A 57,671-nucleotide genomic window follows, 5' to 3' on the forward strand; every position below is an offset into this window, starting at 1 on the left:
GGCTCAGGCAACGCATCTTCAACTGACCCACCGCTGTCGCTACCGTCGTACCTCCGGCGTCTCCCACGAGGATGGTGGCGCGCCAATGCCAAGGGGTCGACGCGGTCCTTGTAGGAGCTGCCGGAGCTGTGCGACGGCCGCGAAGGCGATGGTTCAGACAACGCATCTTCAACTGACCTACCGCTGTCGCTGCCGCACCGAACTCCGGGTTCATGAACAACCGCACGCCCGTACTAGGCCTCCACCCTTTCCCCACCTTAACGTCATCACTGACCACATCGAGGCCACTGACATGAGCCATTCCCTGAACACCTGGGGCCGCCAACGCAGTTTCTGGGTCGCCGCCGCCGTGGTCGTCCATACCCTCTGGACCAGCGCCGCCCCGGCCATGATGTACCCGCTTTACGCTCACCAATGGCAACTGACGCCCACGGTCACCACACTGATTTTCGCCGTGTTTCCCGTGTTCGTCGTCGCCACCCTGATTGCCCTCGGCGATCTCTCCGATTACATAGGCCGTCGCGCCGCCATGTTGCTGGGGCTGACGGCCTCGCTGATCGGCGTGCTGTTGTTTGCCGTCGCGCCCAACGTGATCTGGCTGTTGATCGGCCGTGCTTTCATGGGCATCGGGGTCGGCCTGTCCGCCGGGCCTTCAGCCGCAGCAGTGGTGGAATTCAGCGCACCCGGCAAGGCGAAACTGGCCGGTGCGATCACCACCGCAGCCCAGGCGTTCGGGCTGGCAGCGGCCTTGATCCTCGGCGGTGGGCTGATTCAATACGCGCCCTTCCCCACCCGCCTGAGTTTCTGGGTGTTGGTAATCGTGCTGCTGGCGACGCTGTACGGCGTCTGGCACTTGCCCCGGCACACCAAAGCGGAAAGCCGCCAACGCTGGACCTTGAAGCTGCCCCGGATTCATCCCCCGCTGCGCCGCACGTTTCTGGTGTCGGTGAGCGCCGTGCTGAGTGCGTATTCGGTCGGCGCGACGATGCTGTCGCTGGGTTCGCAGATCGCCCACGACCTGATCGGTTCCAGCAACGCGCTGGTCAACGGCGGCGCGATATCGCTGTTTGCCATCGTGCTGGGCTTCACCGGTATCGTCGCCAAGCGGTTCACCTCGAAGCTATCGATCATCGCGGGCGCGGGCTTTTCGATTGTCAGCCTGTTGTTGCTGATGCTGGCGACAGCCACTCACGCGCTGCCGGTTTTCCTGCTGTCCAGCGCCGCCAGTGGCGCCGGTTACAGCCTGCTGTTCATGGGCGGGCTGAACCTGATCAATGCTCACGCGCCAATCCATCACCGGGCCGGAACATTGTCTGCGCTGTTTCTGGTGGCGTACCTGATGCAAGGGGTGGTTGCGATGCTGCTCGGTCGAGCCGCGACCGCGTGGGGCCTGGACCTGGCGATTGACGTCGGCTCAGTGGCGCTGGCCGGGCTGAGCCTGGGGGCGATGCTGCTGGCGATCTATGTCCCACAACCGCAGGACAGTCTGAAAAACCCACTCGATCAGGCCCCTGCCCCCTGAACCGATGACCCGACAAGGAGCTTTTCCATGCCCACCCTCCACCGCTCCATGGCCCCGGCCCTCAGCTTTAACGGCGGTTTCGTCGACACCATCGGCTTTCTCGCATTGCAGGGCCTGTTCACCGCGCATGTCACCGGCAACTTCGTGACCCTCGGCGTGAGCATCGTTCACGGCACGTCGGGGGCGCTGGCCAAACTGCTGGCGTTGCCCGTGTTCGCGGTGGTGGTGGGCCTGACCCACCTCGCGGCGGTCTCGATCCACCGTCGCGGGCTGACGCCGTTGCGTCCCTTGCTCATCCTGCACACGCTGTTGCTGGCGCTGTTCGGTGTGCTTGCCATTGGCCTGGGGCCGTTCAACGACGGGGACAGCAGCGCCGCGCTGATCACCGGCATGGTCGGCGTGGCGGCCATGGCGATCCAGAACGCCATCTCCCGCCAGCACCTCAATGGCGCTCCGCCCACCACGCTGATGACCGGTAACGTTACACAGGGTGCCATCGACGTGTTCGCCTTGATCGGCTTGCGTGACGAAACACAGCGTGCCGCGATCAAGCAGCGCTTGAAACCAATTGGCTGGAATCTGCTGGGGTTCACGCTGGGCTGCATCGGCGCGGCGTTGCTGTACCTCGCCGTGGGGCTGTGGTGTCTGGGACTGCCGATTCTGGTGGCGATCTGGACCTGCGTACGGACCTTCGGCAGCAGCGATTCTGTGTAGCGGAACGACGGATTGCCCCCGGTGACCGAGAACGTCGCCGGGGCAAATCGCGTCAGTCTCCGCCCAACACCTCGAACGAATACCGGTTGCGCCCCGCACTTTTGGCCCGGTACATCGCGTGGTCGGCGTGTTGAATCAATGTCCCGATGTCGTCGCCATCCCGTGGGAACAGGCTGACGCCCATGCTGGCGTGGATTTTCACCCGATGCCCTTCGATAAACAGCGGCAACTGGAAGCACTGGTGCAGTTTTTCCAGCAGCCCGATGATTTTCTGCGGGTCCTTGAGGTCACTGAAACACATCACGAATTCATCACCGCCCAGACGCGCGACACAGTCGGCCCCCTCGCTGGATGAGGTCAACAGTTTGGCCACGGCCTGCAACACCAGATCGCCAAAACGGTGGCCGTGCTCGTCGTTGATTTCCTTGAAGTGGTCCAGATCGACAAACACCAGCGCCATTTTCCGGTCGTTCACCCGCGCTGCGACCAACGCCTGCTCCAGTCGCTCGAAACACATGCGCCGATTCGGCAGTTCAGTCAGCGGGTCATGCCGGGCCAGGTGTTCAAACGCCGCGCGGCTGCTGGTCAGGTCACCAAGCTGGGTGAGGATTTCCTGTTTCATCGCATGAAAACGGTGAGCCAACACGCCCAATTCGTCCGCCCGAGGCGGCAGTTCGCTGATCTTGCGCTCCCGGGAAAACAACTCCACGGCATCGGTCATGCTGCGCAACGGCCGAATCAAAGCCCGGGACGCGATCACCGCCGCCAACAGCGCCAGCACGCTGAACAGCAGCGCAATCTGCATGATGCTGGTGCCCGCCCGCGAGGTCTGTGCTAGCACGTGGCTCTGCGGCTGGCCAAGCCCCAGCACCACAAAGGGGGCCGAGGCGGCATTGTCGGACAGCTTGACGAAGGCGGCGACCAGCTTGTCGCGCCGATCACCTTCCACGCTGCGACCGATCAACGCCGTCGGCCCGGTGTCGGCCAACAGACGGGACACTTCGGGAAACTCATCCTGCAAAAACAGACGACGTCCCTGATCGAAACCGAACGTGCGTCGATGGTCAGGATGCACCAGCAGATCGCCCCAACGGTTGCTCAGGTACACCTGATATTCCTTCGGCAGATCGCCCTGCAACTGTGTGAACAACTGATCCAGATCGACGTTGATCACCAGCAGCGCAAACACCTTGCCGTCGGCGTTTGCCACCGGTGTCGACACATGCAACGTCGGCTTGCCGAGGCCCGAATGCGCGCCCTGCTCGTGGTTAATGACGATGGGGGAAATCCGCACCTCGCCCACCGGCATGTGAAGCGCCTCGAAAACGTAGCCGTAATGCCCCTTCTCTTGCAGGTCCGCGCCCTCGACCCTGACGATATTCGACCCGTCGCGGTCCTGCCGCACCAGCTCAAGCCCGTGGTCGGTGGTGCTGATCAGACGAATCTGCATGTAGTCGGGGTGGGCCAGCAGCATCGCCCGGAACGACTCGGCCAGGTTGTCCTGCACGGTCGTGCGCAGTGCCGGGTCTTGGATCGCATCCAGGTCATGAACCTGCGGGCCATTGGTCAACACCTGGGCGTCCAGCGAAATGTTACGCAGGCTGGCGTGCAAGTTGCGCCCCAGCACTTGTACCGAGGTCAGCAAGTCGCGCTCGGCCGCCTGCAGCAGCAGGTCCCGGCTGCTGTGGTAAATGTAATAACCCGCCAGCCCTGTCGGCAGCATGCCGAACAGCGCCATTAAACAGCCCAGCTTGAACGCTATGCCGAACCTCATCGCGATTCCCCCAACGGCGGCCGTTCGCCGGACACGATGCGTTGCCATAACGCCGCTCGCCGCTGGTCGTCCTCTACCGGGCGCAGCCAGATGAGACGGTTCAACGGGCTGGCGTCCTTGGGTTCCTGCAAGGTGTTGGAAAGGTCCTGACGCTCGGTGATGACGCGGCTGACCTCAGGTTCAAGCATGTAATTGATCCACGCCGCCGCCAGTACCGGGTCCCGCGCCCCGCTGCTGATGGCCCAGCAATCGAGCCACGCCAGCGCGCCCTCGCTGGGCACGACGTAGCCGACATCGGCGCCGTCGTCGCGCAGCTGTTTGAGTTGCTGACGACCGTAATTGGCAAATATCAACGCCACGGAATGGCTGCGGAACAACTCGGCAGCCTCTTCCGGCAGGGCATAGAACGTCAGCACATTGCGGCGCAAGGCGATCAGTTTGTCGGTGACCCGCGGAAAATCTTCCGGTGAAATCTGAAAAGGGTCACCGCCCAAGGCCAGGCTCGCGATGGAGAAATTGTGATTACTGGTGTTGAACGCCAGCACTCGCCCCTGAAATCGCGGGTCCCACATGCTGGTGATCGAGTCCGGCGGCTGGCTGAATTGCTTGCGGTCGTAAATCAGCCCCATGTCAGACCACAGGTAGGGGATGGCATACGTCTGGCCCTTCACGATGATGTCGGGCAGCCGGGAATAATCTCGAAAACGCGGCAACTGACGCGCTGTGTTGGCGATCCGTTCCGGGTGCACGGGCTGCAGCAGGCCCAGATTCGCGTAGTTATGAATCTCGGCCGTGTTGGCCGCGATGACGTCAAAATCGCCGCCGTTGTTTTCCGCCAATTTGCTGCGCAGCACTTCGTCGCTGCCTACCAGCGTGACCTCGACCTTCACTTTGAAGCGCTTTTCGAACACGCTTACCAGATCGCTGTCGGCATAACCCGGCCAGGCCAGAACGCGCAGCGTTTGCTCGGCGCCGTTGGCGTGCAAGGACGCGAACAGGCAGCAGCACATCAACCACAAAGGGCACAGGAATTTCATGGACGATGCCCGGAAGCGGTAATAACGGCACTATACATATGGCAATGTGCCGTTGCTTGGCAACCTGTTTGCGCAAACACCGCTGTCTGTCGGAAAGTCGACGCTGGCCTGGCGCACCGATTGGGCTAGACTCGCCCCTCTTCAACCTTCAAGGAAGCAGGGTGTCATGCAGATTTCAGGGGCCATTCCGCTGTTGCGGATCTTTTCCGAAGAACAGGCCAAGGCGTTTTACGTCGACTTTCTCGGCTTTCAGATTGAATGGGAGCATCGCTTCGAAGACGACCTCCCGCTGTATGCCCAAATCCGTCGAGGCGATCTGGTGATTCACCTGACCGGCCACCATGGCGACGCCACGCCGGGTTCGACGGTCTTCGTGCCGGTGAACGACATAGACAGCCTTCACGCCGAACTCAACGCCAAACGCTACAAACACGCCCGACCAGGCATTCAGGAACAAGGCTGGGGCAAAGTGATGGAAATCGCCGACCCGTTTGGCAATCGCTTGCGATTTTGCGAGTTGAGCGAAGACTGACGCCTTCCACCGTCGCAGCCCGGTTGCTTCAGGCCGGGCGCATCGACCGATACACCAGGCTCGGCGCCTGCCCCGGGACGTCGTCGAGGGTATCGATGCGCTGCATGCCAACCTTCTCCAGCACGCGGATCGACGCATGGTGCAGGGGTCTGACCACCGCGTAGACCTCGGGCACTCGTAGCTCAACGAACCCGAACGCCAGCGCCGCCTGACTGAGTTCGGTGGCGAACCCCTTCCCCCAGGCCTTGGGGCCGAAGCGATAGCCCAGATTCAACCGCAGAACGTCGCCATAGCGACGGGCATCGAGGCCGCCGAAGCCGATCACTTCATCAGGAAACTCACACGTGCAGATCGCCCATTGCCCATAGCCCTTTTCCTCCCAGTGAGCCAGCCAACCGTCGAGCAGGGATTGCGCCTGATCAAGCTGGGTCAGAGGTCCGAAAGGGTTGAACTGGTGAGTCGCCGGGTCGCCGTAGATGGCGAACAGGCTGGCGACGTCGTCGCGGGTGGGCGGTCTGAGGATCAAGCGTTCGGTGGTTCGTTGCATCGATGGGGGCCTTTCTTGTTTTCAGTCGGTTGAACGCGCGCATCCCTGCTGTAGGGGCGGGTGCATTCCGGATGGCATTCCGATGACTAGCCGGTACAGGCGACAAATCCCTGTCGCCTGTACGATTTTTCGCGAATGAATTCGCTCCTACAGATGATTAACGGTTATCCAGTCACGACGCGTTCAGGCTGGTAATCCATTCCCCCTGTAGGAGCGAATTCATTCGCGAGACGACGGTAAATCTGGCGAGGAAGTGGCAGGCATACCGACCCTTCGTCGGTACAACCCACACATCTTCATCGTCTGAACCCTATTTCCCGAATGAATTCGCTCCTACAGGTGATCGCCGTTTAGCCAATAGCCATGCGGTGAATCAAACCGCCAATAACCGCTCACGCAATTTGGTGATTTCGTCGCGCATCTGTGCGGCGGCTTCGAATTCCAGGTCGCGGGCGAGCTGATACATCTTCTCTTCCAGCTGACGAATGCGTTTGGTGATTTCGCTCGGTGAGCGCAGTTCGGCCTCGTACTTGGCGTTTTCTTCGGCGGCCTTGGCCATGCCTTTGCGCTTCTTGCTGCGCGAGCCTGGCACGGTGGCGCCTTCCATGATGTCGGCAACGTCCTTGAACACGCCTTTCGGGGTGATACCGTTGGCCAGGTTGAACGCAATCTGCTTGTCACGACGGCGCTCGGTCTCGCCAATCGCCCGTTCCATGGAGCCGGTGATGTTGTCGGCGTAGAGAATCGCCCGGCCATTCAGGTTCCGCGCCGCCCGGCCAATGGTCTGAATCAGCGAGCGTTCGGAACGCAGGAAGCCTTCTTTGTCAGCGTCGAGAATCGCCACCAGCGACACTTCCGGCATGTCCAGGCCTTCGCGCAACAGGTTGATCCCCACCAACACGTCGAAAGTGCCCAAACGCAGGTCGCGGATGATCTCGACCCGCTCCACCGTGTCGATGTCCGAGTGCAGATAGCGCACACGCACGCCGTGGTCGGCCAGGTAATCGGTGAGGTCTTCGGACATGCGCTTGGTCAGCGTCGTGACCAGCACCCGCTCTTCCACCGCCACACGTTTGTGAATCTCGGACAGCAGATCGTCGACCTGAGTCAACGCCGGGCGAATCTCGATCTGCGGGTCCACCAGACCGGTCGGGCGCACCACCTGTTCGACCGTACGGCCAGCGTGCTCGCCTTCGTACGGGCCGGGGGTCGCCGAGACGAAAATGGTCTGCGGACTGACACCTTCCCATTCATCGAAGCGCATGGGCCGGTTGTCCAGCGCCGACGGCAGTCGGAAGCCGTATTCCACCAGCGTTTCCTTGCGCGAACGGTCGCCTTTGTACATCGCGCCGACCTGAGGCACGCTGACGTGGGATTCGTCGATCACTAGCAGCGCGTCGGCCGGGAGGTAGTCGTAGAGGGTCGGCGGCGGCGCCCCGGCGGGACGGCCCGACAGGTAGCGCGAGTAGTTCTCGATGCCGTTGCAGTAGCCGAGTTCGAGGATCATTTCCAGGTCGAACCGAGTGCGCTGCTCCAGCCGCTGCGCTTCCACCAGTTTGTTCGCGCCGCGCAAATATTCCAGACGTTCCTGCAACTCGACCTTGATCCCTTCCATCGCGTCCAGCAGCGTTTCGCGCGGGGTCACGTAGTGGCTTTTCGGGTAGAAGGTGAAACGCGGCAACTTGCGGATCACCTCGCCGGTCAACGGGTCGAAGGCCGACAGGCTCTCGACCTCATCGTCGAACAGCTCGATGCGGATGGCTTCCAGGTCCGATTCCGCCGGGAAGATATCAATCACGTCGCCGCGCACGCGGAAGGTCGCACGGGCGAAGTCCATGTCATTGCGGGTGTATTGCAAGTCGGCGAGACGGCGCAGCAAGGCGCGCTGGTCCATTTTGTCGCCGCGATCGACGTGCAGCACCATCCGCAAGTAAGTTTCCGGGCTGCCCAGGCCGTAGATGCACGACACCGTGGTGACGATGATCGCGTCCTTGCGCTCCAGCAGCGCCTTGGTCGCGGACAAACGCATCTGCTCGATGTGGTCGTTGATCGACGCATCCTTCTCGATGAAGGTGTCCGACGACGGCACGTAGGCTTCGGGCTGGTAGTAGTCGTAATAAGAAACGAAGTATTCGACAGCGTTGTTCGGAAAAAACGCCTTGAACTCTCCATACAGCTGCGCAGCCAGGGTCTTGTTCGGGGCGAGGACCATGGTCGGGCGCTGCACTTGCTGAATGACGTTGGCGATGCTGAAGGTCTTGCCTGAGCCGGTCACCCCGAGCAGGGTCTGGTGCGACAAACCGGCGTCGATGCCTTCTACTAACTGACGAATCGCCTCCGGCTGATCACCGGCCGGCTCAAAACGGGTAACGAGCTGAAACTCGGACATGACGTACCTCTGTGTTCGCCCTCGCTCGCAGGTAGATTCGGAGCCAGGGCGTAATGAGCGCGGACGACTGATCTCGCCGGGAGAAAAGACGTACATGAAGGTGTGTGATGGGACTACAAATGGAGTCGCCAACGCCAGCTTTCAAGCCATCATCAGGACATTAGTCCGCGCCACATGACTAATGGTCGAAAATAATCGGAAAAACCGGGAAAAAACCACCCCCGGCCTGTCGCCCCCGCCCGCGATGCTCTCTATACTGACTCCCCGTTTGCGCACCGCTCTAGTGCATTCGGCCGGAGCGATGCAATCCATTCACTCCCATTCAGAGCCCCTGCAAAAATGAGCCTGTTTTCCGCTGTCGAAATGGCACCACGCGATCCTATCCTGGGCCTCAACGAAGCATTCAACGCCGATACCCGTACCACCAAGGTCAACTTGGGTGTGGGCGTTTACAGCAACGAAGAAGGGAAAATTCCGCTGCTGCGTGCCGTTGCCGAAGCAGAGGAAATTCGCGTCGCTCAACACGTCCCGCGTGGCTACCTGCCGATTGACGGCATCGCCGCCTACGACAAGGCCGTGCAAACCCTGCTGTTCGGTGCCGAGTCCCCATTGCTGGCCTCGGGCCGCGTCGTGACTGTGCAAGCCGTCGGCGGCACGGGCGCCCTGAAAATCGGTGCTGACTTCCTCAAGCAGCTGTCGCCAAACACCGTTGTGGCCATCAGCGACCCGAGCTGGGAAAACCACCGCGCGCTGTTCGAAACTGCCGGTTTCCCGGTGCAGAACTACCGCTACTACGACGCCGCGACCCACGACGTGAACCGCGCAGGCATGCTGGAAGACCTGCAGAACCTGCCGTCCGGCTCCATCGTTGTGCTGCACGCCTGCTGCCACAACCCGACCGGCGTGGACCTGACCCTCGAAGACTGGAAAAAAGTCCTCGACGTTCTGAAAGCCAAGGGCCACGTGCCGTTCCTCGACATGGCCTATCAGGGCTTTGGCGACGGCATCGACGAAGACGCCGCCGCCGTGCGTCTGTTCGCCGATTCCGGCCTGACCTTCTTCGCCTCCAGCTCGTTCTCCAAGTCGTTCTCGCTGTATGGCGAGCGTGTCGGCGCGCTGTCCATCGTCACCGATTCGCAAGAAGAGACCTCGCGCGTACTGTCGCAAGTCAAGCGTGTCATCCGCACCAACTACTCCAACCCGCCGACCCACGGCGCGACCATCGTCGCCGCAGTGCTGAACAACCCTGAGTTGCGTCAGAAGTGGGAAGACGAGCTGGCTGAAATGCGTGTGCGGATCAAAGGCATGCGCGAAGAAATGACCCAACGTCTGGCGAACAACGCTGCGGGTCAGGACTTCAGCTTCGTGGCGCGCCAGCGTGGCATGTTCTCGTACTCGGGCCTGACCACACCGCAGGTGCATCGTCTGCGCAATGAGTTCGGCATCTATGCCCTGGACACCGGTCGCATCTGCGTGGCAGCGTTGAACAAGCGCAACATTGAAGCCGTGACCCAAGCGATTCTCGCGGTCATCTGATCGTGAAACGCCCCCTCTTTTAGCGGCCCGGCCGGGCGGCTAAAAGGGGGATTGGCGTGACGCCTCCCCATCACAACCGCTTGTAGCTTTCCTGATACATTCACGACAACCCGCCGACACCTCAGCCGCTCACCCTTCCGCCCCGCTCGCCTGCGAAGTAGCATGGCAGCGTCGTTCCTCATTTCGCGGCCCTTCCCGGCGGCATCACATGGCGGCAGCAACATGCACACGACCCCTGACAGCAACACCGCCACCGCACCGGCTGAAGAGCGGCGCTGGAACACTCGCGCCCTGATCGTCGATGACGACGTGCCAATCCGCGAGCTGCTGTGCGACTACCTCGCCCGCTTCAATATCCAGAGCACCGGTGTCACCGACGGCAACGCCATGCGTCAGGCGCTGGCTGAAGAAACCTACGACGTCGTGGTCCTTGACCTGATGCTTCCCGGTGAAGACGGCCTGTCCCTCTGCCGCTGGCTGCGCGGTTCGTCGGACATCCCGATCCTGATGCTGACCGCCCGTTGCGAACCCACCGACCGCATCATCGGCCTGGAACTGGGCGCCGACGACTACATGGCCAAGCCGTTCGAGCCCCGGGAACTGGTGGCGCGTATCCAGACCATCCTGCGCCGCGTCCGGGACGACCGCACCGAAGAGCGCACTACTTTGCGCTTCGACAACTGGCGCCTGAACAGCGTCCTGCGCCAACTGACGGCCCCTGATGGCCTGGTGGTGCCGCTGTCCAACGCCGAATTCCGCCTGCTGCGCGTGTTTCTTGAACGTCCGCGTCGGGTGCTCAATCGCGAGCAACTGCTGGACGCCGCCCGAGGCCGCTCCATCGAAGCGTTCGATCGCAGCATCGATTTGTTGGTATCGCGTCTGCGGCAGAAGCTCGGCGACGACCCGAAATCCCCGCAACTGATCAAGACCGTACGCGGCGAAGGCTATATGTTCGACGCCAGGGAGATTGGTTGATCCGCTCGGCTGACACCCTCTTCGCCCGGCTGTTCGGCGGCGCGGTGCTGGCGATCATCCTCGCGCACCTGTTGGCGTTCATCTGGTTTCACCATTACGGTCCGGCCATGCCGCCCCCGCCGTCGGCCTATCAGAACGCCCACCCCGCCGAACCGTCCGGGGAAAGCAGCGAATTGTCCTCGGCCCTTAACGCCCTGCGCCCGCCGCCGCCCCCTCCGGGACGCCCACCGTTTCTGGGCATTCCGCTGATTCCGCTGTTTTTTCAACTGGTGACGCTGGTGATTGCCGCGTGGTTCGGCGCCAAGGCCCTGAGTCGGCCGGTGCAGCGCATCAGCGACGCCGCCGAACGCCTGAGCGAAAACCTCGACAGCCCGCCGCTGGCCATCACTGGCCCTCGCGAAGCCCGGCAGGCCGCCGCCACGTTCAACCTGATGCAGGAGCGGATTCGCGATCAGGTGCAGCAACGGGGCCGCATGCTGGCCGCGGTGTCCCACGATTTACGCACCCCCTTGGCGCGGCTGAAATTGCGGGTCGAGCAGATCGAAGAGCCGAAGCTGCACGGTCAGATGACCCAGGACCTGAACGACATGATCGCCATGCTCGACGCGACCCTGACCTACCTGAACGAAGAGCGCACCAGCGAGGCCCTGCAATATTTCGACGTGCAGGCGCTGATCGAATCGTTGACCGAGAACGCGCAGGACAATGGCGATGATGTCGAGGCGAGCGGCACCTGCAAGCCGCTGAAGTCCCAACCGATGGCCCTGCGCTCGTGCCTGCACAACCTGATCGACAATGCCTTGCGCTACGCCGGACACGCACGGGTGATGATTGAGGATTCCACCGAACGGCTGCGCATTAGGGTCGTCGACCAAGGCCCCGGCATTCCGGAAAACTTGCGCGAAGCAGTGTTCGAACCCTTCTACCGCGTCGAGGGCTCGCGCAACCGCAACTCCGGTGGCGTCGGCATCGGCATGACCATCGCCCGCGAAGCTGCCCGCCGCATGGGCGGTGATCTGCGTCTGGAAGAAACGCCGGGGGGCGGCCTGACGGCGGTCGTCGATCTGCCAAGGGTTTAAATTTTTAAGGCGATTGTTATACCCTGTGGGCGCGAATTCATTCGCGAACCGAGGGTACAGCCGACACATAGCGGCCGGATGTGCTGGCCCTCGCGAATGAATTCGCTCCTACAGACCCATCCGTGCCAAGCCGTGGGCTCTGAGGCGAGATCGAACTCCTGTAGGAGCGAATTCATTCGCGAAAAATAGACCAGCCGATGGAGATATGTCGCCTGGCCCAACGCCTCGGAAAATGCCCGATCACTACCGCCAGACCCAAGCCCGGCGGCGGTTTCGTTGAAACCTCAGCGCCTTACTTGGGCAACTGGCGAGACCGGCTGTCCGCCACCCAATCCAGCAACAGGCTATACGCCACGGCCAACAAGGTCGGCCCGATGAACAGGCCGATGAAGCCGAACGCCAGCAAGCCGCCGAACACGCCCAAAAGCACGATCACCAACGGCAGGTTGCCGCCTCGGCTGATCAAGTACGGCTTGAGCACGTTATCCACGCCACTGACGATGAACGTGCCCCACAGCCCAAGGAAAATCGCCATTCCGTATTCGCCCTTCCATGCCAGCCAGGCGGTGGCGGGAATCCAGATCAGAGGCGGCCCCATCGGCACAAGGCTCAGCAAGAACGTGCCGATCCCCAGCACCAACGCCCCCGGCACACCTGCGATGAGGAAGCCGATCAACGCCAGAATCGCCTGGGCCGCTGCCGTGCCGATCACCCCGTTGACCACCCGCTGCACCGTGCCCGCCACCAGATCGACGTAATACTGCGCCTTGTCGCCGATCAGCCGCTCCAGCAGGCTCAACACGAACGCCGCCAGTCGCGGGCCGTCGCGGTAGAAAAAGAACACGAAGACAATACTCAGCGTCAGTTCAAGAATGCCGCCGCCGATCTGCGCACTGCGGGCCAGCAGCCAATTGCCGACCTGCCCCAGATACGGCTTGATGCTCGCCAAGAGCGCCGCGCCCTGCTGATCGATGGTGTTCCAGTAACCGACCAGCCGTTCCCCCACGAACGGGACGCTGACCAGCCACGTCGGCGGATCGGGCAACCCGTCGACCTGCACATCCTTGATGAACACCGTCGCGTCGCGCACGTGATCGGCGAGGTTAAACCCCAGCCACACCAGCGGCGCGGCCACCAACAGCATCCAGCCGAGGGTCAAGATGGCTGCCGCCAATGACTCGCGCCCCTTGAGCACACGGGTCAGCAGACGCATCAGCGGCCAACTGGCAAACGCCAGCACCGCGCCCCAGAACAGCGCCGACCAGAACGGCGCCATCACCCACAGGCAGGCGCCTAGCAGCGCCAGCAGCAGGATCTGCACCAACAGGCGATCATTATTGAGCATGGGTTCAGTCCATAGAAAAGAAGTCCGCAGACCTGAGCATAACGGCGAACCTCGCGGCCCGCCTCGTCATGGCGTCATGCCTGGGTGTAGAACGCGCTTCAGCGGATGAGTTCGAGGGTCAGCCCCTGAGTCGGTTTATTGCCAGCCTCCAGACGCGCTGCCCGTACGCCCTTGCCGACCAAGGCTTCGCGCCAGGCCTCGCCTTGGGGACCGGAAATCGTCACACGCAACGTGCTGTCCAGGTTCAGGCCTCTGGACAGCAAGGTGATCCACGGCTCTTTCGGCGCATCGTTGAGCATCGGCAATTCGAGATCGCCGGAGCTTTTCAGTTCGCGTAACAAGGTCGCGGAGGTCGGCAGCAACTCGCCCAACGGCGCACCGGCCTGAAACTCTTCGACATGGAGCATGGCCCGGCGGTTGCCCCGGGTGATGCTGTACAGCGCGACGAGGGTGTCGCTGTCCGGCTTAAGGCGCAACAGCAGATAAGCCTGGCCATTGTCCGCGCCGTACAGTCGGGCATTGCCGAACACTTCGTTGGCCCACAGGCTGCTTTCGCCGCAGTCCCGCGCCTGACACCAGAAGAGCAACTGAGCCCCCTGTTTTTGCAGCGCCTCGCGGGCTTCCGTGAACGCTTGGTCCGCAGAACGCTCGGCGGGGAGTTGATAGGTGACGGAGGTGGTCGTCCCGCGCGCAGCGACCTGCCCGTCGAAACGCAGTTGACCGCTGATCTTGCGAATCGACCCCATGGGGAAGACACGCTCCAGCTCGGACGCCGGTTTGTAGTCAACGATCTCGGCATCGGTGGGGCGAGGCAGATTCGGGAAATCCTGACTGCCCGCGACATCGGCAGCGTGGGCCATCGTCACAGGACCGCTCAGGCATAACAGCAACCCCAGCGCACGGGATAGACGCATAGGGGTTCTCATTGCAGGTGAATCGAAAGGCAAACGAACGCCGCACAGGCGTGCGGCGGTGGGAAAGGTGAACGGGTCGAGCGTGAGCGGTGGTCCATCGTGCAGTCTCCTGTTTCAACCCGCCCAGCCTCGGCAGTTGCGGGTCGCAAGTCAAGAAACGGCGAAGAACCGATTGAAACAGTCTGCAACAGAGGTTGCGCCCCCGTCGTCATTGAGGTGCAGATGGTGGCCACCGGGCAGCACAGTCACCTCGAAAGGCACGCTTTCGAGCAAGGTCTTGTTTTGCGCGAGAATTCCATCTTCGGCCACGATCAACTGCGCAGGACAGCGGATGGCGTTGACGAAAGACATTGCCTGCGGACGTGTCAGACGGATCGGCGACGCCAGGGTCAGGCGGCTGTCGCTGCGCCAGGTATACCCCCCGGGCACCGGCATCAAGCCACGTTGCGCCAACAGTTCGGCGGCTTCGCGACTGACCGCCACTGCGCCTTTCATTCTCGCTTCGACGGCCCGGTCCATCTCGGCGTAGACCGGTTTGCGCTTGCTCGATTGCGTCAGTTGCGCCTGCAATGCCGCGCCCATGCGCTCGGCTGCCGCCTCGGGTTCGCCCAGTGGCGGGATCAGCCCGTCGATCAGCGCCAGTCGGTTGACCCGGTCCGGCAGAGAGCCCGCGACGATCACCGAGACGATGGCGCCCAACGAATGGCCCATCAGCGAGAAAGTGCCCCAACCCATCTGCTGCGCGACCTGCAACACGTCGTGGGCGTAATCCGGCAAACCATAACCGGCACCGGCCGGACGATGATCGGAGTGGCCATGACCCGCCATGTCCAGCGCCAGAATGCGCAGGCCTTTAAGCTTTGGCGCCAGACGGGCGAAGCTGTTGGCGTTGTCCAGCCAGCCGTGCAACGCGATAACCGGCTCGCCGTCCTGCGGGCCAAACAGGTGCGCCGCCAGTTCGATGTGCGGCAGGCTCAGACGGACTTCTTCGACAGAACAGGTCATGCGTGGGCCCGTTGACGAGAGGCCACGTCAAGGGCGGATTGTGCGCGGGCATCCCAGCGGGAAAACAGGCTCTTGAGCATCTGCGCGGTGTCCTCGGGGTGTTCCAGCGGAAACATATGCCCGCCGGGCACCGAAAGATACTCCCCTTCGCGCATGCTTTTCACCGACAACGCATGGTGACGGCGCACCACGTCGCTCTGCTCGCCGCGCACCATCGCCAGCGGCACCCGCAAATGCCGGGCGATGCCAGGACTGGTGTGAGGCACGCTGCGGTAAATGCTCATCTCGATGGCCGGGTCGAAACGCAGCCGCAATTGTTCGCCATGGGGTTGCAGGCCATGAAGCAGGTAGGCCTCGAAACACTCGGGATCGAACCGACGAAACAGCGTCTTGCCCGAGAAATAATGGCGGGCCGCGTCGAGATCGCTGAACACTTCACGACGCCCCAGTGTGCGGCCGGCCGGGGTGATGCGGTCGATGAAACCGAAGCGTTTGGCGGCGCGAATCATCCATTGGTCGAAGCGCGTGAGCACCGGCGAGTCAAGCATCACCACCCCGCGATACAACTCGGGATGGCGCAAGGCCGCGTGGTAGTGCAGCACCCCGCCTAGGGAATGCCCCACGCCCCAGACCGGTTCAGGCTGCGCTTGCAGATGGTGAATCAGCTCATCAACGAGTGTCGTCCAGTTGTCGGTCACCGGAAAACGCGGGTCATGGGCATGCTGCGCCAGATGGGTGATTTCATAGTCATCCCCCAGCGCGGCGAACAATTTGCCGTACGTGGCGGAAGGAAAGCCATTGGCGTGAGCGAAAAAAACGTGTTGGGCCATGCCCGCGCATCCCGAGAACCCTGATCAGGGGGCAATTGTGCGCACCGGCTTCCCGTCACAGCAATGACCGGAAGTGCCATCGGTGATGACAGTCCGGTCAACGGCGCGGAATTCAGCGCGCAGGCGGCTGTTCGCCGAGGGGCACGACCGCCACGGTCAGGCGGGAGATGCAACTGGCCTTGCCGTCGTCGCTGGTCAGGCGGATGTCCCAGACGTGGGTCATGCGACCGATGTGCACCGGGTGGGCCACGGCGGTCACACGACCGCTGCGCAAGCCACGGAGGTGGTTGGCGTTGACCTCGATGCCGACGCAGTAATATTTGCTCGTGTCGATGGCCAGGTAGCTCGCCGAAGAGCCGACGGTTTCCGCCAACACCACCGACGCGCCCCCATGAAGCAGGCCGTAGGGCTGATGCGTGCGATGATCGACCGCCATGCTGGCGGTCAGGGAATGATCGTCGAACGCCTCAAAACGAATGTCCAGCAGCTCACCGATGGTGTTTTTCTGCATGGCATTGAGGGCTTCAAGGTCGGGGATTTCACGCCAAAGGCTCATGGTTTTTCCTTGTTGTTTCATGAAGTCATTCAAGAGGTGAAATCGTTACGCAGACAACAGGTGCGCCTGTAGGAGTGAGCTTGCTCGCGATGCGCTGTGTCAATCACTGCATCCGGCGCAGGTATATCGCTATCGCGAGCAAGCTCACTCCTACAGGGAACGATGACCGGCCCCGATTGCGGCTTCATCCCGGATGCCGAACACCCAGCAGGCTCATCGCCCCGGCCAACGGAAAATCCCCGTCCAGCTGAGCGAGACTGGCGGTGTGCATCGGCTCGGCCTGCTGCAGATTGCCGTGCACCGCCAGACCAATCAACGACCCCACCAGGGGCTGATGACTGACCAGCAGCACGTCGTCCGACGCGTACAGATCCAGATTTTCCAAAACCTTGCGCGGGTCGCTGTCCGGCGTCAACCACGGCACGGTCACCACGGCGTCAGTGAAGCCCAACGCCTGACGCACCAGCTCGGCCGTCTGCTGAGCGCGGACATAAGGGCTGGCGATGATCCAGCGTAGTGGTTGACCCAATAAATGCGCGGCGCTGGTCAGGACTTCTTCCCGGCCGTTGGCGGTCAATTCGCGTTCGGCATCCGTGCGCGCCCGGGACTGGGCCTCGCCGTGACGCAGAATCCACAGATTCATAGCTTGGGTTCCTCGTCTCGCACCGGATGGCTGGCTGCAGGCACGGTGTGCGGCGCTTCGCCTTCGGGCGCACGGGGCGCGGGCCAGTCAGCAAACGGCCAGGGTTTCTGGTCGGTGTGGAACGTGCCAAAGCGGCCGATCTGCGCCAGAAACTGGCTCAGGCTGTCGCCAAACGACATCATGCTCAGGCTTGGCGCTCCGTAAAACAGGCGGTAGGCCAACTGCACCAGCACCACGACGGCGAGCACCAGCTCGGCGACCTGCCACACCACCAGAAACACCACCATCCACAGGATGCGCAGCAGGATCGATTCGTGTTGCTTGAATTTGGATTCGTTCAAGGTGTTCTCCACGGGCCAGAAGCCAAAGGCCGTTGAATCAGTTGAAACCGCTGGTCGAAATGAAATCGACGTCGGTCTTGGGTTCGGCGCGCATCAGCAGTTCGATGACCTGCTCCAGCGTGCGCCCTTCAAAGAGAATCGCATGCAGACCGGCGACCAGCGGCATGTACACCTGCACCTCCTGCGCCTTGGCCTTGAGTACTCTCAGCGTGTTCACGCCCTCGGCCACTTCGCCCAGACGGGTCACGGCCTCATCGAGGCTCAAGCCCTGCCCGAGCGCGAAACCCACCTGATAATTGCGACTTTTCGGCGACGAGCACGTCACGATCAGGTCACCGACCCCCGCCAGCCCCAGGAAAGTCATCGGGTTGGCCCCCTGGCTGACGGCAAACCGGGTCATCTCGGCCAGCGCGCGGGTGATCAACATGCTTTTGGTGTTTTCACCCATGCCCAGGGCGACGGCCATGCCGGAAATGATCGCGTAAACGTTTTTCAGCGCGCCGCCCAGTTCCACGCCAAAACGGTCGGCGCTCGCGTAGACGCGGAAGGTGCGACCGTGCAATGCGGCCTGAACCTGCTGGCAGAGGTCTTCGTCTTCACTCGCAACCACCGTGGCGGTCAGCGCATGCTCGGCGATCTCGCGGGCGAGGTTCGGCCCGGACAGCACGCCAATCCGCGACTTCGGCGCGATGTCTTCGAGGATTTCACTCATCAGCTTGAACGTGTCCGCCTCGATGCCTTTGGTCAGGCTGACCAGCATCTTGCCGGTCAGCAAGTGCACATGGGGCGTCAACACGCTGCGCAAGGCGCTGGAAGGCAACGCCACGAACACCAACTGGCTGGCGCTCAGCACGCTCTGCAGGTCCGTCACCGGCTCCACCGCGTCGAGCACCTTGATGCCCTTGAGATAGCGCGGGTTCTCGCGATTGACGCGAATCGCCTCGGCCTGCTCAGGGTCACGCATCCATTGCAGAACCCGGTGACCGTTCCCGGCCAGCAGATTGGCCACCGCCGTCCCGAAGCTGCCGCCACCCAGAACTGCGATCGGTTGCTGTTGGGTCATAAAAGCATCCATCTAGAGCCATCGAATCTGGCGATGCCAGCATTATACGGAGCGCTGTGCCCGCCACCAGCGGCAAAACACCACGACGCATCACATAAGCCGATGCCCTACTCTTTATGAGGAAATCGCCTACGGCTCGTTTAAGATGCGCGCACCGGATGAAAATTCCACTGCGGCGCCAATGAGCTATCGTTAGGGCGCTTTCCGATGAGATCAGCCCATGACCCCACCCCATTTCCCGATCCCGGCTCCGAACATTCGATGGCGACACGCATGACCACAGGAGTCCGGCCGTGACCTCGCAACGTGGCTGGAACATCAGCACCCGCACGCAGATTCTCAGCCTCGGCCCTGCCCTGCTGCTGACCCTGTTGCTGATCAGTTTCTTTACCGTGGTTCGTATTCAGGACTTGCGTCAGGAGCTGACCCACACCGGACAGTTGATTGCCAATCAGCTTGCCCCAGCGTCCGAGTACGGCGTGATCGTGGGCAACGATGACGTGCTCGAAAGCCTGATGAAAGCCACCATGAACACGCCCCACGTGCGCTTTCTTGAAGTTCAGGACAGCGCCGGGAGGGTGTTGGTACACGTGGAGCAGGCGACCGAGACCCTTCACGCCCAGCAGATTGAAGTCTTTCAGGCGCCTATCCGGTTGCAGCGGATCAAGAACGAAAGCGATCGCCTCGACGATGCCGACGACCTCACCAGCGTGCCGGTCGAGGACTACCTCGGACGCGTGCTGGTGGGCATGTCCAGCGATGCGTTCAACGTACGCGAGCAGGAAATCCTTCTGAAAGCCGGCATCCTCGCGCTGTTCGCCCTGCTGTTTACCTACATCCTGGCGCGGCGCCTGTCACTGAGCCTGTCCCAGCCAATCAGTGCCATGAGCGACGCCGTAAAAGCCATTCAGCATGGCGACTACACCGCGCCGTTGCCGGTGGCGGATGACGCCGAACTGGGCGATCTGGCGCGACACATCAACAACTTGGCGCTGGGGCTGGAGAAAGCCAGCCGCGAACAGAAAAAAGCCATGGACGAGTTGATCCGCACCCGGGAAGAAGCCGAGCGGGCCAACAGCGCAAAATCGGAATTTCTCGCCATGATGAGCCACGAACTGCGCACCCCCATGAATGGTGTGTTGGGCATGCTGCAACTGATGGAAACCACGAAGATGACCGAGGAGCAGGCCGAATACGCGTCCCTCGCCACCGAGTCCACGGAGCACCTGCTGCGGGTCATCAATGACATCCTCGATTTCTCTCGCTTCGAACGTGATGCCCTGGAATTGGAGAACATTTCCTTCGGTCTCGCCGACCTGATCGCCACCTCGGTGCAGGCGTTTGCCCACAACGCCCAACAGCGAGGACTGGCACTGGAGCTCGACTTGTCGTCGGGGCTTGATCTGTTACGGGTCAAGGGCGACCCCACCCGTATCCGGCAGATTCTGGTGAACCTGATCGGCAACGCCCTGAAATTCACCGAATTTGGCAGCGTGCGGATCGAGACCTCATGGCACGAGCAGGACAGCCAGCACATCCTCTTTACCTGCGCCGTGCGTGACAGTGGCATCGGTATCTCAGCGCAATTGCTGGAATCGATGTTCGATGCTTTTCAGCAAGCCGACAACTCGATCTCCCGACGCTACGGCGGCACCGGCCTGGGCCTGCCCATCGCGCGAAACCTGGCCGAGCGCATGGGCGGGTCGCTGGAGGCCGAAAGCAGCGAAGGCATCGGCTCGGTGTTTACCCTGCAAATTCCGTTGCAGCGGGTGCATCAGGAAGAGCCACCCCCGCTGGCTGGCACCGTGGGCGACTTGCCTGCGGAGCGCGACGGCTGCGTCCTGTTGGTCGAAGACAACCCGGTCAATCGCACCGTGGTCGAAGCCATGTTGCGCAGCCTGGGTCTGGAGGTGAGTGTGGCCGGCGATGGCGCCGAAGCGGTCAGTATGGCCAGCAAGGAAAAATACGCGCTGATCCTGATGGATTGCCGCCTGCCGGTGATGGACGGCTATGAAGCGACACGACGGATTCGCGAACTTCCGGGCCTCGACACGCTGCCCATCATCGCGCTGACCGCCAATGCCCGGCACGGCGATCGCGACCTTTGTCTGCAATCCGGCATGAACGATTACCTGGCCAAACCCTTCAAACGTGCTGATTTACAGCAGGTTTTACAGCGCTGGCTGACCATTAAGCCATCTGCGACTGGCGATAAATGATAAATTGCGGCAGTCTTGTGTGCCGTGATCGACCCGCGACAACGCGCGGACGGACAATTTCAGTGCACAGGTGTACATTCATTTCGCCTGTGCTGTGACTTTCACCACAACGCAATAGTCTATGAGTAGGCTGCCAGCGGGGGATCAACCCTCATGGCCAGATTGGGTAAGAACTGCCACACCCTGCCGCACAGGATTATCGAGGAGCTCGCATGACCAAACAAAACGCCTTTACCCGGGAAGACTTGCTGCGCTGCAGTCGCGGTGAGCTGTTCGGCCCAGGTAACGCGCAACTGCCCGCCCCTAACATGCTGATGATGGACCGCATCGTTCATATCAGTGAAGAAGGCGGCAAGTTCGGCAAAGGTGAATTGGTCGCCGAACTGGATATCACTCCAGACCTGTGGTTCTTCGGCTGTCACTTCGAAGGCGATCCGGTGATGCCAGGCTGCCTGGGCCTCGACGCCATGTGGCAACTGGTCGGTTTCTTCCTGGGCTGGCAAGGCCTGCCGGGCCGCGGCCGTGCGCTGGGATCGGGCGAAGTGAAATTCTTCGGCCAGGTCCTGCCGACCGCCAAGAAGGTCACCTACAACATTCACATCAAGCGCGTCCTCAAAGGCAAGCTGAACCTGGCCATCGCTGACGGTTCGGTCAGTGTCGACGGCCGCGAAATCTACACCGCCGAAGGCCTTCGGGTCGGCGTGTTCACCTCCACTGACAATTTCTAAGGGTATTCGCATGCGCCGCGTCGTTATCACTGGTCTGGGCATTGTTTCCTGCTTGGGCAATGACAAAGACACCGTTTCCGCCAACCTGCGTGCAAGCCGCCCTGGCATCCGTTTCAACCCGGAATATGCCGAAATGGGCCTGCGCAGCCAGGTGTCCGGTTCCGTCGATCTGAACGTGCCAGGCGAAGAGCCGGTGTCGGTCGATAAAAACCTTGAGCGATTGATCGACCGCAAGGTTGTCCGCTTCGTCGGCCACGCTGCCGGCTACGCCTATCTGGCGATGCAGGACGCGATCAAGGACTCCGGTCTGACCGAAGAGCAAGTGTCCAACCCGCGCACCGGCCTGATCGCCGGTTCTGGTGGCGCTTCGACCCTGAACCAGATGGAAGCGTTGGACATCCTGCGCGAAAAAGGCGTCAAGCGCGTCGGTCCGTACCGCGTGACCCGCACCATGAGCAGCACCGTTTCGGCCTGCCTGGCGACGCCGTTCAAGATCAAGGGCCTGAACTATTCCATCGCGTCCGCCTGCGCCACCAGCGCGCATTGCATCGGCGCAGCCATGGAACAGATCCAGCTGGGCAAACAGGATGTCGTTTTCGCCGGTGGTGGTGAAGAAGAACACTGGAGCCAATCGTTCCTGTTCGACGCCATGGGCGCCCTGTCGACCAAGCGCAACGAAAGCCCTGAAAAGTCCTCCCGCGCCTACGATGCAGACCGTGACGGTTTTGTGATCGCGGGCGGTGGCGGCATGGTCGTGGTCGAGGAGCTGGAACACGCTCTGGCTCGCGGCGCGAAAATCTACGCGGAACTGGTCGGTTACGGCGCGACCTCCGACGGCTACGACATGGTCGCCCCAAGCGGCGAAGGCGCCATCCGCTGCATGCAGCAAGCGCTGGCCACTGTTGACGGCAAGATCGACTACCTGAACACCCACGGCACTTCGACTCCGGTCGGCGACGTCGCGGAAATGAAAGGCGTGCGTGAAGTGTTCGGCACCGACGCGCCGGCCATCAGCTCCACCAAGAGCCTGTCGGGTCACTCCCTGGGCGCCGCAGGCGTTCACGAAGCGATCTACTGCATGCTGATGATGGAAGGCAACTTCATGGCCGGTTCGGCGAACATCGACGAGCTGGACCCGGCGGTCGCTGACCTGCCGATCCTGACCAAGACCCGTGAAAACACGGAGCTGAACTTGGTCATGAGCAACAGCTTCGGCTTCGGCGGCACTAACGCTACGCTGGTGATGAAGCGCTGGACCGGCAAGTGATTCGAGCCGATCCCCGCATGTGAAAAAGGCGCCTCTCGAGGCGCCTTTTTCATGCACAAGCGCTTCTGCCGAAGCACAGACGATCCAGACGCCACGGTTTATGCTGCGTACTCTGTTGCCACGTTCATCGAGAGCCCTGACATGTTGACCATCACACCCCGCGCAGAAGACGTCGAAGGCCAGCCAATCCTCCGCCCCCTGCCCTCTGCGCAATGCCGCAGCGTCGGCCCCTTCGTGTTTTTTGATCACATGCTGGAAACGACCTACGCGCCCGGCACCGGCATGGACATCCGCCAGCACCCTCACATTGGCTTGTCGACCCTGACTTACCTCTTCGAGGGCGAGGTTCATCACAAGGACAGCCTTGGCAGCGATCAACACGTGAAGCCCGGCGACGTCAGCTGGATGACGGCAGGTCGCGCCATCGCCCACATCGAACGCACCCCGCAGGCGCTGCACGACAGCGGCTCACGCCTGCACGGGCTGCAAGTCTGGCTCGCCTCGCCCAAAGAACATGAGCAGGGTGCCGGCCATTACAGCCATCATCCCGCCGATAGCCTGCCCGTCAGCGACGGCATGGGCATCGCCATCCGGATGATTGCGGGCTCCGGTTTCTGCCTGACCTCGCCCGTCCCCGTACTGTCACCGACGCTGTATGCCGAGCTCACCATGCAGACGGCCACGACCGTGCTGATCCCGGCCGAACATGAGCAGCGGGCGTTGTACGTGATTGAAGGGGACATGGCGCTGGACGGCGAACCGGTGGCGCCTCACACGCTGGTGGTGCTGGAGCCCGGGACCGAGCCGACCCTGTGCGCGAACAGTGAATCCCACGCGGTGCTGATCGGCGGCGCGCCGCTGGATGGGCCACGGCGAATCAACTGGAACTTCGTCGCCAGCGACCCGGCGCTGATCGATCAGGCGCGGGCGAAATGGGCGGCAGGAGATTGGCCAACCGTGCCAGGCGAAGTGGCGCGGATCGAGCTTCCGAAGAGCAGATAAAGGCAGCTGGGAGCTGCAAGCTGCAAGTCGGAGCGGCGCGCATCTGACTTGCAGCTTGAAGCTTAAAGCTGCTGTTGGAAGACTTCATCCAGCAGGTTGTGCATCGCGATAAACGCGCGCTTCGACACGGTCGGGTTGTACATCTGGACGCCCGGGTTGTTAGCGTGCGGATCGGTGAACGAGTGGAACGCGCCGCCGTAACTCAGCAATTGCCAGTCGACGTTGGCCGCATTCATTTCCGCTTCGAACGCAGGCAGCTGCTCTTTCGGCACCAATGGGTCGGACGCGCCGTGCAGCACCAGCACTTTGCCTTTGATGTTCTTGGCATCGGCCGGGTTGGTGGTGTCCAGCGTGCCGTGGAACGACACCGCAGCCTTCAGCGGAGCGCCAGTGCGCGCCAGTTCCAGCGCACAGCAACCGCCGAAGCAGAAGCCGAAGGTCGCCAGACGGCCCGTGTCCACGGTAGCCGTGGATTGAGCGGTCAATTGATCCAACGCGGCCTGCATGCGCTTGTTCAACAGCGTGCGATCAGTCTTCAGCGGTCCCATCGCGGCGATCGCCTGATCGGCATTGGTCGGACGCACGCCCTGCCCGTACAGGTCAGCCAACAACACCACATAACCCTTGCTGGCCACTTGCTTGGCGATCTGCTCGGCGTCTTCGCTGATGCCCATCCAGTTTGGCGCCATGACCAAACCCGGAGCCGCTGTTGCGCCCTCGCTGAACACCAGACGACTTTCGTAATTCTGGCCGTCAATCTGATACACCACGGACTGCACAGTAACGTTGCTCATTGCTGACTCCTGCTTTTGAGAATGTGGGGGAATCAAATGACAAAACCCGCCGAAGCGGGTTTTGACGGGTTTCGACGTTATACCGAAAGCTCGACCAACAGCTTGTTCAAACGGCGCACGTACGCCGCCGGGTCTTTCAAACTGTCACCCGCCGCCAGCGCAGCCTGATCGAACAGGATGTGCGACAACTCGCTGAAGCGGTCTTCGCTCTGTTCGTTGTCCAGCTTGCCGATCAATGGATGAGTCGGGTTGAATTCGAAGATTGGCTTGGAGTCCGGCACTTTCTGGCCGCTGGCTTCCAGGATCTGGCGCATCTGCAGGCCAAGGTCCTGCTCGCCGATGGCCAGAATCGCAGGCGAATCGGTCAGGCGGTGAGAAACGCGCACCTCGCTGACGGCATCACCCAAGGCGGCTTTCAGGCGCTCGATCAAACCTTCCTTGTCCTTGGCGACTTCTTCCTGAGCCTTCTTGTCCTCTTCCGAGTCCAGCTTGCCCAGGTCCAGATCGCCACGGGCGACGTCGACAAAACCCTTGCCGTCGAAGTCGCTCAGGTAGCTCATCAGCCACTCGTCGATTCGGTCGGTCAGCAGCAGCACTTCGATGCCTTTCTTGCGGAAGACTTCCAGGTGCGGGCTGTTCTTGACCTGCGCATAGCTTTCGCCAGTGAGGTAGTAAATCTTGTCCTGACCTTCCTTGGCGCGTGCCAAGTAGTCAGCCAGCGACACGCTCTGCTCGCCAGTCTCGTCGGAGGTCGCGGCGAAACGCAGCAGGCCGGCGATCTTCTCTTTGTTGGCGAAGTCTTCGGCCGGGCCTTCTTTCATTACCTGACCAAAGTTTTTCCAGAAGCCTTTGTATTCTTCCGGCTGGTTCTTCGCCAGTTTTTCCAGCATGTCCAGCACGCGCTTGGTCAGTGCGGACTTCATCGAATCGATGATCGGGTCTTTCTGGAGAATTTCGCGAGACACGTTCAGCGACAGGTCGTTGGAGTCCACCACACCCTTGATGAAGCGCAGGTACAGCGGCAGGAACGACTCGGCCTGATCCATGACGAACACGCGCTGCACGTACAACTTCAGACCACGCGGCGCTTCACGCTGATACAGGTCGAAGGGCGCACGGGCCGGGACGTACAGCAGCGAGTTGTACTCAAGCTTGCCTTCTACCTTGTTGTGGCTCCAGCTCAGCGGGTTCTCGAAGTCGTGGGCGATGTGCTTGTAGAACTCCTGGTATTCCTCGTCCTTCACCTCGGTGCGAGGACGGGTCCACAGGGCGCTGGCGCGGTTGACGGTTTCCCATTCTTCCGCTGGCGCAGGCTCGCCTTCCACGGCGTTCTGCTCTTTCGGCAATTCGATCGGCAGGGCGATGTGGTCGGAGTACTTCTTGATGATGTTGCGCAGACGATAGCCGTCAGCGAATTCGTTTTCGGCCGGTTTGAGGTGCAGCACGATACGGGTGCCACGATCGGCCTTCTCGACGGTCGCCACTTCAAAGTCGCCCTCGCCTTTCGAAGACCAGTGCACGCCTTCGCTGGCAGGTGTGCCGGCACGACGGCTGTACACGTCCACCTTGTCGGCGACGATGAAGGCCGAATAGAAGCCCACGCCGAACTGACCGATCAGGTGCGAGTCCTTCTTCTGATCACCGGTCAGGTTCTTCATGAAATCAGCAGTGCCGGATTTGGCGATGGTACCCAGGTGGGTGATCACATCGTCGCGGTTCATGCCGATGCCGTTGTCTTCGAGGGTGACGGTTTGCGCGTCCTTGTCGAAGCTCACACGGATTTTCAGCTCGGCGCCACCTTCCAGCAACTCCGGACTGGACAGCGCTTCGAAGCGCAGCTTGTCCACGGCGTCGGAGGCGTTGGAAATCAGCTCGCGGAGGAAGATCTCCTTGTTCGAGTACAACGAATGGATCATGAGGTGCAGCAGTTGCTTCACCTCGGTCTGGAAGCCCAGGGTTTCCTTTTGAGTTTCCACACTCATGGTCATCAAACTCCAATCAGTCCATACAAATAGGGATGGCCGTCCAGAGCGTCTGCCGGGGCTGGACGACGGGTTGTCATCAAGGTGGGGGCTGGGCGGGGGATTTCAAGAGCCTGTGAGGCAGGGAATCACAATCTTCACGTGTCATGAGTGAATGGGTTTCTGTGTGAAGCGCCGGGAATAACGCAGCAAAAAAGATTAACCCGCGTGGTGTAGACGCGCCGTAACGTGGCTGAAACAGGCACTCATTAATCCTGCTCAATTATGGAACTAACGTTATAAGCGTGCGTTCGAAGGCTCGTAGATATTCAATAAGGAGAAACACCCCATGCGTAAGACTTTAGCCATTGCCCTCATGCTCTCAGCCACCTTGGGCCTCGCCGCCTGCGACAAAAAATCCGAGGATAAACAACAGGATGCCAACAAGGCAGCCCAGCAGTCTCAAGAGTCGATGCAGAAGGCTCAGGACAAAGTGAACGACGCCGCCAAAGAAAGTCAGGAAGCTGCGCAGAAGAATGCCGAAGCCGCTCAAGAGCGCGCCAAAGAGACCAATCAGCAAACGCCTGCACCAACTAAGCCGTAAGTTCCAAAGTTTCCAAAAAATAAAGCCCGCATTTGGCGGGCTTTATTTTTATTTCGAGAAAGTGGGCAACCCCGCGACTCTGCGCCTGTGCCGCCCTACCCTTTACGCCAGCGCTTCGCTGCGCTTGCCGAGCACACGATCGATCACGAACGCACCGAACAACGTGATCAGCGATGGAATCAACCACGCCAACCCCTGCTCGCTCAACGGCAGATGCGCCACCGCGTCAGGCAGGTATTCACCCAGTCCCGACCCCTTGATCGCATCGATCATCCCGAACAACAACGACACCAACATCACCGGCGCAACGACACGCCCCTGCGCCTGCCAGAAATCCTTGCAGAAGCTCAAGGCTACCAGTGCGATGCACGGCGGATAGATCGCCGTGAGAACCGGGATGGAGAACTGGATCAGTTTGGTCAGGCCGAGGTTCGACACGAGCAGCGAGAACGCGGCCAGCAGGATCACCAGGGTTTTGTAAGACAGCTGCAACACGCGGCTGAAATACTCGGCGCAGGCACAGGTCAGCCCCACCGCCGTGACCAGACAGGCCAGCGAAATCAGTACCGCCAGGAAACCACTGCCCAGCGAACCGAAGGTGTGCTGAACGTAAGCGTGGAGCACCGCGGCGCCGTTGGTGGCCGTCGCGGCGACGGCATGACTGCCGGAGCCCAGACGAAACAGGCTGATGTACACCAGCGCCAGCCCTACCCCGGCGATCAACCCCGCGATGATCGCGTAGCGGGTGATCAGCCGTGGCGATTCGACGCCACGGGAGCGGATCGCGTTGACGATGACGATGCCAAAGACCAGCGCACCGAGTGTGTCCATGGTCAGGTAACCATTGATGAACCCCTGGGAGAACGGCGCCGCCACATACGCAGGCTGTGCCGTCCCGACCTCACCCGCAGGCAAGGCGAACGCAGCGATGCCCAGCACGGCCAGTGCGATGATTTTCAAGGGCGCCAGAAAACGCCCGACGGTGTCCAGCAAACGGCCGGGGTACAGCGAGACCCAGAACACGAGCAGGAAATACACGAGGCTATAAAGGAAGAGCGCCAGCGGGCTTTCGCCAGTCAACGGCGCCAGCCCCACTTCGAACGACACCGTCGCGGTGCGCGGGGTGGCGAACAAAGGACCCACCGACAGATAACAGACCGCCGCCAGAATCGTCCCGGCCACTTTGCCGATGGGACTGCTCAGCGTGTCCATCGCGCCGCCCACCTTGGCCAGCGCAATCACCGTGACCACAGGCAGGCCGACAGCCGTGACGAGAAAGCCCAGCGCCGCCATCCACACATGAGGACCGGCCTGCAAGCCAACGATAGGGGGGAAAATGATATTGCCAGCCCCCACGAACAACGCAAACGTCATGAAACCCAGTGCCAGGATGTCCTGACCTTTCAACACTTTCATCAAAGAAACCACACTGCTGAATCGGAATTAAGAAGAGGATTTCCCAAAGGGTCGAGGGAAATGCGGCCCATCCTTCTGAGACAGACCCGCCGCATGCCGTAGCCCCTTATGAGGGCCAGACCTGCAAAATGGCGCGTAGCCTACCCTATTTGCCGCACTAATACAGGGCAGAGCGACCGCTGAACGCACGTTCGCGTCGCATTTCGGAAATGTCCTACAGCGAAGTCTTTTTTCTGGGATGAAGCAGTCGACGTGAAGGCAAGCACAAGCCTCGACCTGTGGGAGCGAATTCATTCGCGAATCGGGAGGACGACGATGCATCTCTGGCGCCTGAACATTTTTCGCGAATGAATTCGCTCCTACAGGAGAGACCGCGCACAACATAAAGACTTGCGCACGGCATCAAGCCGCGAAGAGCGTTAGCTCCAGCCAGATGCCGTTGCTCTTCGAACACGGAAGATCAGACGCCGCAGAACGCGACTTGGGTGCAGGCCGAACGCAGGCGGCGCGGAGTGGGTCGAGCGGCATGGATGCCGCGAGAGCGCCGCAAGGACATGGATGTCCGTTCGGCGCGGGCCCACGGAGCGTCGCCGGAGAGAGGGAACCCTGACGAAGTCAGGGCCAAACCCGGAGCAAAGCGTTTTTGGTTACTTTTGGGGCGCTCTTGCCAAAAGTGACCCGCCGTAAGGGCGGAACCGTAGGTAGCCATCACCGCAGCAACGGATATTCACGCAAACCCATACCAAAGCTCTAGAAACACAAAAGCCACCCGAAGGTGGCTTTTGTCGATCAGTCAGCGATCAAAGGCAATCAGGCCTTCTTCACTTCCCAACCGGTCAGCTCAGCCAAAGCCTTGCCGATGTCTGCCAGCGAACGCACGGTTTTCACGCCTGCGTCTTGCAGCGCAGCGAATTTCTCGTCTGCAGTGCCTTTACCGCCGGAGATGATTGCACCTGCGTGGCCCATGCGCTTGCCCGGAGGAGCAGTCACACCCGCGATGTAGGAAACAACCGGCTTGGTCACGTTTGCCTTGATGTAGGCAGCCGCTTCTTCTTCAGCCGAACCGCCGATCTCACCGATCATCACGATCGCTTCAGTCTTCGGGTCTTCCTGGAACAGCTTCAGGATGTCGATGAAGTTCGAGCCCGGGATCGGGTCACCACCGATACCCACGCAAGTCGACTGACCGAAACCGGCATCAGTGGTCTGCTTCACAGCTTCGTAAGTCAGGGTGCCGGAACGCGACACGATACCGACTTTACCTGGCAAGTGAATGTGACCTGGCATGATGCCGATCTTGCACTCGCCCGGAGTGATCACGCCTGGGCAGTTAGGGCCGATCAGGGTAACACCCAGCTCGTCGCACTTGACCTTGGCATCCAGCATGTCGAGGGTAGGGATACCTTCGGTGATGCAGATGATCAGTTTGATGCCGCCGAACGCTGCTTCCAGGATCGAGTCCTTGCAGAACGCAGCCGGTACGTAGATAACGCTGGCGGTAGCGCCAGTGGTTTCTACGGCTTCACGAACAGTGTTGAACACTGGCAGGTTCAGGTGAGTGGTGCCACCTTTGCCTGGGGTCACGCCGCCAACCATCTTGGTGCCGTAGGCGATGGCTTGTTCGGAGTGGAAAGTACCTTGCGAGCCGGTGAAGCCCTGGCAGATAACTTTGGTGTCTTTATTGATCAGGACGCTCATTATTTGCCCTCCGCAGCTTTGACAACTTGTTGAGCAGCGTCGGTCAAGCTGGTTGCAGCGATGATGTTCAAGCCGCTTTCCGCCAGTACTTTAGCGCCCAGGTCAGCGTTGTTGCCTTCCAGACGAACAACAACCGGGATTTTCACGCCAACTTCTTTCACCGCACCGATGATGCCTTCGGCAATCATGTCGCAACGAACGATGCCGCCGAAGATGTTGACCAGTACTGCAGCGACGTTGGTGTCGGACAGAATGATCTTGAACGCTTCGGTCACGCGCTCTTTGGTAGCGCCACCACCTACGTCGAGGAAGTTGGCTGGCTTGCCGCCGTGCAGGTTGACGATGTCCATGGTACCCATGGCCAGGCCAGCACCGTTGACCATGCAGCCGATGTTGCCTTCCAGTGCGACGTAGTTCAGTTCGAACTTGGCAGCATGGGCTTCACGCGGGTCATCTTGCGATGGGTCGTGGAAAGTCTTCAGCTTTGGCTGACGATACATGGCGTTGGCGTCGATGTTGATCTTGGCGTCGAGGCAGTGCAGATCGCCGTCAGCCTTGATCACCAGCGGGTTCACTTCCAGCAGGGCCAGGTCGTGGTCCTGGAACAGCTTGCCCAGGCCGACGAAGATCTTGGCAAACTGCGCAACCTGCTTGCCTTCCAGACCCAGCTGGAATGCCAGCTCGCGACCCTGGAATGGCTGAGCGCCAACCAGTGGGTCGATGGTTGCTTTGAGAATCTTCTCAGGCGTGTCGTGAGCGATTTTCTCGATGTCCACGCCACCTTCGGTGGAAGCCATGAACACGATACGACGGCTCGAACGATCGACTACAGCGCCCAGGTACAGCTCTTTGGCGATGTCAGTGCAGGATTCAACCAGGATCTTGGTGACTGGCTGACCGTTGGCATCAGTCTGGTAAGTGACCAGACGCTTGCCCAACCACTGTTGAGCGAACGCAGCTGCGTCTTCTTTGCTCTTGACGAGCTTTACGCCGCCCGCTTTACCGCGACCACCTGCGTGAACCTGGGCTTTGACAACCCACTCGGTTCCGCCGATCTTGTCGCACGCTTCTGCTGCTGCTTCCGGGGTGTCTACTGCAAAGCCCTTGGATACTGGCAGGCCATATTCAGCAAACAGCTGCTTACCCTGATACTCGTGAAGATTCATGCTTATTACCGTCTTCGTTAGGTACTGCGCTTCGGTGCTGCTCGTCTATGCGTGCCGCACCACCTGTGACCGCTTCTCCCGGAAGGTCGCACGCCTGCATGTGAACGCAGGAGTGAAATCCGCCGGGAGTTCGAGTCCGACCAACCTTCCGCGGCAGGCCCTGCGAACAAGGCCTGCGACGGGCGGTCCGTCGTGGTTTTTCTTAGCGTCTTTTGTTAGCGCTTTTTCTTGTTCTGGATGTGGATGGCGTGGCCATTCACTGCCAGAGCAGCTTCGTGCAAGGCTTCGGACAGCGTTGGGTGCGAGAACACCATCATGCCGATGTCTTCGGCACTGGTGCCGAATTCCATGCCGATCGCACCCTGCTGAACCAGTTCTGCCGCGCCTGGACCAATAACGTGTACACCCAGTACACGGTCAGTCTTGGCATCAGCGATGACTTTGACAAAACCGCCAGTGTCGTTCGCTGCCATGGCACGGCCGCTGGCCGCGAATGGGAACTGACCGACGTTAACCTCGACACCTTCGGCCTTCAAGGTCTGTTCGGTTTTACCGACCCACGCGATTTCCGGGTGAGTGTAGATAACCGAAGGGATCAGGTCGTAGTTCATCTGGGTCTTGTGACCCTTGATGCGCTCGACGACCATGATGCCCTCTTCCGACGCCTTGTGCGCCAGCATCAGACCGCGAACCACGTCACCGATCGCGTAGACGCCAGGAACGCTGGTCTCGCACTGATCGTTGACGAAGATGAAACCGCGCTCATCGATGTCGACGCCGCTGTCGGAGGCCAACAGGTCGGTGGTCACCGGACGACGGCCCACGGCCACGATCAGGCGATCGAAGGTGATGTTCTGCTCACCGTCTTTGTCGGTGTAGTTGACGACCACTTCATTGCCGTTGACTTTCGAACCGGTCACGCGAGCGCCCAGTTTGATGTCCAGACCCTGCTTGGTGAACGTCTTCTGCGCTTCCTTGGAAACGGCTTCGTCAGCGGCCGGCAGGAACTTCTCCAGCGCTTCCAGAACGGTGACCTTGGAACCCAGACGCGACCACACCGAACCCAGTTCCAGGCCGATGACGCCAGCGCCGATCACGCCCAGACGCTCAGGCACGGCCTGGAATTCCAGAGCGCCGGTGGAGTCGACGATGACGTTCTGATCGACCGGAGCCGGTGGAATGTCGATCGGACGCGAGCCGGACGCCAGGATGATGTTGTCGGCTTCGATGACTTCAGTGGTGCCGTCAGGCTTGGTCAGCTCAACTTTCTTGCCGGCCAGCAGCTTGCCGTGACCTTGCAGGGAAGTGACGCCGTTCGCCTTGAACAGGCTGGCAACGCCGCCGGTCAGGCCTTTGACGATCTGGGACTTGCGGCCAACCATCGCGGCCACGTCCATTTGCACGTCGCCGGAAATCGAGATGCCATGAACGTTGAACTGGTTCTTGGCTTCGTAGAATTTCCAGGAGCTGTCCAGCAGCGCCTTGGACGGGATGCAACCTACGTTCAGGCAGGTACCGCCGAGGGCCAGTTTGCCCTCTTTATCCTGATACTTCTCGATGCAGGCAGTCTTGAGACCAAGTTGCGCAGCCTTGATGGCGGCCACATAACCGCCAGGGCCTGCGCCAATCACTACCACGTCGAATTTCTGGGACATAACAAAGTTCCTTTAGCTACAAGCTTTAAGCTGCAAGCTGCAAGCTGATCTGCGTTGATCTGCAGATTCAACTCGCGACTTGTACATAAGGGCAATCAAAGCTCCCCGAGCCACACGCCGCTCTGCTTCTGACTTGAAGCTTGCAGCTCGGGGCTGCTTTTTAGATGTCCAGCAACAGACGAGCCGGATCTTCCAGCAGGTTCTTGATGGTCACCAGGAAGGTCACAGCTTCTTTGCCGTCGATCAAGCGGTGATCATAGGACAGCGCCAGGTACATCATCGGACGGATGACAACCTGACCATTGATCGCCATAGGGCGCTGCAGGATGTTGTGCATGCCCAGGATGGCCGCTTGTGGCGGGTTGACGATCGGAGTCGACATCATCGAACCGAAAGTACCACCGTTGGTGATGGTGAAGGTACCACCGGTCATCTCGTCGATGGACAGTTTGCCGTCACGGGCTTTCTTGCCGAAGGTGGCGATGCCGCCTTCGATTTCAGCCAGGCTCATGTGCTCGGCGTTACGCAGAACCGGTACCACCAGGCCGCGGTCGCTGGAGACCGCAACGCCGACGTCGGCATAACCGTGGTAGACGATGTCGGTGCCATCGATCGACGCGTTGACAGCCGGGAAGCGTTTCAGCGCTTCGGTGGCCGCCTTGACGAAGAACGACATGAAGCCCAAACGCACACCGTTATGGCTCTTCTCAAAGAGATCCTTGTACTTCGAACGCAGCGCCATGACTTCGGTCATGTCGACTTCGTTGAAGGTGGTCAGCATCGCCATGTTCGACTGAGCTTCGACCAGACGCTTGGCAACGGTGGCACGAACACGAGTCATCGGAACGCGCTTCTCGGTGCGGTCGCCAGCGGCGAACACAGGAGCAGCCGGTGCGGCGGCAGGCTTGGCAGCAGGTGCAGCAGCCGGAGCGGATTTCTTCGCTTCGATGGCAGCGACCACGTCTTCCTTGGTCACGCGACCATCTTTGCCAGTGCCTTTGACGCTGGACAGGTTGATGCCGTTTTCTTCGGCCAGCTTGCGCGCAGCCGGAGCGCCGATGGCGTCTTCGTCGCCAGCAGCCGGAGCCGGAGCGGCGGCTGGGGCGGCGGCAGGTGCAGCAGCCGGAGCAGCAGCGGCAGCCGGAGCAGCCGATGCAGTGGCGCCTGCGTCCAGAGTAGCGATCAGTTCGTTGGACAGGACGGTGTCGCCCTCGCCTTTCACGATGGAAGCCAGAACGCCGTCGGCTTCGGCCAGCACTTCGAGCACGACTTTGTCGGTTTCGATGTCGACCAGCAGCTCGTCACGTTTTACCGCTTCGCCCGGCTGCTTGTGCCATTTGGAAATGGTGCCGTCGGCAACGGATTCCGGGAAAGAGGGGGCTTTGATCTCAATAGCCATTGTCTGTAATTCCTTAATTCGGTTTCTAGTGCGCGAAGGCGTTAAACAGTGAACGCGTCTTGCAGCAGTTTTTCCTGCTGTTCGGCGTGCATCGAAGCGTAGCCACAAGCAGGCGCGGCAGAAGCATCACGACCGGCATACTCAAGAACGAGGTTGCGGTTGTGGTTGCCAATGCTGCGGCGCAAGTGATGCTGGCTGCTGTACCAGGCGCCCTGGTTCATCGGCTCTTCCTGACACCAGACCACGTTGGTCAGGTTGGTGTAAGGCGCAATGGCCTCCATCAGGTCGTCTTCCGGGAACGGGTAGAGCTGCTCGATACGCACGATGGCGATATCTTCGCGGCCTTCGGCACGGCGTTTTTCCAGCAGGTCGTAGTAGACCTTGCCACTGCACAGAACCAGGCGAGTCACTTTGGCCGGATCGAGGGTGTCGATTTCCGGGATAACCGTCTGGAACGAACCTTCGGCGAGATCCTCAAGGGTCGAAATGGCCAGCTTGTGGCGCAGCAGCGACTTCGGCGTCAGCACGATCAGCGGTTTGCGCAGCGGACGAATCACCTGACGGCGCAACAGGTGGTAGATCTGGGCCGGGGTGGTCGGCATGCACACCTGAATGTTGTGCTCGGCGCACAGCTGCAGGTAACGCTCCAGACGTGCCGAAGAGTGCTCCGGACCCTGACCTTCGTAGCCGTGAGGCAACAGCATGGTCAGACCGCACAGACGGCCCCACTTGTGCTCGCCGCTGGTGATGAACTGGTCGATCACGACCTGTGCACCGTTGGCGAAGTCACCGAACTGGGCTTCCCAGATCACCAGCGCATTTGGCTGGGTGGTCGAGTAGCCGTACTCGAATGCCAGTACCGCTTCTTCCGACAGGAACGAGTCGTACAGGTCAAAGCGAGGCTGACCGGCATACAGGTTCTGCAGAGGCACGTAGGTAGCGGCGTCTTTCTGGTTGTGCAGCACGGCGTGACGGTGCGAGAACGTACCGCGACCGACGTCCTGACCGGTGATACGCACCGGGTGACCTTCAAACGCCAGCGTGGCGTAGGCCATGGTTTCGGCATAACCCCAGTTGATCGGCAGGCCACCGGCTTGCATCTTCTGGCGGTCTTCGTAGATCTTCTGGACCTGACGCTGAACCACGAAGCCTTCCGGCAGTTCCATCAGCTTGGCCGACAGTTCCTGCAGGGTCTTCAGGTCGAAACGGGTGTCGTGACGTGCGGTCCAGGCGTGGCCCAGGTATGGACGCCAATCGACGAACAGTTCCTTGTTAGGCTCTTTGACCAGGCTCTTCACAACGTGCATGCCGTTGTCCAGCGCGTTGCGGTACTCGTCGACCTTGGTCTGAGCCGCTTCGGCCGCAAGGATGCCGCCGGCAGCCAGTGCATCGGCATACAGCTCACGGGTGGTGCGCTGCTTGGCGATCTGCTGGTACATCAGTGGCTGGGTGCCGCTTGGCTCATCCGCTTCGTTGTGACCGCGACGACGGTAGCAGACCAGGTCGATCACCACGTCACGCTTGAACTGCATGCGGTAGTCGATGGCCAGCTGGGTCACAAACAGTACGGCTTCAGGGTCATCGCCATTCACATGGAGAATCGGCGCCTGAATCATCTTGGCAACGTCGGTCGCGTACTCGGTGGAGCGCGAGTCTTCCTGGTTGCTGATGGTGAAACCGACCTGGTTGTTGATCACGATGTGAATCGTGCCACCGGTCTTGAAGCCGCGGGTCTGCGACATCTGGAAGGTTTCGAGTACCACGCCCTGGCCTGCGAACGCAGCGTCACCGTGGATGGAGATCGGCAGAACCTTCTCACCCGTGGTGTCGTTGCGGCGGTCTTGACGCGCGCGCACGGAGCCCTCGACCACCGGAGAAACGATCTCCAGGTGAGACGGGTTGAACGCCATGGCCAGGTGAACTTCGCCACCGGTGGTCATCACGTTGGACGAGAAGCCCTGGTGGTATTTCACGTCACCGGAACCCAGCTCGACCTTCTTCTTGCCTTCGAACTCGTCGAACAGCTCGCGCGGGTTCTTGCCGAAGGTGTTGACCAGCACGTTCAGACGGCCACGGTGGGCCATGCCGATAACGATTTCCTTGGTGCCGTAGGAACCGGAACGCTGGATCAGTTCGTCCAGCATCGGGATGAGGCTTTCGCCCCCTTCCAGACCGAAACGCTTGGTGCCCGGGTATTTGGTGCCCAGGTATTTTTCCAGCCCCTCAGCCGCGGTGACGCGCTCGAGCAGATGGCTCTGAATGTCGGCGGAGTATGCTGGACGGCCACGCACGCTTTCGAGGCGCTGCATGAACCAGTTGCGCTGGTTCGAATCCACGATATGCGTGAACTCGGCACCGATGGTGCGGCAATATGTCTTCTGCAAGGCTTCGACGATTTCGCGTAGGCTCGCCTCCTCCTTGCCGATGAACAGGTCGCCGGCACGGAAGGTGGTATCGAGGTCAGCGTTGGTCAAGCCGTAATGGTTGATCGACAGGTCAGCTGGCGCAGTACGCTTCCACAAACCCAGAGGATCGAGTTGCGCACCCTGATGGCCGCGCATACGGAATGCCTGGATCAGTCGCAGGACTTCGACTTGCTTCTTCTCGTGCTCGCTGCTCACGCTACCGGCGGAGACCGGTTGGGCGCGGCGCTGGTTTTTGCCCAGCAACACGAAATGATCGCGAACCGTAGAGTGCGATACATCGTTGGCAGTGCCACCTTCTGCAGGCAGCGTCTGAAAGTAGGTGCGCCACTCTTCTGGCACAGCGTTAGGGTCGTGCAGGTAAAGCTCATAGAGCTCTTCCACATAGGCAGCGTTACCACCGGAAAGGTGGGCGCTGTTCCACATGCGCTGCATCACGCTTTCTTGCATGCTTGGTCACCCTCGGTTAGGGGACACCATCGACGTCGACACCAAGGCAAACTCACACGGCGGTTCAGCGAATGTATCAATTCGCCGACTGCACCGAGTCGCCAGGGATCACGCAGATAGTCCGGGTACCAGCCCGGATGCCCCTGCTGGTCTCATTTCTTCAAAATAAGAGCCGCGGCCATATGACCGCTGCTCAGGTTAAAACTACAGCGCCGGTTGAAGCCTGCGCCGTAGCGTTTACGGGTACAACATTTCAAATACTGCCATGCATCTGTTGCGTGCATCGATGCCACAAGGTGCAACGAACCGGCCCGTAACGCTTTACGCGTACGGGCCGGAACATCAGATACCGCTGGTAAGAAGCATGCTGCGTACGTGACCGATAGCCTTGGTTGGATTCAGGCCTTTCGGGCAAACGTTTACGCAGTTCATGATTCCGCGGCAACGGAATACGCTGAACGGATCGTCCAGCGATGCGAGGCGCTCCTGGGTCTTGGTGTCACGGCTGTCAGCCAGGAAACGATAGGCTTGCAGCAGTGCAGCTGGACCGAGGAACTTGTCGGGGTTCCACCAGAACGAAGGGCAGGAAGTCGAGCAGCAAGCGCAGAGGATGCACTCGTACAGACCGTCCAGCTTCTCACGCTCTTCAGGCGACTGCAGACGCTCGATGGCCGGAGCCGGCGTGTCGTTCTGCAGGAATGGCTTCACCTTCTCGTACTGCTTGTAGAAGATGCTCATGTCGACGACCAGGTCACGAATGACCGGCAAACCAGGGAGCGGACGCACCACCAGCTTGTTGTTTTTCACCACGGAAGACAGCGGCGTGATGCACGCCAGGCCGTTCTTGCCGTTGATGTTCATGCCGTCGGAACCGCAAACACCTTCACGGCAGGAACGACGGTACGAGAAACCTTCGTCCTGCTCTTTGATCAGTGCCAGTACGTCCAGCACCATCAGGTCTTTGCCACCGGTATCGACGTCGAACACCTGGGTTTTAGGCGCCGAGTCGCTGTCGGGGTTGTAACGATAAACTTCGACTTTCAACATAGCGGCCACCCTTAGTAAGTCCGTACTTTTGGTTCGAACGCCGGAACGGTCTTCGGCGCAAAGTTGACTGCACGTTTGGCAACCCGCTTTTCACCCGGGTAGTACAGGGTGTGGCACAGCCAGTTGACGTCATCACGGTCTTCGAAGTCTTCACGGGCGTGAGCGCCGCGGGATTCGGTACGCGTGTCGGCAGCGATTGCCGTGGCTTCAGCGACTTCCAGCAGGTTCTGCAACTCCAGCGCTTCGATACGCGCGGTGTTGAAGCCCTGGGATTTGTCGTTGATCTTGACGTTGGCGATGCGCGCACGCAGATCAGCCAGTTGCTCGATGCCCTTCTTCATGTATTCGCCGGTACGGAATACACCGAAGTAGTTCTGCATGCAGCTTTGCAGCTCGCGACGCAGGGTAGCGACGTCTTCGCCATCGGTGCGCTCGTTCAGTGCATTCAGACGGCTCAGCGCGAGGTCGATATCGGCCTGGGTCGCTTCATCGTACTCAATGCCGTCGGTCAGCGCTTTTTCAAGGTGCAGGCCAGCAGCGCGGCCGAACACGACCAGGTCGAGCAGCGAGTTGCCGCCCAGACGGTTGGCACCGTGAACCGATACGCACGCCACTTCACCTACGGCGAACAGACCAGGGATGATCGTGTCCTTGCCTTCGGCGTCCATGGTCATGGCCTGACCATGAATGTTGGTGGCAACGCCGCCCATCATGTAGTGGCAGGTTGGAACGACGGGGACTGGCGCGACAACCGGGTCAACGTGCGCGAAAGTCTTGGACAGCTCACAGATACCTGGGAGGCGGCTGTGCAGCACTTCCTCACCCAGGTGGTCCAGCTTCAACATCACGTGGTCGCCATTAGGACCGCAACCGTTGCCAGCGATGATTTCTTTAACCATCGAACGGGCCACAACGTCACGACCTGCAAGGTCCTTGGCGTTAGGCGCGTAGCGCTCCATGAAACGCTCGCCGTGCTTGTTGATCAGGTAACCGCCTTCACCACGGCAACCTTCGGTGACCAGTACACCTGCGCCGGCGATGCCAGTCGGGTGGAACTGCCACATCTCGATGTCCTGAACCGGAACGCCTGCACGCAGCGCCATGCCGATACCGTCACCGGTGTTGATCAGGGCGTTGGTGGTGGACGCGTAGATACGACCCGCGCCGCCGGTGGCCAGTACAGTGGCCTTGGCCTTGATGTACATGGTTTCGCCGGTTTCGATGCAGATGGCGATCACGCCGACGAATGCGCCTTCAGCGTTCTTCACGAGGTCTACAGCGTAGTACTCGTTCAGGAACGTGGTGCCGGCTTTCAGGTTGCCCTGGTACAGGGTGTGCAGCAGTGCGTGACCGGTACGGTCGGACGCTGCGCAGGTACGAGCAGCCTGGCCGCCCTTGCCGAAGTCCTTCGACTGACCACCGAACGGGCGCTGGTAGATACGACCCTGTTCGGTACGCGAGAACGGCATACCCATGTGGTCCAGCTCGTAAACGGCTGCCGGACCTTCCTGACACATGTATTCGATCGCGTCCTGGTCACCGATGTAGTCGGAACCCTTGACGGTGTCGTACATGTGCCAGCGCCAGTCATCGTTCGGGTCGGCCGAGGCGATGGCGCAGGTGATGCCACCCTGTGCGGATACGGTGTGGGAGCGGGTCGGGAAGACCTTGGTGACGACAGCGGTCTTGTGACCACCCTGCGCCAACTGCAACGCAGCGCGCATGCCCGCACCGCCGCCACCAATGATGATGGCGTCGAATGAAAGTGTATTGATGTTAGCCATGAATCAGATACCCCAAAGAATCTGCACACCCCAGACGAAGTACGCGAACATCACGACGCCGCATACCGCCTGGAACAGGAAACGCACGGTCAACGCGGACTTGCCGAAACTCATGGGAGTCAGGTAGTCGGTCGCGATGGTCCACATGCCGACCCAGGCGTGAGCGCCCAGGGCAACCAGGGCCAGCAGACTGAAAATGCGCATTCCGTTATGGGAGAACAGACCGTGCCACGTGGCATAGTCGATGCCAGGGTGCGCGACCAGGTATCCGATCAGGAAAATGAAATAAGCCGCGAGCACTACAGCGGAGACGCGTTGCGCCATCCAGTCATAGAGGCCCGAACGAGACAGGTTCGTAACGCTGGTTACCATATCCAAACTCCCGCCAGAACGATCAGCACCACGGAGATGGCGATGACGATTTTCGAGCCCAGCTTGCCGCCTTCCAGCGTCTCACCGACACCCGTGTCCATGATCAGGTGACGAACACCTGCCACAAGGTGATACAGCAGGGCGGACAGAAGCCCCCATGCGATGAACTTGGCCAGAGGGCTGGTCAAGGTCGCCTTCATGTCGGCAAAGCCTTCTTCAGAACCCAGCGACTTGCTCAATGCGTAGAGCATGAAGACAAGGCCGATGAAGAGGATGATGCCGGAGATGCGGTGAAGGATCGACGTGATCGCAGTGATGGGGAGTTTGATGGTCCTTAGGTCTAGGTTTACAGGTCGTTGGCTTTTCACGGCTTTTTTTCACACTGAAGAGCCCCTAACAATCAGGGCAAGTTGTTGGGAAGTGCACTGGTCAGGTACCCACTACCCAGGAAGTGACGACACCCAGAAAAACGGGCCTGCAAGCCCCTGGCGGTCGGGTGCCGAGTATAGACAGTTAGCCCGCTAATGACAACGCACAGACCCGCCCCTAATGGCGGATTGCTTTAGCGCGATAAAAGGCGTAAATGGCAGGGAAATTCGAGGAAAACCTTGGGTTAAAGCCTTCTGCCACAACGCTTTTGGCAAATTGACTTTAGAATTTATCTCACTATAGTGATGCGGGCCCTGCGTGGGGGGCCTGTCTGATGATTTGAAGCATTAATAGGAGGCCACATGGCTGACAAAAAAGCGCAGTTGATCATCGAGGGCGCAGCCCCCGTCGAGCTGCCCATTCTGACCGGCACCGTTGGTCCCGATGTAATCGACGTACGCGGCCTGACCGCCACCGGACGCTTCACATTCGACCCAGGCTTCATGTCGACCGCCTCATGCGAATCCAAGATCACCTATATCGACGGTGATAACGGCATTCTGCTGCATCGTGGCTACCCGATCGAGCAGTTGGCCGAACAGTCGGACTACCTGGAAACCTGCTACCTGCTGCTGAACGGCGAACTGCCAACCGCCGAGCAAAAGGCCCAATTCGTCGTCACCGTGAAGAATCACACCATGGTGCACGAACAGCTGAAAACCTTCTTCAACGGTTTCCGTCGCGACGCTCACCCGATGGCTGTCATGTGTGGTGTAGTCGGCGCCCTCTCGGCGTTCTACCACGACTCGCTGGACATCAATAACCCGCAGCACCGCGAAATTTCCGCAATCCGCCTGGTCGCCAAGATGCCGACCTTGGCCGCAATGGTCTACAAGTACTCCATGGGTCAACCCATGATGTACCCGCGCAATGACCTGAGCTACGCGGAAAACTTCCTGCACATGATGTTCAACACGCCGTGCGAGATCAAACCGATCAGCCCGACGCTGGCGAAGGCCATGGACCGGATTTTCATCCTCCATGCCGACCACGAACAGAACGCTTCGACCTCCACCGTCCGCATGGCCGGCTCCTCGGGCGCCAACCCGTTCGCCTGTATCGCTGCCGGTATCGCTGCATTGTGGGGCCCTGCCCACGGCGGCGCCAACGAAGCCGTGCTGACCATGCTCGATGAAATCGGCGATGTCTCGAACATCGACAAATTCATCGCCAAGGCCAAGGACAAGAACGATCCGTTCAAGCTGATGGGCTTCGGTCACCGCGTTTACAAGAACCGCGACCCGCGCGCCACCGTGATGAAACAGACCTGCGACGAAGTTCTGCGCGAGCTGGGCATCACCAACGACCCGCAGTTGGAACTGGCCATGCGCCTCGAAGAGATCGCCCTGACCGATCCGTACTTCATCGAGCGCTCGCTGTACCCGAACGTCGACTTCTACTCAGGCATCATCCTGAAAGCGATCGGCATTCCGACCAGCATGTTCACCGTGATCTTCGCCTTGGCACGCACCGTCGGCTGGATCTCGCACTGGAAAGAAATGCTCTCCAGCCCGTACAAGATTGGCCGTCCACGCCAGCTGTACACCGGCGAAGTCTCCCGCGACATCGTTGCCCTGGCCGACCGCAAGTAAGCGCAAACGCCAGCAAGCGACATCCCATAAAAAAGGCTGCCAGTGGCAGCCTTTTTTATTCCCGCGAGAACTGTATCGGCAGATGATCACTTCGCAGCCCGCTCACGCAGCGCTTTCAGCGTATTGAACGGCGCGTCCACGACAAATTTGTTGGCCAGCCACGACGGTACGCTGCCACCGGGTTCGGTGTGGACTTGATACGTCACCTCTGTCTCATTCGGGCCTTTAGGCACCAGCTTCCAGTAACCCTCGACCTGGGTAACCCGCACGAAACCTTTTTCTTCCGGGATGTAGTTGGGTTGACCCAGCAAGTTGCGCGTCAGGCTGCCATCGGCACCTTCGACCGTGGTGATCTGCAACACCGAATCCCGAGGGGTCACGGGCCACGGCGTGTTGAACTGTGTGTAGGTCCAGGTCTTGTCGCCTTCGTGCTTGAGGATTTTCTGCGACTTGCACTCATGCACCCATGCACAGGCACCGGCGACGTCCTCCTGAAGACTGCGCAGCTTCGCCACACTCGCCTTTATAGTGGCGATGCCCTGATAGGCCTTGTACTGCGAGCCTGGGACATCACTGAGCGACACTTTGATGCCGTCCTCTTGCTTGGCGACTTTCCAGTCTTCGGCCTGGGCCATGCCCGCCACCAGTACAGTCATTCCAAGTCCGAGCGCGATCCGGTACAGCGAACCCATATCTTATTCCTTTTTGTCTGTAGTTCAGGTGCATTCAGCATCGTGCACTGCCGTTGTTACATCTGCTCTGCTCATCAGGCGACCGAAGTGGCCTGCTCCCACCAGCCAATCAATCGCACCGCCTCCTCAGAATCGCTGCCGCAGACGTCCGGGTCCGCCGAAAACTGGCTGCAGACTGCAGGGCGTTCAGGGTGGCCGAATATCAGGCACAGCAGGTCGGTAGAGAGCTGCACACAGCGCTCCCCCGCTGGCTTGCCATTGGGCATGCCAGGAATCGGCGACGAGATTGAAGGCGCGACGCAACAAGCACCGCAGCCCGGACGGCATTCCATGGAAACATCCTCACACGAGGCGATGAACGAAGGGGGATCTTAAACGCTTAAACGCACGTTTGAAAACGCGCGCACGGGTCAGATAGTCGAGAGCGTCATTGCTTGAATTTGAAATCCAGGGCCGCGCCTTCCACTTCCTTGCGCGATTCATTGCGCAATTGAAGCTGCATTTCATTGCTCAGGAGACGCCCCTGAAGCTGAAAATCAGGATCGCTGTTGGCGTCAGGAAACATCTTGGGCAGCAGCGGCTTGGCCCCGCCGTTCGGGGCTTTGGGCTTATTGGCCGCCGTGATCACGCCGGGAGGCGGCGCGAGCTGCTTGACCATATCGGGCGGCAAACTCAAGTCCAGGGCAGCCTTGGGCAGACGCGTCTCTTTGACCACTTGCGCTGGCGATTTGCTCTTGCTCGCCACCGGCGCACGGTTAGCCACCTCGGCGTTATCCGCTTTAACCTTGGCGGATTTGGCATTCGCGCTGGGAGACTTCTGTTCGACCGCGGCGGCCTTGGCGGGCGTGGTGACTTTCGCCGCGGCTTCCGAGCGGGCGCCATCCGATTTGCTCGCCGCCACGACAGGCACGACGCCCACATTCGGTTTCAACTCATGAATCGGCGTCGGAGCCGTCGCTGCCTTGGCATCAGGCGCTTTGTCTGCATCAACAGCCGCTGCAACCGACACAGGCGCAGGATGCGCCGGGACGTCAGGCGCTGCAGGGGTTTGAACGGCAACTTTCGGGGGAGGCGCGGGGGGTTTATCAGCGTCACAGGCACTGACCAACACCACCAGCAGCAAACCGATACAACGCAGTGATTTCATAATCGGACGGCAAAAAAATAGGCAGAAGCCATATGCTGGCTCTTTGCAGGGCCGGTGACAAGTGAATGACCTGTCAGCCAGCCCCATGAAGCTGTGGCAAATGTAAGGCGCTGTAAGTTCACCAGGCCTGACCGGTGTCCTCGCACAACTGCTTGGCAAGCATTCCCACCGTCATGAGCGCCCTCTCCGCTTCACGATTCCACGGCAGGCCACAGTTCAGACGAATGCAGTGGTTGAACTGCTCCGTGTTGCTGAAGATCAAGCCTGGCGCGATGCTGATCCCCTGCTCCAGCGCACGGACGTGCAATTCTTGCGTGTTCACCCGCCCCGGCAGGCTGATCCACAGGATAAAGCCCCCGGCGGGCCGACTGATCTGGGTGCCCTCAGGAAACATCTGCTGTACGGCAAGCTGAAACGCGCTCAGATTTTTCCGATGCTCCTGACGGATGTAGCGCAAATGACGATCGTAACCACCATTTTCGAGGTAGGACGCCACGGCCATCTGCGTCACGCTGCACGCGGAATGAGTGCTGAAAGTCTGCAATCGCTGAATTTCCGCCTGATATTTGCCGGCAATTATCCAGCCGATCCGCACACCCGGCGATAATGTCTTGGAAAAACTGGAGCAATAAATGACCCGACCCAACCGGTCGAACGCTTTCAGCGCTTTGGTTTTGTTTTGCTCGTACATCAACTCGCCGTAGATGTCGTCTTCAATGACCTGAATGTCGAAGTCCGACGCCAGTCGCAACAGGTGTTTCTGCCGCTCTTCGGGCATCGTACTGCCAAGCGGGTTGCTCAGCCGCGAGGTCATCACGAGCGCCTTGATCGACCACTGGTTGGCCGCGAGTTGCAACGCTTCCAGGCTGATCCCTGTATTCGGGTCACTGGGAATCTCGATAACCTTCAAACCCAGCAAATCCGCCAGTTGAAGCAGCCCGTAATAGGTGGGCGATTCTGCGGCGATCAGATCACCAGGGCTCGTCAGCACCCGCAATGACATTTGCAGCGCATCGACACAGCCGTGGGTGATCACCACTTCCGACGGGTCGACGACCACGCCCGCATCGCGCATGCGAATCGCCACCTGACGCCGCAGCGGCTCGAAACCGGGGCTGAACATGTAATTGAACGCGCGAGGGCTTTGGAAACGCGTGACTTTCGCCAGTTGCTGATGCAACGCCCGTAACGGCAAGTAATCAATGTGCGGCACTGCCGCGCCAAAGGCGAACACGCCTTCGCGGCGCGCCTCCACCAGCACCTGTTGGATGATGCTGGCGCGCGTGACCAGCCCGGGCCGCTCAACCCGCGCAATGTCAGGCGTCGGCGCCGTCAGCGCGGGGGTCTGGTGAACGTAATAACCGGATTGGGGACGGGCACGAATCAGCCCCTGATCTTCAAGATTCGCGTAGGCCTGCAACACGGTTGCATGGCTGACATTGAGCTGCGAACTCATCTTACGAACGGAGGGTACGCGCTCGCCGGGCTGATAAACGCCCCGCCGAATGTCTTCAGCCAACTGCTGAGCGATGCGTTGATACAGCAGGAGATTGGTCATTTCGCGTCCCTCGATTACACGTTTTCGAAGCCATTCAGCGCCTGCGCCGACCCTCACCCTCGGGTGATCACCGGAACAGTTGAGAAGTGTACGGGGACAGTTAATCCGTCGGCTAGTCCTAGTTAGGTTTGATGGAAAATTTAATGTGACGTATGCGCCAAATGCCCGGCCGTTTTTCATAAAAAAGCCCGACTTTCGCGAAAAAAGTCGGGCTGGATCACACTTATTTCTTAGCGGGCAGCGCTGAGCTTGCCTTTTTCGTCTGAAAAGACGATTTCAACACGGCGATTTTGCGCGCGACCGCGCTCAGAGGTGTTCACATCGACCGGGAATTGATCGCCATAACCTTCCACCTGAATGCGCTCATCCTCAATGCCAAGATCCGACAGCACATCAGCCACCGCCTGCGCACGATCGCGGGACAGTTGTAGATTTTCCTGAGCATCGCCCGTGCTATCGGTGTAGCCCTCGATCCGCACGACACGCTTGGGGTTGAACTGGAGAAACTGCACGACCTTCAGCACCGTACGATTGGCCGAGGTTTTCAGCTCGGCACGCCCGGTGTCGAACAGCATGTCGCCCAATGTCATGACCAAACCGCGTTCGTTTTGCTGGGTGGACAGGCTGATGACCTGATCTTCTGCCCACTTGCCCTGCTGCTGCGCGCCCGACAGCTTGGCCTCACGCAGCGCCAATTGCAGGCGCTGACGCTCCAGTTCCAGACGGGCCAGTTTTTCCTGATTGAGCAATAACTGACTGTGTTCTGCTGCGATGGCGCTGTAACGGCTGCTCAAGTACGCGTAATGGCTGACATCGTCCGAACTGCCGACATAACTGGACAGGCGCTCGGCACGACCCAACAGTTCGCCCGCGCGGATCACGTCCTTCGGTGCGCTGCGCAATACATTGGTGTCGCCTTTCACTTTCTGAAAATCGGCGCTGGCAGTCTGCAACGCTTTTTCACTGTTCTGATGGCCCGCACACCCATACAAACCGGCGCTGCCGAGCACCAGGCACACACTCAACACACGAGGAAGGCGGTTCATTGGGCCGCTCCCAGCTGTTTGCGTAGGCGGTCCAGTCGCGTGTTCACCTGTGTCAGTTGCTCGTTGCTCTTTTCGGTAAGCACTTTGGCTTCAGCCAGTCGCGCATCCAATTCGGCCTGTTCGGCTTGCATGCGGGCCTGTTTGAAGGATTTATCCGCGACGCTGGCCTGCGCCTGAGCGAGCTTGCTCTGGGCGGTGGCCATGTCCGGCTCATCGTCCGTCGCGCCAACCGCCGTGGCTTGGGCAACGGCCTGCTCGGTGAGTTTCAGTTGCTCGGTAGGGGCGGGATCGTTGGCACAGCCAAACAGGGAGGTGATCGCGACGACTGCAAATAAAGGTCGAATTCTCAAAAAAACGCTCAAAAAAACATTCCTACTGGGTGACGGCGGCGCTGGCCGGCTGCTGCAGCTGTGCCTTCCACACCTCAAGGTTGCGGGAGATGGCGTCAGCAGAACGGCCCGAAGCCGCCAATTCTGTCATTTTTTTCGCCAACTGTCCGCGCAACCAAGGCTCGTTGCAGGCCGAGTTGAACGAAAGCGCGAGGTACAGACCCGGTCGGTCCAGCGGCAGAGGCTGTGAAACCAAGTCCTTGGACATCCCTAACGTCTGGGTTAGCGCCATGCCCGCGTAGCGGCCCGCGAGCACGAACTCGGCCTGGCTCAGCATCAGCTTCTGAAAAGCCTGCGTGAGATTGGGCTGTTTTTCGAGGGTCAGGTGCTCTTTCACGGCGAGGTCGAACGCGGGCGTGATTCGGGTCTTTTCGGAGATGACACCCGGGTGGCCATGCAGGTCGGCCAATGAATTGAAGGGCTGTGCATGGCCGGTTCGCGTCCAGACCATGATTTCATTCTGGGTGATCGCCGGATGAATGAAATCCAGTGATTCAAGTTCGTTGCTGTTCAGCGGCGTGTCGGCCAGCAGGTCCATGCGTCCCGTGCGCACTTCTTCCAACGCCTGGCTGCGTTTACCCGCATACAGCAGCTCGACCTTGATGCCCATTTGTGTCGCAGCGTCCTTGAGCAGGTCCGCATTGGCGCCCATCAGGTGCTTGGGGTCCTGCGGATCACGCCACATATAAGGAGGCGCATCAGGGCTGCCGGTCACCACCAGCCGCTCACATTTGCCCGCTGCCAGCACAGCCATCGATGGCACCAGCAACAATCCTGCAACCAGCGATTTCAGCGTCCGCTTCGGCAACGACATGGCGACGTCCTTTTTCCGATCCAATAAAAAACCCGCTCATTCAAGGCTATGGTAAGCGCACATCATCGGTTTCTTCCGATGGCGACGCTTTCGAACAGCCCCGAAACGAACGGGTTCTCTTTATAAGTCAGGCGGCTGGATTAGACCAGCTTCTCCAACTCAGGCACGGCTTCGAACAGGTCAGCGACCAGGCCGTAGTCGGCCACCTGGAAGATCGGCGCTTCTTCGTCCTTGTTGATCGCAACGATCACTTTGGAGTCTTTCATACCGGCCAGATGCTGGATCGCGCCGGAAATACCGACGGCGATGTACAGCTGGGGCGCAACGATCTTGCCGGTCTGACCGACCTGCATGTCGTTCGGCACGAAACCGGCGTCGACGGCGGCGCGGGAAGCACCGACGGCAGCGCCCAGCTTGTCGGCCAAGGCATACAGGTGTTTGAAGTTGTCGCCGTTCTGCATGCCGCGACCGCCGGAAACGACGATTTTGGCAGCGGTGAGCTCAGGACGGTCGGACTTGGCCAGCTCTTCGCTGACGAAGGACGATTTACCTGCGTCGTGGGCAGCGCTCACGGCCTCAACAGCAGCAGAACCGCCTTCAGCGGCGACAGCGTCGAAACCGGTCGCACGAACGGTGATGACCTTGATGGCCGCCGACGACTGAACGGTCGCAATGGCGTTACCGGCGTAGATCGGGCGCTTGAAGGTGTCAGCCGATTCAACCGAGATGATCTCGGAGATCTGGTCGACGTCCAGCTGTGCAGCCACGCGCGGCAGGATGTTCTTGCCGTTTGAGGTAGCAGCAGCCAACACATGGCTGTAACCGGAAGCCAGTTCGGCCACCAGCGGGGCGACGTTTTCCGGCAGTTGATGCGCGTAGGCCGCGTTGTCAGCGACCAGCACTTTGGCAACGCCTGCGATTTTCGCAGCGGCTTCACCGACAGCGCCGACGTTCTGGCCAGCGACCAGCACGTGAATGTCGCCACCAATCTTGGCGGCGGCGGCAACGGTGTTCAGGGTGGCGGGAGCGATCGCGCCGTTTTCGTGTTCAGCGATTACCAGGGTAGTCATCAGATCACCTTCGCTTCGTTTTTCAGTTTCTCGACCAGCTCTGCAACCGACTTGACCTTGATGCCAGCGCTGCGAGCAGCCGGGGCTTCGACTTTCAGGGTCTTGTTGGTGGAGGACGTGGACACACCCAAAGCGTCAGGCGACAGCACTTCGAGAGGCTTCTTCTTGGCTTTCATGATGTTCGGCAGCGACGCGTAGCGCGGCTCGTTGAGGCGCAGGTCGGTGGTGACGATGGCAGGCAGCTTCAGGGAAACGGTCTGAGCACCGGCATCGATTTCGCGGGTAACGCTGACGCTGTCGCCAGAGACTTCAACCTTGGAGGCGAAGGTGCCTTGGGCGTAACCGCTCAGGGCCGCCAGCATCTGGCCTGTCTGGTTGTTGTCACTGTCGATCGCTTGCTTGCCGAGAATGACCAGCTGCGGCTGCTCTTTATCGACGACAGCCTTGAGCAGCTTGGCCACGGCCAAAGAGGTCAGCTCGTCAGCGGATTCAACGAGGATGGCGCGATCAGCACCCAGTGCCAACGCAGTACGCAGTTGCTCCTGGGCAGTGGTCGGGCCAATGGAAACGACGACGATCTCGGTCGCGACGCCCTTCTCTTTCAGGCGTACGGCTTCTTCCACGGCGATTTCGCAGAAGGGGTTCATCGACATTTTTACGTTAGCGAGATCGACGCCGGAGTTGTCCGCTTTGACGCGAACCTTGACGTTGTAGTCGACCACTCGTTTGACAGCTACAAGAACCTTCATGGATTCCTCGTTACTCTCCGGTGAAAAGAAATCGCCAGGCCCGGCCCGGCGATGGGTACACGTCAGTGTAAAGAACACCTTTGAAAACAGCGTATTCGTCGTTACTTAACGGTGAGTTCAGCAAAAAACGCTGACACCTCCGCTCCAGGCCAAGTCATACGCAGGCCGGGCGTGTAAACTGCTCCCCGCTTGCACATTCCCCAGGGGGATGGAGCGGTTTTGCCGCGGTACTGGCACTGCTTTCAGAGGCGTTCGCTTGCCAACGGTCAGCCTACGGCGAACGCAAAACCGCCCGTATCTTGACCGGAACGCCTATTCCGGTCAATACGACAAAAACGCCAGTCGCAAGCCGTCTCCCTATGTTTTATCAGGGTTTCAGCTGATTCAAACAAACGTTTGTATTGGACCTGAGAGGTGGTGTAGATATAATGCGCCCCATTGAAGATGACGCTGGGATGACACCGTCGCCGAGCGTGAATTGATCACTATTTATAAAAAAATACCGTTGAGCCTTTGATCAGGAGATAGCCAGTGGAACGCGAATTTATGGAATTCGACGTCGTCATCGTCGGAGCCGGTCCAGCCGGGCTCTCCGCCGCATGCCGTCTGAAACAAAAGGCCGCCGAAGCTGGTCAGGAGATCAGCGTCTGCGTCGTTGAAAAGGGCTCAGAAGTTGGTGCGCACATTCTCTCCGGCGCGGTGTTCGAACCCCGCGCCCTGAACGAGCTGTTCCCTGACTGGAAAGCACTCGGCGCGCCGCTGAACACGCCGGTCAAAGGCGACGACATTTATGTGCTGACCAGTGCCGACGCTGGCACAAAAGTGCCGGGCGCGTTCGTGCCGAAGACCATGCACAACGAAGGCAACTACATTATTTCCCTGGGCAACTTGTGCCGCTGGCTGGCGCAGCAGGCCGAGAACCTGGGCGTTGAAATTTACCCGGGCTTCGCCGCTCAGGAAGCGTTGATCGACGAGAACGGCGTGGTACGCGGGATTCTCACCGGCGACATGGGCGTCGATCGCGAAGGCAACCCGAAGGACGGCATGTACACCCCCGGCATGGAGCTGCGCGGCAAGTACACGCTGTTCGCCGAGGGCTGCCGTGGCCACATTGGCAAGCAGTTGATCAAGCGCTTCAATCTGGACAGCGAATCCGACGCCCAGCATTACGGCATCGGCCTTAAGGAAATCTGGGAAATCGACCCGGCCAAGCATCAGCCAGGCCTGGTGGTGCACACCGCCGGCTGGCCGCTGGACGTGATGGGCACCGAGAACACTGGCGGCTCCTTCCTTTATCACCTGGAAAACAACCAGGTGGTGGTCGGCCTGATCGTCGATCTGTCCTACGCCAACCCGTTCCTGTCGCCGTTCGACGAGTTCCAGCGCCTCAAGCATCACCCGATCCTCAAGCAGTACCTGGAAGGCGGCAAGCGCGTCAGCTACGGCGCCCGCGCCATCTGCAAGGGCGGCCTGAACTCACTGCCGAAAATGGTCTTCCCCGGCGGCGCGCTGATTGGTTGCGACCTCGGCACCCTGAACTTCGCCAAGATCAAGGGCAGCCACACGGCGATGAAGTCCGGCATGCTGGCGGCGGAATCCGTGGCTGACGCGCTGTTGGCGGGCAATGAGGGTGGCGATGCACTGAACACCTACGTCGATGCGTTCAAAGGCAGCTGGCTGCATGAAGAGCTGTTTGCCAGCCGCAACTTCGGCGCGGCGATTCACAAGTTTGGCGCAATCCTGGGTGGCGCGTTCAACTACATCGATCAGAACTGGTTCGGCGGCAAGATCCCGTTCACCCTGCGTGACAACAAGCCGGACTACGCATGCATGAAGCTGGCGGCGGACTCCAAGCGGATCGACTACCCGAGACCGGACGGCAAGCTGAGCTTCGACAAACTGAGTTCGGTGTTCATTTCGGGCACTAACCACGAAGAAGAGCAGCCGTGCCACCTGAAGCTGAAGGACCCCAACATCCCGATCAGCGTCAACCTGCCGAAGTACGACGAGCCTGCGCAACGCTACTGCCCGGCGGGTGTGTATGAGGTGGTGACGCAGGAAGACGGCAGCAAGCGCTTCCAGATCAACGCGCAGAACTGCGTGCACTGCAAGACCTGTGACATCAAGGACCCTTCGCAGAACATCACATGGGTCACGCCGGAAGGTGCGGGTGGGCCGACCTACCCGAATATGTAAAACCAGCGGCAAGCTTTAAGCTGCAAGCGGTAAGAGAAAGGCGCCAATCATGGCGCCTTTTTTGTGGGCTACAACCTGCCACCGGCTCAGCGGATTGCCCCGACTCCTGTGGGAGCGAATTCCTTCGCGAGGGGTCAGTACGGACGAAGCGTTTCTATCGCCTGAACCACCGTTTCGCGAATGAATTCGCTCCTACAGGATGCGTCAGCAGCAGTTCCTCATGCCGAAACCCTCAACAACGCCCCCTCTTCTCCCGGATTGCGCTCAAAGTAACGTTTGTATTCGCGGCTGAACTGCGACGTGCTTTGATACCCCACCTTGTGCGCCACTTGCGCTACGCCCATGCCTTCGCCGATCAGCATTTGCTGAGCCTTGAGCAGACGCAGGCGTTTGAGGTACTGCACCGGCGACAGCATCGTGCTGCGCTTGAAATGCTCATGAAAGGTCGACGCGCTCATGTTGGCGCGGCGGGCCAGTTCGTCAACGCTCAAGGCTTCGTTGTAATGGTCGCGCAGGTGCTGCAACGCCGCGGCAATTCGGGCGAAGTGCCCCTGCTGTTCGACCAGCGCCCGCAACACACCGGCTTGAGGCCCGCGCAACGCCGCGTACAACACCTCCCTCACCCGCGCCGCGCCCATGACTTGGGCGTCCAGAGGGTCGTGCAGGCAATGCAACAGACGCTCGACGCTTTCGCGCATAGACCTGTCCAGCTCGGCTGAGCTCATGGACTCGGGCGTCTGCGCCTTGACCGTCACACCGGGTGCTTGTCCCATGGCCTGCACCAATTCGCCCAATACCGTTCGATCAATCGACACGGCAACGCCGTACAGGGGCTCTTCCTGAGTGGCAAAGGTCTCGCACATGAACGGCACCGACAGCGCCTGCACGAGGTAATGGCCCGCGCCGTATTCCAGCGTCCTCGATCCGAGGCGCGCCAATTTGCTGCCTTGGGCGAGGATCACCAGGCTCGGCTCGTAGATTTGCGGGCTGCTGGCGACGTAGTGACTCCAGGACATAGCCTGCACACCCGGCACGCGGGTATCGACGAAGCCAGGGCAAGGCGCCAGCGGTTTGATCAGGGACACCAGCGTGGCGTTGGCGTCGGAATGAAGGGTCAGTGACATGGGCAACCGGACAGAGGATTAGACACTGGCATCATCGCAGATTCGCCGCACAACGCAGCCCCTTATGGGGCAGGTCCGGAGGAATAGGCATGACACGCGGAGGAATGGTCATGGCCGGTGTCGGCTTCGCTGCGCAGAATGCACGGCCTCAACCGTCATCGTTTTTAGCGAGGTTTCACATGTACACAGCCATCGGTTATGCCGCTCAATCCGCCACGACCCCCCTCGCCCCCATGACCTTCAACCGCCGCAGCCCGCGCCCGGACGACGTGGCCATCGAGATTCTGTACTGCGGCGTCTGCCACTCCGACATCCATCAGGCACGAAACGAATGGGGCATCGCGGTCTACCCGCTGATGCCGGGCCACGAGATCGTCGGCAAGGTGACCGAAGTCGGTACCAAGGTCACCAAACACAAAGTCGGCGATCTGGTCGGCGTGGGGTGCATGGTCGACTCCTGCCGTCATTGCGAGGCCTGCGCTGCAGATCTGGAGCAGTATTGCCTGGAAGGCCCGACCCTGACTTACGCCACGCCGGACCGCGTTGATGGCAGCAACACCATGGGCGGCTATTCCAACAGCATCGTGGTCAGCGAGCACTTCGTGGTGCGCATCCCGGAGAAGCTGAACCTGGCCGCTGCCGCGCCGATCCTCTGCGCAGGCATCACCACCTATTCGCCGCTCAAGCACTATGGCGTCAAGGCGGGCGACAAAGTGGGCGTGCTGGGCATGGGCGGTCTGGGCCACATGGGCATCAAGTTCGCCAAAGCGATGGGCGCTGAAGTCACGCTGTTCACCCGTTCCGCGAGCAAGGCAGAAGAAGCCCGTCGTCAGGGGGCAGACCATGTGATCGTGTCCACCGATGCGGAGCAGATGAAAGCCGCTGCCGGTCACTTCGATTTCTTGCTGGACACCATTCCGGTGCAGCACGACCTGAACCCGTACCTGGACACCCTGCGTTTTGACGGCGTGCACATTTTGGTGGGCCTGATCGAACCGATCGACCCCGCTGTGCATGCCGCCAACCTGGTGATGAAACGTCGTGTGTTGGCAGGTTCGTTGATCGGCGGTATCGCAGAAACGCAGGAAGTGCTGGATTTCTGCGCCGAGCACGACATCAGCTGCGACATCGAGATGCTCGACATCAAGAACATCAACGAGGCGTACAGCCGCATGATTGCAGGCGATGTGAAGTATCGTTTTGTGATTGATATGGCGACGTTGAAGGTGTAACGCTCCACATGATCGTTCCCCGCGCGCTGCGTGGGAACAATCATACGACGCGATCACTGTAGGAGTGAGCTTGCTCGCGATAGCGGTGTAACAGTCGCCTATTGAGACGAATGGAAGGCCGCTATCGCGAGCAAGCTCACTCCCACAGGTCAGGCGTTGCGTCAGACAGATCGATCACCCGCCCAACTCCGCCGACAACCGTGCCGCCACTTCCTTGATCACCGGCACCAGCTCGGCCATCTTTTCCAGTGGCATGTACGGCACAGTGCTGGCGATGCTGATCCCGGCAACAATGTGTTTACTGGCATCGCGAACCGGTGCAGCCACACAACGAATCGACGGTTCGTTGTCTTCAAGATCGAACGCATACCCGCCCTTCACGTATTCGTGCATCCGTTCGCGCACCTGCACCCAGGTCTGTTCCTGATGCGCGGGCCACAGCGGGTTCTTCGCCACCTCCGGCACACTGACGTCGTACAGCCGCTGCCACTCGCTTTCCGGACTGTCCAGCAGCAACGCCTTGCCGATGCCTGTGCGCGCCAGCGGCATGCGATGTCCCACCCGCGAACGCATCTCTGGCCCATTGCGGCCGGGATTCTTGTGCAGGTACAGCACCTCGTCGCCTTCGCGGATCGCCAAGTGCACGGTATCACCGGTCAGCGCCGACAGCTCATCCAGAAAGGGTCGCGCCAACGCAGGCAATGGCAGCTCTTCCCGCGCCTGAAACCCCAGCTCTATCAGCTTTGGCCCTAACACATAACCCATTTGCGGCAAGACCCGCAGATAGCGTTCTTCCACGAGGCAACTGGCCAAGCGGTGAGTCGTGCTGCGGGTGGTGCCGATCAGCCGGGCAATTTCCTTGAGGTCGCGCGCGCCGCTGGCCACGGCTTGCACCACGCCCAGCCCGCGCAACAAAGTTTGCGTGCCGGTGGGGGCGGCGTCTTTGCCAGCCGCGCCTGCGGTGTCGGAAGAATCGTGCATATCGCGCCTTATCGAATCGGAGAGCTGGCGGCATTATCGTCGCCAGCGCAGGTCAGTCCAAGGGTTACAGCTCGATCCGCTCGACCTTGCCCACCAACAGGATGTAGGACAACGCCCCCAACAATGCCAGCACGGCGATGTAGGTGATCGCCGGGGCGAACGAATCGCCCGACGCGAGGAAGCCGATCACGATGGGTGTCGCAATGGCTGCCAGGTTGCCGATTAGGTTGAACGTGCCGCCGGTCAAGCCCAGCAAGCGCGCCGGGGCCAGGGTCGAAACCAGCGACCACGTGATCGACGCCAGACCATTGCCGAAAAACGCCAACGCCAGGAACGCGATGACCAATGGCGTCGATTCAACGTAGTTGGCGCCGATGATTGAGGTGGAGATCAGCAAGCCGGCGATGATTGGCAGCTTGCGGGCAAAACCCACGGTGTGGCCGCGACGGATCAACCAGTCCGAAAAGAACCCTGAGCACAGCACACCCACGAATGCCGCAAGAAACGGCAGCGAGGCCAGCAGGCCGGACTTGATGAAGTCCATGCCACGGTATTTCACGAGATAGGTGGGGAACCAGGTGAGGAAGAACCACAGTGTCGAGTTGAGGCAGAACTGCCCCAGGTAAATGCCCCACAGTTTGCGTTTGCTGAGGACGATGCCGAGGTCGCCCCAACTGAAACCGCTTTTGGCTTTATCGGTGTCGGTCTGAATGTCCACCAGACCACCGCCCTCTTTGATCAGGTCGATTTCGCCCTGATTCACGCCTTTGAAATCGCGGGGCTCGCGATAGACCATGTACCAGATCGCCGCCCAGATCACGCCCACGCCACCGGTCGCGACAAACACCATGTGCCAACCAAACGTGGCTTGCAGCCAGGCCAGTACCGGGGTGAGAAACGCCAGGCCGACGAACTGGCCGGAGGTGTAGAAGCCAACCGCTGTGGCGCGTTCTTTTTCAGGAAACCATGCGGTGACCACGCGGCTGTTGATCGGATAAGCCGGGGCTTCCAGCGCGCCCACGGCCATGCGCAGCACGAACAGGCCAACGAAGCTGCCAACGAAGCCGAGGAAAATGGTGGCGACGGACCACAGGGCCAGCGCCACGGTATAGAGAATGCGCGGCGGCACCCGGTCCACCAGCCAGCCGCCGGGCAATTGCATGGCCGCGTAGGTCCAACCGAAGGCCGAGAACACCAGACCGACGTGGACCGGATCGATGCCCAGTTCGCTGGTCAGTGCAGGAGCGGCGATAGACAGGTTGCTGCGGTCGAGGTAATTGATCACCACGGTGATGAACAGCAGCACCATGATGAAAAAGCGTTTGCGGGTCGGCGTGGCCGTGATCGCCCGCGCCTCCGGCAAGGTCTGTGTGCGCATGGGGAGTGCCTCTTTTTATGGTTGTCTGAGGTCGTGTGTTTTTTTGGAACAGATCGTTCCCACGCGCTGCGTAGGAACGATCAGCGATCAGGCCCGAATCACCACTCGGCAAAACTGCCATCGGCGTGGCGCCAGATCGGGTTGCGCCAGCGGTGGCCGATGGCGGCGCGTTCCTTGACGTATTCCTCGTTGATCTCGATCCCCAGGCCCGGGCCGTTCGGGATTTTCACCACGCCCTTGTCGTAATCGAAGACCTCAGGGTTCTTGATGTAGTCGAGCAGGTCATTGCTCTCGTTGTAGTGAATGCCCAGGCTCTGCTCCTGAATGAACGCGTTGTAGCAGGCCGCGTCCAGTTGCAGGCACGCTGCCAGCGCAATCGGCCCCAGCGGGCAATGCAGGGCCAGCGCCACGTCGTAGGCTTCGGCCATGTTGGCGATCTTGCGGGTTTCGGTGATGCCACCGGCGTGGGACGCGTCCGGCTGGATGA

51 protein-coding genes (1 of these 51 cut by a window edge) are annotated in these 57,671 nt (G+C 60.3%); 14 read left to right on the forward strand and 37 right to left on the reverse strand.

What is annotated here, in order from left to right:
- Positions 1–292 precede the first annotated feature (292 nt).
- On the forward strand, positions 293–1,522 hold the full coding sequence (locus tag AAEO81_RS20335) for an MFS transporter (protein ID WP_341958750.1): 1,230 nt from the start codon (positions 293–295) through the stop codon (positions 1,520–1,522).
- 27 nt (positions 1,523–1,549) lie between these two features.
- Positions 1,550–2,236, forward strand: coding sequence for a YoaK family protein (locus AAEO81_RS20340; RefSeq protein WP_341958752.1), 687 nt, complete (start codon positions 1,550–1,552; stop codon positions 2,234–2,236).
- Positions 2,237–2,288: 52 nt separating this feature from the next.
- Here the strand turns inward: AAEO81_RS20340 and AAEO81_RS20345 are convergent, their stop codons facing one another.
- On the reverse strand, positions 2,289–4,010 hold the full coding sequence (locus AAEO81_RS20345; RefSeq protein WP_341958753.1) for a diguanylate cyclase: 1,722 nt from the start codon (positions 4,008–4,010) through the stop codon (positions 2,289–2,291).
- Positions 4,007–5,047, reverse strand: a complete 1,041-nt coding sequence (locus AAEO81_RS20350) for an extracellular solute-binding protein (protein ID WP_341958754.1) — start codon at positions 5,045–5,047, stop codon at positions 4,007–4,009. The genes AAEO81_RS20345 and AAEO81_RS20350 overlap by 4 nt, the downstream gene beginning before the upstream one ends.
- 166 nt (positions 5,048–5,213) lie before the next feature.
- Between AAEO81_RS20350 and AAEO81_RS20355 the strand changes: the two genes are divergently transcribed.
- Entirely contained in the window at positions 5,214–5,579 is a 366-nt protein-coding gene (locus tag AAEO81_RS20355; protein ID WP_341958755.1) for a glyoxalase superfamily protein, read from the forward strand.
- A 28-nt stretch (positions 5,580–5,607) separates the two neighbouring features.
- Here AAEO81_RS20355 and AAEO81_RS20360 read toward each other — a convergent pair whose 3' ends face one another.
- Both AAEO81_RS20360 and uvrB read right to left on the reverse strand, forming a co-directional pair.
- Positions 5,608–6,126: a GNAT family N-acetyltransferase gene (locus AAEO81_RS20360; RefSeq protein ID WP_341958756.1), complete on the reverse strand. Its 519-nt coding sequence runs from the start codon at positions 6,124–6,126 to the stop codon at positions 5,608–5,610.
- Between the two features lie 373 nt (positions 6,127–6,499).
- Entirely contained in the window at positions 6,500–8,515 is a 2,016-nt protein-coding gene (gene uvrB / locus AAEO81_RS20365; protein ID WP_341958757.1) for an excinuclease ABC subunit UvrB, read from the reverse strand.
- 339 nt (positions 8,516–8,854) lie between these two features.
- On the opposite strand from uvrB, the gene AAEO81_RS20370 reads away from it, so the two are divergent.
- The 3 genes from AAEO81_RS20370 (at position 8,855) to AAEO81_RS20380 (ending at position 12,105) form a co-directional block, all read left to right on the forward strand.
- The gene (locus tag AAEO81_RS20370; RefSeq protein ID WP_341958758.1) at positions 8,855–10,051 is read left to right on the forward strand and encodes an amino acid aminotransferase; all 1,197 of its coding nucleotides are present in this window, start codon (positions 8,855–8,857) and stop codon (positions 10,049–10,051) included.
- 222 nt (positions 10,052–10,273) lie between these two features.
- Positions 10,274–11,026, forward strand: a complete 753-nt coding sequence (locus tag AAEO81_RS20375) for a response regulator (RefSeq protein WP_166598582.1) — start codon at positions 10,274–10,276, stop codon at positions 11,024–11,026.
- Entirely contained in the window at positions 11,023–12,105 is a 1,083-nt protein-coding gene (locus tag AAEO81_RS20380) for a HAMP domain-containing sensor histidine kinase (protein ID WP_341958759.1), read from the forward strand. The genes AAEO81_RS20375 and AAEO81_RS20380 overlap by 4 nt, the downstream gene beginning before the upstream one ends.
- Positions 12,106–12,397: 292 nt before the next feature.
- Here AAEO81_RS20380 and AAEO81_RS20385 read toward each other — a convergent pair whose 3' ends face one another.
- The 8 genes from AAEO81_RS20385 to AAEO81_RS20420 form a co-directional block, all read right to left on the reverse strand.
- Entirely contained in the window at positions 12,398–13,450 is a 1,053-nt protein-coding gene (locus AAEO81_RS20385; protein WP_341958760.1) for an AI-2E family transporter, read from the reverse strand.
- A gap of 98 nt (positions 13,451–13,548) precedes the next feature.
- On the reverse strand, positions 13,549–14,364 hold the full coding sequence (locus AAEO81_RS20390; RefSeq protein WP_341958761.1) for a DUF4892 domain-containing protein: 816 nt from the start codon (positions 14,362–14,364) through the stop codon (positions 13,549–13,551).
- Positions 14,365–14,514: 150 nt separating this feature from the next.
- Complete coding sequence (locus tag AAEO81_RS20395; RefSeq protein ID WP_341958762.1) at positions 14,515–15,369, reverse strand: alpha/beta hydrolase; 855 nt, start codon at positions 15,367–15,369, stop codon at positions 14,515–14,517.
- A complete protein-coding gene (locus AAEO81_RS20400; RefSeq protein ID WP_341958763.1) occupies positions 15,366–16,199 on the reverse strand; it encodes an alpha/beta hydrolase in 834 nt (277 codons plus the stop codon). Before AAEO81_RS20400 ends, AAEO81_RS20395 begins: the two co-directional genes overlap by 4 nt.
- A gap of 112 nt (positions 16,200–16,311) precedes the next feature.
- Positions 16,312–16,755, reverse strand: coding sequence for a hotdog fold thioesterase (locus tag AAEO81_RS20405; protein WP_341958764.1), 444 nt, complete (start codon positions 16,753–16,755; stop codon positions 16,312–16,314).
- 184 nt (positions 16,756–16,939) lie between these two features.
- Positions 16,940–17,398: a phosphohistidine phosphatase SixA gene (gene sixA / locus AAEO81_RS20410; RefSeq protein ID WP_341958765.1), complete on the reverse strand. Its 459-nt coding sequence runs from the start codon at positions 17,396–17,398 to the stop codon at positions 16,940–16,942.
- Positions 17,395–17,739 carry a DUF4389 domain-containing protein gene (locus tag AAEO81_RS20415; RefSeq protein WP_341958766.1) on the reverse strand — a complete coding sequence of 115 codons (345 nt, stop codon included), beginning with the start codon at positions 17,737–17,739 and terminating at the stop codon, positions 17,395–17,397. The genes sixA and AAEO81_RS20415 overlap by 4 nt, the downstream gene beginning before the upstream one ends.
- Before the next feature lie 37 nt (positions 17,740–17,776).
- Complete coding sequence (locus tag AAEO81_RS20420; RefSeq protein ID WP_341958767.1) at positions 17,777–18,802, reverse strand: NAD(P)H-dependent glycerol-3-phosphate dehydrogenase; 1,026 nt, start codon at positions 18,800–18,802, stop codon at positions 17,777–17,779.
- Between the two features lie 293 nt (positions 18,803–19,095).
- Between AAEO81_RS20420 and AAEO81_RS20425 the strand changes: the two genes are divergently transcribed.
- From AAEO81_RS20425 to AAEO81_RS20440, 4 genes are all read left to right on the forward strand, one after another.
- A complete protein-coding gene (locus AAEO81_RS20425) occupies positions 19,096–21,021 on the forward strand; it encodes a response regulator (protein ID WP_341958768.1) in 1,926 nt (641 codons plus the stop codon).
- A 212-nt stretch (positions 21,022–21,233) separates the two neighbouring features.
- Positions 21,234–21,749 (forward strand): 3-hydroxyacyl-[acyl-carrier-protein] dehydratase FabA, encoded by a 516-nt coding sequence (gene fabA, locus AAEO81_RS20430; RefSeq protein WP_166598593.1) that lies wholly within the window; start codon positions 21,234–21,236, stop codon positions 21,747–21,749.
- Positions 21,750–21,759: 10 nt separating this feature from the next.
- On the forward strand, positions 21,760–23,016 hold the full coding sequence (fabB, locus tag AAEO81_RS20435) for a beta-ketoacyl-ACP synthase I (protein ID WP_341958769.1): 1,257 nt from the start codon (positions 21,760–21,762) through the stop codon (positions 23,014–23,016).
- Between the two features lie 126 nt (positions 23,017–23,142).
- The gene (locus tag AAEO81_RS20440; protein ID WP_341964580.1) at positions 23,143–24,018 is read left to right on the forward strand and encodes a pirin family protein; all 876 of its coding nucleotides are present in this window, start codon (positions 23,143–23,145) and stop codon (positions 24,016–24,018) included.
- 62 nt (positions 24,019–24,080) lie between these two features.
- Here the strand turns inward: AAEO81_RS20440 and AAEO81_RS20445 are convergent, their stop codons facing one another.
- Entirely contained in the window at positions 24,081–24,812 is a 732-nt protein-coding gene (locus AAEO81_RS20445) for a dienelactone hydrolase family protein (protein WP_341958770.1), read from the reverse strand.
- 77 nt (positions 24,813–24,889) lie between these two features.
- Positions 24,890–26,794, reverse strand: coding sequence for a molecular chaperone HtpG (htpG, locus tag AAEO81_RS20450; RefSeq protein ID WP_341958771.1), 1,905 nt, complete (start codon positions 26,792–26,794; stop codon positions 24,890–24,892).
- Between the two features lie 328 nt (positions 26,795–27,122).
- On the opposite strand from htpG, the gene AAEO81_RS20455 reads away from it, so the two are divergent.
- A complete protein-coding gene (locus AAEO81_RS20455) occupies positions 27,123–27,377 on the forward strand; it encodes a hypothetical protein (RefSeq protein WP_166598597.1) in 255 nt (84 codons plus the stop codon).
- A 102-nt stretch (positions 27,378–27,479) separates the two neighbouring features.
- Here the strand turns inward: AAEO81_RS20455 and brnQ are convergent, their stop codons facing one another.
- The 10 genes from brnQ to sdhC form a co-directional block, all read right to left on the reverse strand.
- Positions 27,480–28,793: a branched-chain amino acid transport system II carrier protein gene (gene brnQ / locus AAEO81_RS20460; protein ID WP_341958772.1), complete on the reverse strand. Its 1,314-nt coding sequence runs from the start codon at positions 28,791–28,793 to the stop codon at positions 27,480–27,482.
- An 810-nt stretch (positions 28,794–29,603) separates the two neighbouring features.
- Entirely contained in the window at positions 29,604–30,491 is an 888-nt protein-coding gene (gene sucD / locus AAEO81_RS20465; RefSeq protein WP_166598542.1) for a succinate--CoA ligase subunit alpha, read from the reverse strand.
- Positions 30,491–31,657, reverse strand: coding sequence for an ADP-forming succinate--CoA ligase subunit beta (sucC, locus tag AAEO81_RS20470; protein ID WP_166598541.1), 1,167 nt, complete (start codon positions 31,655–31,657; stop codon positions 30,491–30,493). The genes sucD and sucC overlap by 1 nt, the downstream gene beginning before the upstream one ends.
- 215 nt (positions 31,658–31,872) lie before the next feature.
- Positions 31,873–33,312 carry a dihydrolipoyl dehydrogenase gene (gene lpdA / locus AAEO81_RS20475; RefSeq protein ID WP_341958774.1) on the reverse strand — a complete coding sequence of 480 codons (1,440 nt, stop codon included), beginning with the start codon at positions 33,310–33,312 and terminating at the stop codon, positions 31,873–31,875.
- Between the two features lie 160 nt (positions 33,313–33,472).
- Positions 33,473–34,711 (reverse strand): 2-oxoglutarate dehydrogenase complex dihydrolipoyllysine-residue succinyltransferase, encoded by a 1,239-nt coding sequence (gene odhB / locus AAEO81_RS20480; RefSeq protein ID WP_166598539.1) that lies wholly within the window; start codon positions 34,709–34,711, stop codon positions 33,473–33,475.
- Positions 34,712–34,752: 41 nt separating this feature from the next.
- The gene (locus AAEO81_RS20485) at positions 34,753–37,584 is read right to left on the reverse strand and encodes a 2-oxoglutarate dehydrogenase E1 component (RefSeq protein WP_166598538.1); all 2,832 of its coding nucleotides are present in this window, start codon (positions 37,582–37,584) and stop codon (positions 34,753–34,755) included.
- 342 nt (positions 37,585–37,926) lie between these two features.
- Entirely contained in the window at positions 37,927–38,631 is a 705-nt protein-coding gene (locus tag AAEO81_RS20490; RefSeq protein ID WP_296186926.1) for a succinate dehydrogenase iron-sulfur subunit, read from the reverse strand.
- A gap of 11 nt (positions 38,632–38,642) precedes the next feature.
- On the reverse strand, positions 38,643–40,415 hold the full coding sequence (gene sdhA / locus AAEO81_RS20495; protein WP_341958777.1) for a succinate dehydrogenase flavoprotein subunit: 1,773 nt from the start codon (positions 40,413–40,415) through the stop codon (positions 38,643–38,645).
- A 3-nt stretch (positions 40,416–40,418) separates the two neighbouring features.
- Positions 40,419–40,787, reverse strand: coding sequence for a succinate dehydrogenase, hydrophobic membrane anchor protein (gene sdhD, locus AAEO81_RS20500; protein ID WP_166598535.1), 369 nt, complete (start codon positions 40,785–40,787; stop codon positions 40,419–40,421).
- Positions 40,781–41,155 (reverse strand): succinate dehydrogenase, cytochrome b556 subunit, encoded by a 375-nt coding sequence (gene sdhC / locus AAEO81_RS20505; RefSeq protein ID WP_166598534.1) that lies wholly within the window; start codon positions 41,153–41,155, stop codon positions 40,781–40,783. The genes sdhD and sdhC overlap by 7 nt, the downstream gene beginning before the upstream one ends.
- A 363-nt stretch (positions 41,156–41,518) precedes the next feature.
- On the opposite strand from sdhC, the gene gltA reads away from it, so the two are divergent.
- Entirely contained in the window at positions 41,519–42,808 is a 1,290-nt protein-coding gene (gene gltA / locus AAEO81_RS20510; RefSeq protein WP_166598533.1) for a citrate synthase, read from the forward strand.
- An 86-nt stretch (positions 42,809–42,894) separates the two neighbouring features.
- Here the strand turns inward: gltA and AAEO81_RS20515 are convergent, their stop codons facing one another.
- The 9 genes from AAEO81_RS20515 to AAEO81_RS20555 all read right to left on the reverse strand — a co-directional run bounded on the left by AAEO81_RS20515 (position 42,895) and on the right by AAEO81_RS20555 (position 50,273).
- Entirely contained in the window at positions 42,895–43,500 is a 606-nt protein-coding gene (locus AAEO81_RS20515) for an START domain-containing protein (protein ID WP_341958778.1), read from the reverse strand.
- 74 nt (positions 43,501–43,574) lie between these two features.
- Complete coding sequence (locus AAEO81_RS20520; RefSeq protein WP_166598531.1) at positions 43,575–43,832, reverse strand: YkgJ family cysteine cluster protein; 258 nt, start codon at positions 43,830–43,832, stop codon at positions 43,575–43,577.
- 95 nt (positions 43,833–43,927) lie between these two features.
- Positions 43,928–44,647 (reverse strand): translation initiation factor 2, encoded by a 720-nt coding sequence (locus AAEO81_RS20525; RefSeq protein WP_341958780.1) that lies wholly within the window; start codon positions 44,645–44,647, stop codon positions 43,928–43,930.
- A gap of 118 nt (positions 44,648–44,765) precedes the next feature.
- Positions 44,766–46,205 carry a PLP-dependent aminotransferase family protein gene (locus tag AAEO81_RS20530; protein ID WP_341958781.1) on the reverse strand — a complete coding sequence of 480 codons (1,440 nt, stop codon included), beginning with the start codon at positions 46,203–46,205 and terminating at the stop codon, positions 44,766–44,768.
- Between the two features lie 230 nt (positions 46,206–46,435).
- Positions 46,436–47,251, reverse strand: coding sequence for an OmpA family protein (locus tag AAEO81_RS20535; protein ID WP_341958782.1), 816 nt, complete (start codon positions 47,249–47,251; stop codon positions 46,436–46,438).
- Positions 47,248–47,601, reverse strand: a complete 354-nt coding sequence (locus AAEO81_RS20540) for a DUF4398 domain-containing protein (RefSeq protein ID WP_341964581.1) — start codon at positions 47,599–47,601, stop codon at positions 47,248–47,250. The genes AAEO81_RS20535 and AAEO81_RS20540 overlap by 4 nt, the downstream gene beginning before the upstream one ends.
- 22 nt (positions 47,602–47,623) lie before the next feature.
- Positions 47,624–48,454 (reverse strand): transporter substrate-binding domain-containing protein, encoded by an 831-nt coding sequence (locus tag AAEO81_RS20545; RefSeq protein ID WP_341958784.1) that lies wholly within the window; start codon positions 48,452–48,454, stop codon positions 47,624–47,626.
- Between the two features lie 140 nt (positions 48,455–48,594).
- On the reverse strand, positions 48,595–49,524 hold the full coding sequence (locus AAEO81_RS20550) for an FAD-binding protein (RefSeq protein ID WP_166598527.1): 930 nt from the start codon (positions 49,522–49,524) through the stop codon (positions 48,595–48,597).
- Positions 49,524–50,273: an electron transfer flavoprotein subunit beta/FixA family protein gene (locus AAEO81_RS20555; protein WP_341958785.1), complete on the reverse strand. Its 750-nt coding sequence runs from the start codon at positions 50,271–50,273 to the stop codon at positions 49,524–49,526. Before AAEO81_RS20555 ends, AAEO81_RS20550 begins: the two co-directional genes overlap by 1 nt.
- Positions 50,274–50,804: 531 nt before the next feature.
- On the opposite strand from AAEO81_RS20555, the gene AAEO81_RS20560 reads away from it, so the two are divergent.
- Positions 50,805–52,469 (forward strand): electron transfer flavoprotein-ubiquinone oxidoreductase, encoded by a 1,665-nt coding sequence (locus AAEO81_RS20560; RefSeq protein WP_341958786.1) that lies wholly within the window; start codon positions 50,805–50,807, stop codon positions 52,467–52,469.
- 218 nt (positions 52,470–52,687) lie between these two features.
- Here AAEO81_RS20560 and AAEO81_RS20565 read toward each other — a convergent pair whose 3' ends face one another.
- Positions 52,688–53,593 (reverse strand): AraC family transcriptional regulator, encoded by a 906-nt coding sequence (locus AAEO81_RS20565; protein WP_341958788.1) that lies wholly within the window; start codon positions 53,591–53,593, stop codon positions 52,688–52,690.
- Positions 53,594–53,772: 179 nt separating this feature from the next.
- On the opposite strand from AAEO81_RS20565, the gene AAEO81_RS20570 reads away from it, so the two are divergent.
- On the forward strand, positions 53,773–54,825 hold the full coding sequence (locus AAEO81_RS20570; protein WP_341958789.1) for an NAD(P)-dependent alcohol dehydrogenase: 1,053 nt from the start codon (positions 53,773–53,775) through the stop codon (positions 54,823–54,825).
- Between the two features lie 174 nt (positions 54,826–54,999).
- Here the strand turns inward: AAEO81_RS20570 and AAEO81_RS20575 are convergent, their stop codons facing one another.
- The 3 genes from AAEO81_RS20575 to dgoD form a co-directional block, all read right to left on the reverse strand.
- Positions 55,000–55,806 carry an IclR family transcriptional regulator gene (locus AAEO81_RS20575; protein ID WP_166598522.1) on the reverse strand — a complete coding sequence of 269 codons (807 nt, stop codon included), beginning with the start codon at positions 55,804–55,806 and terminating at the stop codon, positions 55,000–55,002.
- 64 nt (positions 55,807–55,870) lie between these two features.
- Positions 55,871–57,184: an MFS transporter gene (locus AAEO81_RS20580; RefSeq protein ID WP_341958790.1), complete on the reverse strand. Its 1,314-nt coding sequence runs from the start codon at positions 57,182–57,184 to the stop codon at positions 55,871–55,873.
- 98 nt (positions 57,185–57,282) lie between these two features.
- Positions 57,283–57,671: the final stretch of a galactonate dehydratase gene (gene dgoD, locus AAEO81_RS20585; RefSeq protein WP_341958791.1), read on the reverse strand. 760 nt of this gene lie beyond the right edge of the window; the window shows 389 of its 1,149 coding nt (coding positions 761–1,149); its start codon lies beyond the right edge, outside the window; it ends in the stop codon at positions 57,283–57,285.

It is taken from the genome of Pseudomonas sp. RC10, from assembly GCF_038397775.1.
Lineage (GTDB): Bacteria > Pseudomonadota > Gammaproteobacteria > Pseudomonadales > Pseudomonadaceae > Aquipseudomonas > Aquipseudomonas bambusae.

Coding starts and splice junctions, on each gene's coding strand:
- htpG (WP_341958771.1), bottom strand. CDS start 26,794: ATGAGTGTGGAAACTCAAAAGGAAACCCTGGGCTTCCAGACCGAGGTG.
- AAEO81_RS20545 (WP_341958784.1), bottom strand. CDS start 48,454: ATGTCGTTGCCGAAGCGGACGCTGAAATCGCTGGTTGCAGGATTGTTG.
- AAEO81_RS20420 (WP_341958767.1), bottom strand. CDS start 18,802: ATGACCCAACAGCAACCGATCGCAGTTCTGGGTGGCGGCAGCTTCGGG.
- AAEO81_RS20530 (WP_341958781.1), bottom strand. CDS start 46,205: ATGACCAATCTCCTGCTGTATCAACGCATCGCTCAGCAGTTGGCTGAA.
- AAEO81_RS20360 (WP_341958756.1), bottom strand. CDS start 6,126: ATGCAACGAACCACCGAACGCTTGATCCTCAGACCGCCCACCCGCGAC.
- AAEO81_RS20515 (WP_341958778.1), bottom strand. CDS start 43,500: ATGGGTTCGCTGTACCGGATCGCGCTCGGACTTGGAATGACTGTACTG.
- AAEO81_RS20580 (WP_341958790.1), bottom strand. CDS start 57,184: ATGCGCACACAGACCTTGCCGGAGGCGCGGGCGATCACGGCCACGCCG.
- AAEO81_RS20520 (WP_166598531.1), bottom strand. CDS start 43,832: ATGGAATGCCGTCCGGGCTGCGGTGCTTGTTGCGTCGCGCCTTCAATC.
- AAEO81_RS20370 (WP_341958758.1), top strand. CDS start 8,855: ATGAGCCTGTTTTCCGCTGTCGAAATGGCACCACGCGATCCTATCCTG.
- AAEO81_RS20455 (WP_166598597.1), top strand. CDS start 27,123: ATGCGTAAGACTTTAGCCATTGCCCTCATGCTCTCAGCCACCTTGGGC.
- lpdA (WP_341958774.1), bottom strand. CDS start 33,312: ATGTCCCAGAAATTCGACGTGGTAGTGATTGGCGCAGGCCCTGGCGGT.
- sixA (WP_341958765.1), bottom strand. CDS start 17,398: ATGAATCTGTGGATTCTGCGTCACGGCGAGGCCCAGTCCCGGGCGCGC.
- gltA (WP_166598533.1), top strand. CDS start 41,519: ATGGCTGACAAAAAAGCGCAGTTGATCATCGAGGGCGCAGCCCCCGTC.
- sucD (WP_166598542.1), bottom strand. CDS start 30,491: ATGAGCGTCCTGATCAATAAAGACACCAAAGTTATCTGCCAGGGCTTC.
- AAEO81_RS20395 (WP_341958762.1), bottom strand. CDS start 15,369: ATGACCTGTTCTGTCGAAGAAGTCCGTCTGAGCCTGCCGCACATCGAA.
- odhB (WP_166598539.1), bottom strand. CDS start 34,711: ATGGCTATTGAGATCAAAGCCCCCTCTTTCCCGGAATCCGTTGCCGAC.
- AAEO81_RS20555 (WP_341958785.1), bottom strand. CDS start 50,273: ATGAAGGTTCTTGTAGCTGTCAAACGAGTGGTCGACTACAACGTCAAG.
- AAEO81_RS20575 (WP_166598522.1), bottom strand. CDS start 55,806: ATGCACGATTCTTCCGACACCGCAGGCGCGGCTGGCAAAGACGCCGCC.
- sdhD (WP_166598535.1), bottom strand. CDS start 40,787: ATGGTAACCAGCGTTACGAACCTGTCTCGTTCGGGCCTCTATGACTGG.
- AAEO81_RS20335 (WP_341958750.1), top strand. CDS start 293: ATGAGCCATTCCCTGAACACCTGGGGCCGCCAACGCAGTTTCTGGGTC.
- AAEO81_RS20385 (WP_341958760.1), bottom strand. CDS start 13,450: ATGCTCAATAATGATCGCCTGTTGGTGCAGATCCTGCTGCTGGCGCTG.
- AAEO81_RS20525 (WP_341958780.1), bottom strand. CDS start 44,647: ATGAAATCACTGCGTTGTATCGGTTTGCTGCTGGTGGTGTTGGTCAGT.
- brnQ (WP_341958772.1), bottom strand. CDS start 28,793: ATGAAAGTGTTGAAAGGTCAGGACATCCTGGCACTGGGTTTCATGACG.
- fabB (WP_341958769.1), top strand. CDS start 21,760: ATGCGCCGCGTCGTTATCACTGGTCTGGGCATTGTTTCCTGCTTGGGC.
- AAEO81_RS20355 (WP_341958755.1), top strand. CDS start 5,214: ATGCAGATTTCAGGGGCCATTCCGCTGTTGCGGATCTTTTCCGAAGAA.
- AAEO81_RS20375 (WP_166598582.1), top strand. CDS start 10,274: ATGCACACGACCCCTGACAGCAACACCGCCACCGCACCGGCTGAAGAG.
- fabA (WP_166598593.1), top strand. CDS start 21,234: ATGACCAAACAAAACGCCTTTACCCGGGAAGACTTGCTGCGCTGCAGT.
- sucC (WP_166598541.1), bottom strand. CDS start 31,657: ATGAATCTTCACGAGTATCAGGGTAAGCAGCTGTTTGCTGAATATGGC.
- AAEO81_RS20340 (WP_341958752.1), top strand. CDS start 1,550: ATGCCCACCCTCCACCGCTCCATGGCCCCGGCCCTCAGCTTTAACGGC.
- AAEO81_RS20390 (WP_341958761.1), bottom strand. CDS start 14,364: ATGCGTCTATCCCGTGCGCTGGGGTTGCTGTTATGCCTGAGCGGTCCT.
- sdhA (WP_341958777.1), bottom strand. CDS start 40,415: ATGGCTAACATCAATACACTTTCATTCGACGCCATCATCATTGGTGGC.
- AAEO81_RS20490 (WP_296186926.1), bottom strand. CDS start 38,631: ATGTTGAAAGTCGAAGTTTATCGTTACAACCCCGACAGCGACTCGGCG.
- AAEO81_RS20405 (WP_341958764.1), bottom strand. CDS start 16,755: ATGAGCCTTTGGCGTGAAATCCCCGACCTTGAAGCCCTCAATGCCATG.
- AAEO81_RS20550 (WP_166598527.1), bottom strand. CDS start 49,524: ATGACTACCCTGGTAATCGCTGAACACGAAAACGGCGCGATCGCTCCC.
- AAEO81_RS20445 (WP_341958770.1), bottom strand. CDS start 24,812: ATGAGCAACGTTACTGTGCAGTCCGTGGTGTATCAGATTGACGGCCAG.
- AAEO81_RS20570 (WP_341958789.1), top strand. CDS start 53,773: ATGTACACAGCCATCGGTTATGCCGCTCAATCCGCCACGACCCCCCTC.
- AAEO81_RS20565 (WP_341958788.1), bottom strand. CDS start 53,593: ATGTCACTGACCCTTCATTCCGACGCCAACGCCACGCTGGTGTCCCTG.
- AAEO81_RS20350 (WP_341958754.1), bottom strand. CDS start 5,047: ATGAAATTCCTGTGCCCTTTGTGGTTGATGTGCTGCTGCCTGTTCGCG.
- AAEO81_RS20485 (WP_166598538.1), bottom strand. CDS start 37,584: ATGCAAGAAAGCGTGATGCAGCGCATGTGGAACAGCGCCCACCTTTCC.
- uvrB (WP_341958757.1), bottom strand. CDS start 8,515: ATGTCCGAGTTTCAGCTCGTTACCCGTTTTGAGCCGGCCGGTGATCAG.
- AAEO81_RS20400 (WP_341958763.1), bottom strand. CDS start 16,199: ATGGCCCAACACGTTTTTTTCGCTCACGCCAATGGCTTTCCTTCCGCC.
- AAEO81_RS20345 (WP_341958753.1), bottom strand. CDS start 4,010: ATGAGGTTCGGCATAGCGTTCAAGCTGGGCTGTTTAATGGCGCTGTTC.
- AAEO81_RS20535 (WP_341958782.1), bottom strand. CDS start 47,251: ATGAACCGCCTTCCTCGTGTGTTGAGTGTGTGCCTGGTGCTCGGCAGC.